This is a genomic window from Clostridium sp. K13 (assembly GCF_019734195.1).
Lineage (GTDB): Bacteria > Bacillota > Clostridia > Clostridiales > Clostridiaceae > Clostridium.
On sequence record NZ_JAASHM010000027.1, the window covers coordinates 1 to 46285 of the forward strand.

The window sequence follows — 46285 nt, forward strand, 5'->3', positions numbered from 1 at the left end:
TTTTTTTATGTAGTAAAATAGTAACATACAAATCGGAAATAACAAGAAGTTGAAAGGGTTATTACTTATTAAAATTTGAAAATGTCCACTTTCAATGGGTTGGGGTAAACTATATCATTTTTTAGGAGGATAGGTATGAATAAAGAATTAGTAAAGCAATTATATTGTAATGGATTGAATGCAAGAGAAATTTCACAACAGTTAGGTGTAAATAAAGCTGCAGTAAATAAATGTATTCAAAGAAATTTTAAAGATTTAAAGCCTATTCACTTAAAGTATAGAAAGGAACTTAAGTATTTTGATAATGAAGTTAAAAAAATAACAAAATATGAAAGTAAACAATATATGTCTGATAAAAGTTTTATATTAAAAAATAGATCATTGTATAAAACTTGTAAAGATGGTGATATAGTTTTGAAAAAGGATATAGGATATAAAATTCCATATGATGTGCCAAGAAGATTGGTAAATGAATTTAAGAGTTGTTAGAAATAGCAACTCTTTTATTATATTTAAAAATAGGAGGAAATGATATGAGCATTGGGAGAGTTATAAAAGAAAATCAACCAGATAGTTATAAAAAGTTAAATAAGATAAGAAATGATAATAGGGAAAAATTATCTGAAAGAGAAATTAAGGAATTAATGCATCACTCATCATATCGACGTGGATCACGAGGAGCAATTAAGCAGGTGAGGTAATGATAGAAGAAAAAATAAGAGAAAGAAAAAAGAAAGTATCAGCATTACCTATTCCAGAAGTGGATTATACAAGGTTTAAATATAGGCTTGAAGAAATGAGTAAGGATTGTCCAGATAGAAATATGATGATTTTTTATATTGATATTGCCACAGGGTATAGACTTGGAGATATAGTTGGACTAACTATTGGAGAATTAAAAGAGTTTTTACAAGAAGATAAATTTATAATTCAAGAGAGTAAACAATATTTAGCATGGAAAAGACATATTGAAAAATTCCCACAGTCTAAGAGAAAAGCACCAGCATCTAGAGAAGCAATAATTCAACCTAAGTTAAGAAAATTAATTAGAGATTTTGTAAAAGGTAAGAAAAATAGTGAATATGCTTTTAAATCTGAAACATATAAAGACAAACATATTACTGCAAAGACATATTCAGATATTTTAAAAAGTGTTGGTGATGATCTAGGATTAAAACATATTACTGGACATAGTTTAAGAAAAACTTATGCTCAAAGACTTTGGGTAGAAAGAAGAGATTTAGAATTTGTAAGAAAAGCACTTGGTCATAAGTCAATAGAAACTACTAAATACTATCTTGGATTAGATAATGAAATTAAAGAAGATGCTTCAAGAATTGCAGACTCTAAATTATAAGTAATCTGAAAAAAAGTAAGCTATGAAGATTTAGATGTAAAAATAAAAATTCTTACTAATATATATACTTAAAAAAGTATATCTCTAATCATAGGGGTTATTTCACATAAGGAAATGATAAGAGTAATGTGTGTCAAAGTATTGATTTTAAAGGCTTTAAATAGGTTTTTATCAGTAATAATTAAAATTTTAAAATCAAAAAGAGTTAATTATAAATCTGGAAACTCAACCTAAACAGTATTCACGTGTTATAAGAACTTGCTTTAAAGGTATTAAAGGATAGTAATGGAGGTGTGTAATGGCTAGAAAAAGAAATCCTAATAGAGATTTAGCTTATGAGTTATTTAAACAGTCTAAAGGAAAGCTAACTTGTAAAGCTATAGCAGAACAACTAAATGAAAAAGAAAGCAATATAAAACTGTGGAGAAGAGAAGATAAATGGATTAATAAAGGTGGAGCACCAAAAGGCAATAAAAATGCATTAGGAAATATAGGACAACTTAAACATGGCATGTATTGCGATGAATCAAGATTTAGAGATAATAAGTTTTTATCTAAATATTTACCTAGAAGTATGGTGAATGTAATAGAAGAGCTTAAGAGTGAAAATCCATTAGATATGCTGTGGAGCAATATATTAATACAACAGGCTAAAATATTAAATATGCAAAAGATTATCCATGTAAAAAATAAAAATGATATTACAAAGGTAAAAACCAAAGAAGCATATGGGGAAGCATCGCATACAGATGAATGGGAATATCAATTTGCTTGGGATAAAGAGAATGCAGCAGTAACAACACTATCAAAAGCTATGCAAACTTTATTTAATATGATAAAGCAGTATGATGAAATGGTTCATAAGAATTGGGATCTAGTAACAGAAGAACAAAAATTAAGGATAGAAGTATTAAAAGAAAAACTAAATAAAGATGATACTTCTGGAATTAATAATAGAGTTCAAATTGTAGATGATATAGATGGTTAAAGTAAAGTTAAAAAGTATAATTGCAAGTAGCTTTTATGAATCACATAAGGATATAAAGAATGAACTTCATACTCATTACTGGTTTAAAGGTGGTAGAGGAAGTACAAAATCATCTTTTATATCAATAGAAATAGTATTAGGCATGATGAGAGATGCACAAGAGGGTATAATATCAAATGCTTTAATACTAAGAAGAGTTAAAGATACTTTATCAGAATCAGTAAGAGACCAAATAAAATGGGCTATAGATACTTTAGGTGTTAGTGATGATTGGCATGTTCCAGAAGCAAAGCTAACTATAACTTATAAGCCTACAGGACAAGTAATAAGATTTAAAGGTGCAGATAATCCTAAGAAAGTTAAATCTACTAAAGTACCTAAAGGATATATTAAATATATTTGGTATGAGGAAGTAGATGAATTTGAAGGAAAACATAAGATAGATACTATTAATCAATCACTTATGAGAGGTGGACCAAAGTTTGTTGTATTTTATTCTTTTAATCCACCAGAAAGTCAAAGAAATTGGTGTAATCAAGAAGTTGTTGAAATTAGAGAAGATAAATATGTTCATCATAGTGATTATAGAACAGTGCCTAAAGAATGGCTTGGAGAACAATTTATAATTGAAGCTGAACATATGAAGAAAGTTAATCCTACTAAATATGAACATGACTATTTAGGTGCTGTAACTGGTACTGGTGGAGAAGTATTCACAAACATAACAGTAAGAAAGATAACAGATGATGAAATAAAGTCATTTGATAGATTAAAGAATGGATTAGATTTTGGTTATGCAGCAGATCCTTTAGCTTATGTATTAATGCATTATGATAAGACCAGAAAAAGATTATTTATATTTGGAGAAGTATATAAAGTTAAATTAAGTAATAGTAAAGCTGTAGAGTTAATAAAGGAGCTTAATCCTTTAAATAGAAGAGTTACAGCAGATAGCGCAGAACCAAGAACCATAAATGAATTTAAAAATCTAGGATTAAATATAACAGGTGCAAAGAAAGGGCCTGATTCAGTTGAACATGGAATTAAATTCCTAAGTGAAGAGATAGAAGAAATAATAATAGATCCAATTAGATGCCCGAATACTAAACGTGAGTTTATGGGATATGAAATAGAAAAAGATAAGGAAGGAAATTTAAAGGGTGAATATCCAGATAAAAATAACCATACGATTGATGCCGTAAGATATGGAATGGAAGATGAAATTATTAGTAGAAAAGTAAAGGTAGGAAATAAGAGTAAGTTAGGAATAAGATAGGAGATTAAATATGGCTATAGTAAGAGATAGAAGTTTATTAGATGCAGATGGCAGTATATCTAACAAACTTCTTTTTTCATGCATTAAAGAGCATAAGCAAGAAGTAGAAAAAAGATTAAATTTACTTAATGCTTATTATGATGGAGAGCATGAAATAAGGAATAGAAGATTTAAAAATAAGAACATACCTAATAATAAGATAGTGTGTAATCATGCTGAATACATATCAGATTTATCAGTTGGATATGTATTTGGTGTTCCAATAAGTTACACAGGAGATGGATCAGAGGGTATTAATGATAACTTTACTGTAATAGATGAAGATAGTCATAATAATGAACTTGCTTTAGATTTAAGCATATTTGGTATAGGGTATGAGCTATTATATATGAATACAGATGAAACTCCTATAATGGAATTAGCAACATTAAGTCCATTAAATACATTTGTAGTATTTGATAATACAGTAAAAGAAAAGCCGATATTTGCAGTACATTATTACCCAAATTATGATATAGATAATAATTTAAAAGATTATACTGTAGAAGTTTATACAGAATCAGAAAAGCTTATATATGAATCTAAAACATTAGATAGTGAAGGAACTTACGTAAAAGAAATAGACTTAGAAGAACATTATTTTAGTGGAATACCAATTATTGAGTATAAGAATAACAAAAAGTGTAAAGGTGACTTTGAAGGTGTTATATCGATAATAGATGCATATAATAAATTGCAATCTGATAGAGTTAATGATAAAGAACAGTTAGTAGATGCATTTTTAGTTCTTATTGGTCAAAATCTAGGAGATACGAAGGACGAAGTAAGTGAAACGGTAAGATATCTTATAGAACAAAAGATTATTGAACTAAATGAAGGTGGAGATGCTAAGTGGTTAGTTAAGCAGTTAAGTGAGGATCAAGTTGAAATATTAAAGAAATCATTAAAAGATGATATTCATGAGTTTTCAAAAGTTCCATGTCTTACTGATGAAAACTTTGTTGGTAATAGTTCTGGTGTTGCTATGAAGTATAAGTTATTAGGCTTTGAGCAGTTAGGCAGAACTAAGGAAAGATATTTCAAAAAAGGATTAAGAAAAAGGTTAAGATTAATGCAAAATATAGAAGGTATAAGGGCAAATAAATTTGATATTGCTAAAATAGATATAAGTATGAAAAGAAGTTTACCTGTAGATGATGCACTTCTAGCAAATATAGCACAACAAACAGAAGGATTTATTAGTTGGGAAACAAGAGTTAAAAACTTTGATCCAGAAATAGATGTTAAAGCAGAGAAGAAAAGACTAGCAGATGAGAAAGCAGAAAAGTTAGAGGAACAACAAAAAGCTTTTGGATTTCCGTATGATAAAGCAGATGTTCCAGATGATATAAATTCTAAAGAAGATGATGAAGTAAATGAACAATAGAGATAATAGCTACTGGGAAGCTAGAACACAGGCTATAATGGATAGGCAACAACTAAGTGCAGATATTACATTTAGAAAGTTGAGAAAAACTTATATAAAGGCTATAGCTGAAATAGAGGTAGATGTTAGAAAGGTATATAATAAGTTAAAGAAAAATGGTGAACTTAATGATAAGCAAGTAAAAGAATTTTTAAATGCTGAATTATCAAAGTTAGATAGAAATAAATTAAAAAAGTTAATAGATAATACTAAAGATGAAAAATTAAGAAAGTTTTTAACAGCTAAACTAGATGCTCCAGCTTATGCAGCAAGAATAGCTAGGAGAGAATCACTTAAGGAAACATTAATAGATAACTTAAAAAAAATAATGAATGAAGTAGCTGTTAATGAAATAACTTTAGATAAAAACTTATTTATTCAAAATATGAATGAATCATATTATACTCATATGTGGGAAACTCAAAGAGGTATGCAAATAGGGTTTAATGTAGGTACTTTAGGAAATGAAACCATTGATGCTATATTAAAGAGGCCTTTTGTAGGAAGTAACTTCTCACAAAGAATATGGGGTAATACAACTACATTAACAGACCAGTTATATGAAACTATGTTATCAGGATTTTTAAATGGTAAACCATTAAAGAAAATGATTGAAGAGTTAGTTGAAAGAATGGAAGTTGGAGAAAGTGCTGCTAGAAGATTAGTAAGAACAGAATCAGCTTATTACACTAATATGGCAGCAGTTGAAGGTTATAAAGAATGTGGAATAGAAAAATATAGATATTTTGCAAAACTAGATCTTAAAGTAAGTAATATATGCAAAGATTTAGATGGTAAGATATTCAATATGGAAGATGCACAAGCAGGGGAAAATCTTCCACCAATGCATCCATGGTGTAGAAGCTCAATAGGTCCAGTAATAGATGGTGGAGTTGCTCAAAGAATTGGAGTTAGAACAAGAGATGTAGTTACTGGTGAGAGTCATGTTATTAAAGGTGATATAACATATAAAGAATGGTACGATAGGTTTGTAGTAGATAAGTATGGAGAAGATAAGGCAAAAGAGCTAGAGAAAAAAGCAAAGACTTATCCTAAGAAAAAACAATATAAAAAGTAAAATCTTTCAATAATACCCAAAATCATATATAATTATATTATTATATAAGTGTGGGGGGACATACGTGAAAAGTAAATATATTACTGAATTTATATTATGTTTTATTTTAGGATGGTTAGGATTTCATAAATTTTATGAAGGGAAAATAGGAATGGGAATATTATATATATTTACATGTGGACTATTTGGTATTGGATGGATAGTTGATCTAATTAAGTTATTCCAATTAGCATTTTTAAGTTCTGATGATGAAATAGCTAAAAGTGAATCTATATTAAAAGAAGAATTAATAAGAAAGAATGAAGATAAAATAAGAAAGCAAGAAGAGTTTAAAAGAATAATGGCATCTAACCCAACAGTAACTCACAAAGAAGTAAAAACTAATCAAGTGCATTGTCCAAAGTGTAATTGCACTAGTATTGCTACAACTAATAAAAAGCTAAGTGTAGGAAGAGCTGCAACAGGAGCAGTTTTATTAGGTGGAGTAGGAGCAGTTGTTGGTGGAGTTACTAGCAAAAAGATATTTAATGTATGTCAAGGTTGTGGATATAGATGGAAACCAGGTAAAAGATAGTATATTTAGCACTTACTTAAAAGTAGGTGCTTTTATTATGCTTAAAATTAGAGGTGGATATGAGTAAAAAAAGTATTTGTAGATATGGAATTAATATAATAGAGGATTAGGAGGAAATGAAATAATGAATGAAAAAGAGTTTTTAGAATGGTGTAAACAAGAAGTATGTGATTATACTAATAGACATTTAGATAAGACAGATAAAAAGGAAATTACAACAGATGATGTATTTATGGTATGGAGCTGTAAAACGTTACAAAATAATAAAGCATTACTTAGTACTACTCTGTTTGATGGAATGTATTATGAGTGTACATACAATGGAGATAAAAAAGAAATGTATGTAGATGCTTATAAGAAATGGGAAAATTATAAGGTTGAAAAATAATTAAGTCTTAGAATTATCTAGGGCTTTTTATTATGTCTTTTATTACTATACACAAGACGATATAAAGAATGGATTAGTAAATAATTTGAATCTAATGGGCATTAGAACATTAGGGGCAGGAGGAATAAATGAAAAGAAAATTAATTATGAATTTACAGCTATGTGGATTCGGACAAATGGCAAGACCGTTTTTTGAAGCAGATGGTGGAGCAGGTAATGGAGGTGCTGGAGCTGGGGCGGAAGGTGGCAATGGTGAAGGTGCTGAAGATGATAGTTCAGGTGAAGATGATATGTCTTTTGATGACGTCTTAAAGGATAAGAAATATCAATCTGAATTTGATAAGAGAGTAGCTAAGGCTCTAGAAACTGCAAAAGGTAAATGGGAGGCAGATTATCAAACAAAAGTTGAAGAAGCTAAAACAGAAGCTGAAAAACTTGCAAAGATGAATGCAGAACAAAAAGCTAAGTATGCAGAAGATAAAAGATTAGCTGAATTAGAAAAAAGAGAAAAAGATATTACAACTAGAGAGTTAAGAGCAACAGCTCATGAAACTTTAGCTGAAAAAGGACTACCAAAGGATTTAATTGATATTCTTAATTATTCTGATGCTGAAAATTGTAATAAGAGCATTGAAGCAGTAGAAAAGGCTTTTCAATCAGCAGTACAAAAGGCAGTTAATGAAAAGTTAAGAGGAAAACAAGATCCTAAAGGTGGACAAGGTATACAAGGCTCTGTAGATGCAGCATTAAGAGCAGCAATGGGACTAAAATAAATAATAAAAGTGAGGATGATTAATTATGCCAAATACAATTGCTTTAGCAAAAAAATACGTACCGTTACTAGATGAAGTTTATAAGAAGTCAGCAATAACATCTGTATTAGATAGTGATGCTTCATTAGCAAAAGAAGGAGCAAATACAAATGAAATTATAATACCTATGATTGATATGGATGGATTAGGCGATTATGATAGAAATTCAGGATATGTTAATGGAGATGTTACATTAACCTGGCAAACAGTTAAATTTAACTATGAAAGAGGTAGAATGTTCAACGTTGATGCAATGGATGATGAAGAGTCTGTAGGATTAGCGTTTGGTAAGTTATCAGGGGAATTTATAAGAACAAAAGTTGTTCCAGAAGTAGATGCATTTAGATTCGCTAAATATTCAAGCTTAGATGGTATAACTTTAGTATCAGCGACTTTAACTACTGGAGAAGAGGTAATTAAGGCTTTAAGGGTAGCAGCTACAAAGATGGATGAAGATGAAGTACCATCTGAACAAAGAATATTATTCATAACTCCTACATTAAAGGGAATGATTGATGATATGGACACTACAAAATCAAAAGAAGTTATGAAGAAATTTTCAGCAATTTATGAGGTTCCACAAACGAGGTTCTATTCAGCTATAGAATTAAATGATGGTAAAACTGAAAGTCAAACAAAAGGTGGCTATAAGAAAGCTTCTGGAGGGAAAGATATTAACTTCATGATCATTGAACCAGGGGCGTTATTACAATTCCCTAAACATGTAGTTCCTAAGATTGTTAGACCAGAACATAATCAATCAGCTGACGCATGGAAATTTGGTTATAGAAATTATGGATTAGCTGATGGGTATAAAAATAAGAGAGCTGGAATATATACTCATACAAAAGCATAAGGAGAGAGATATGGGAAGAATAGTAGGAAAGGTATTTAAAGTTGAAGAGGTTAAAAATGATACTTTAGCTATTGATGAAATAAATGAATTAGCAGTAGAAAAAGGATTAGAAAAATTAAATATGGACCAATTGAGAGTATTGGCAGTTGGTAAAGGGATAGAAATTACTTCTAAATTAAAAAAAGATGAATTAATTTCTTTAATTACTGAAAATGAGGAGGAAGAAGGAGAATAATCTCCTTCTTTTTTGAGGTATTAAATGAATATTGATATATTAACAAAACTTAAAATAAGAACTGGTGAAGAAGATACTATGCTTTTATCACAAGTATTGGAAGATGCTAAATTTGATATATTAGACTATACAAATAGAGATGTGTTAATACCTCGTATGGAGGGATTGCAAAGAGAACTAGCAATTATCTATTACAACAGATTAAAAACCGAGGGAGAAGCTTCTAGAAGTGAAGGAGGAGTATCTGTAAGTTATAACAATGATATTCCTGAGAATTTAAAAAGAAGGCTTAATTCATTTAAAAGGCTTAAGGCGGTGAGATTAGCTAATGAGGGTAAAGAATAAAAAGCCGTATTGGTTAAAAAAGAAAAAAATAATTGAAGATGATGAAGGTGGGAAATATCAATCTTTTTCTAATAAGAGCATTAATATTTCAGCTAATATATATCCAGCTAGTGGGAAACTACAAGCTGAAATATATGGACAAAGATTAAATTATATTCTTAATATGCTTTATGATGGCAATGAGGAAATAGTTGAAGGTGATGGAATATGCGTTTTTGTAGGTAAAGATAGTGATCCAGATTATAAGGTTATATCTATAAAACCTTATTCTCACAAATTAATTGAATTGGAGAAAATATAGTATGGCTGTAACTAATGTTAATAGGCTTATGAGTAAATTAAAAAGTTTAGGTGGAGATAGTGAAGTTATATTTGAAAATTCAGTAGAGAAAGTAGGGAAAGCTATTGAAAGATACGCTAAGGATTATTGTCCTGAATCTGGATTAAGTGATGATACTTTAAGAGACTCAATTCATTTTGAAATGGTTAAAAAAGATGGTTCTAAAACAAAAGGAAGGGTAGTTACTAATCATGAGTATGCTTCTTATGTTGAATTTGGAACTGGACCAATAGGTGCATCAAGTGGTGGAGTTGCATCAAAATTAGCAGGTAAGATTAGTTATAAATCTGATGGTTGGTATATTCCAGCTAGTGAGATTGAGCCAGCAGTAGCAGAGCAATATCATTTTAAACTTGTAACTATTGGTGGAGTTGATTTTTATTATTCAAAAGGACAAGCAGCACAACCATATTTATATCCAGCGGTAGTTGGTAAAGAAAAGAATTTAGGTAATATAATTAGATATCAAATTAGAAAAGAAATTAAAAGAATATGTAGTAGTAGGTGATGATATGATTAATATTAAACCTAAAATATATGGTGCTCTTAATAATATACCAGGTATAAATGTAAATGATGAATATCCAAGTGATTGGAGCAAGTTTCCTATAATTACTTATATAGAAGAGGATAATTCAACTTATTCAATACATGATGATGAAGAATCTATGTGTAGAGTAATTTATAGAATTGATATTTGGCATAATAGGAGCACATCAGATATGGCTATTGAAGTTGATAAAGCTATATCTAAACTAGGATTAAAAAGAACTTTTTGCAAAGATGCACCAGATCCAAGTGGATTAAAACACAAAGTGCTTAGATATGAAGGAATTATTGATATAAAAACATTAAGAGTTTATCAAAGAAATTAGGAGGGAAATATATGTTAGCAAATGGAATTAAATTAGGATATTCAACTTCAGGTTCATCTTATACAGATTTACCAGGGTTGCAAGAAGTTCCAGAGATAGGTTCAGAACCAGAAAAGGTTGACGTAACATGTTTAGCAGATGCAGCTAAAAAGTATGAACTAGGAATAGGTGATTATGGAGATTTAGAATATGGATTTAAATATGATAATTCATCAGCTACATCTTCATATAGAGTATTAAGAGGGTTTGAAAAAAATAAAACTTCAGTAAAATATGAAATGTCATTTCCTGATGGAACTAAATTTCAATTTACTGCACAGGTAAGCATTAAAGTTAGTGGTGGTACTGTAAATGGATTAATGACTTTTAAGGTTAAAATGACTTTAAATAGTGATATAGAGATAGTAGATCCAGTTAGTGAACTAGCTATAAATAAAGAAGGGGATGAAGAATAATGAAGCATTATGTTTTATGTATAAATGAAAAGGAATTAAAGTGTAGATTAACTACTCAAAACACAAGGAAATTAGAAGCAAAATTAGGTGGAGAATCATTGATGTTAATGCTTATGAGAAAGAAAGTATTAGGAGCAAATGAAATATCTGCAATAATACATTCTTCATTACAAGCATTAGAACATGGATATACAGCAGAGAAAGTAGATAACATGATTGATGAATATATTGATAATGATGGAGATTTAATGTCACTTCAAAAAGAATGTATGGAAATTATGAAAGCATCGGGTTTTTTCAAGGAGACTCCACAGAATCAAGAAGAGGAAGTGGACAAGGAAGAAGCGAAAGAAACTATGAGTCTTTTACTGAATTAATTAATGAATTATACCCTATTTGTTTAGATGCTGGAATAACACCAGCACAGTTTGCTGATAGTACTCTAGATGAATTATTTGATTTGCTAAATTCATTTAGAAGAAGAGAAGAAAATAGACAGAAAGAACAAATAGTATCAAATTATATGTTAGCTTTTCAAATTGGAGAAAGGGTAGCATCTATGTTTGATAAAGATTCTAAAATTACACCAGTATGGGATTTATACCCCGATTTATTTAAGAAAGAAAAAGAATTAAATGATATAGCAACTAAAAAGGCAGAAATTGAAGCATATAAGGCTAGATTTACTGCCTTTGCTTATAATTTAAATTCTAAGTAAGGGGGTGAATTTAAAATGACAATAGAAGAATTGGAAATAGTAATAGAGGCTCAAACTAGAGAGTTTAGACAAGAAATGAATAATGTTACTAATCAAGTTAGCAATATGGAAAGACAAGTTAATAGATCTTTAGGAAATATTAAAAACATATTTGGAAGAGTTGGTAAATGGATTGCTGCTCTTGGTTTAGGGAAAGTAATTAAAGATAGTATTATTACTGCAATGGATTCTATTGAAAGTGATTCCATGTTTGATACTGTTTTTGGTGGACTTGCAAATGAGGTCCGGCAGTGGTCAGAGGAATTGCAAAATAGTTTAGGTCTTAATGGATATGCAATTAGAGAAAATGTAGCAACGCTATATAACATGACTAAATCTATGGGACTTGCATCTAGTGAGGCACTTACACTATCAAAGGATATGACATTACTTGCTGAGGATATGGCAAGTTTTTATAACTTAAGTAGTAGTGAAGCTTTTAATAAAATAAGAGCAGGTCTTACTGGAGAAACTGAACCACTTAAGCAATTAGGAATATTAGTAGATGAAGCTACTATAAAACAATATGCTTATGCAAATGGAATAGCAGTAGTAGGAACTGAATTAAGTAATACTCAAAAGGTCATGGCTAGATATGGAGCAATTACTCAACAAGCATCTACTGCTAGTGGAGATTTAGCAAGAACATTAGATTCACCAGCAAATCAATTAAGAATATTAAAAAACAATCTTAATTTACTTATGATTGAATTAGGAAGAGCATTTATGCCTATAGTTCAGGTAGTCTTACCTATTCTAAATTCATTTGTACAAGGATTAACAGTAGCTGCAAATACAGTAGCAAGATTTATGAATGCACTTTTTGGTACTAAGTCAAGTGGATCTGCAGGAGCAACAGCTAAATCTATTAAAAGTGTGAATTCTGCTATTAGTGGAACTAGTGATGCATATAAAGCGGCAGGATCAAGTGCAAAGAAGGCTGCTAAGGAAGCTAAAGGATTCTTAGCTGGATTTGATGAAATTAACAAAGTTAAAGATACTAGTGATTCAGATTATGGTGGAGGTTCTTCAGGTGGTGGAGCTAGTGGTTTAATTGATACACCGGATTTTGATTTTTCAGAGCAAGAAGGAGCTTTAGATCAAATTTATGGTAAGGTTGAAGAATTTGCTGAAAAAATAAGAGGAACATTCAAAATCATTGCTGATTTTATAAAGCAGCATAAAGAAATTATATTATCCGTAGTAGGTGGATTAATTGCTGGAATAGTAGCCTTTTTTGTTGCAGGTAATTGGGCTGCAATTACTGGAGCAATAGCAACTGTAATAGGGTGGATTGAGTTAATACCAACTGCATTAGGATTAGCTGGACTTGCATTAACTACTCCAGCTGCATTAATTGCTGGAGCAGTAGCTGTTGTAACAACAGCATTTCTATATTTATGGCAGACATCTGATAGTTTTAGACAAGCTTTAATAGATGGATGGAATGCTTTAGTTAGTGCATTAACTCCTTATTTTGAAGCTATAAAGAATGCTTTATTATTAATAGGAGATATATTAATTACAGTTCTTAAACCTATACTAAAGGTAGTCTGGGATTTTATATTAACAGTTGTAGATAATGTTGTTAAAGTAACAATGGCACTATGGACAAATTGTATAGCTCCATTTGTACAATTTTTAGGTGAATGCTTGAAAAAAGTTATAGATGGATTAAAGGAAATTTGGGAAGCTTGGAGACCTACTATAGAAAAACTAGGGAATATACTATTGGCAATATGGGATACTTGCCTAAAGCCTTTCATTAATTGGCTAGGAAGTGTGTTTATACAGGCATTTAAGAATGTAGGTGATTATATAAAACCAATATTAGATAGTTTAAAAACTATGTTTGGTGGATTAATAGATTTTATAGTTGGAGTATTTACTGGAAATTGGAAGAAAGCATTTCAGGGTATTTCAGATATTTTCAAAGGTATATTTAATGGGTTAGAAGCAATAGCTAAGAAACCTATTAATGCTATTATTGGAGCTATAAATACCATGATTAAGGGGTTAAATAAAATTAAACTTCCAGATTGGGTTCCAGGACTTGGAGGTAAGGGAATTAATATTCCTACTATTCCTAAACTTGCAAAAGGTGGTATCGTTGATAGTGCTACTATAGCAATGGTAGGTGAAGCAGGTAAAGAAGCTGTAATGCCACTTGAAAACAACACAGGTTGGATAACTGATTTAGCTGGAAAAGTTGTATCAAGAATGCCACAGGATAACAGTAATAGTAATGACTCTCCTATCGAAATAACACTTCAAATTGGCTCTACTAAGCTAGGAAAAGTAGTTATAGATAGTATAAACAAAGTACAAAGACAAGCTGGAAAGCCTTTAATAGTAATGTAGAGGTGATGTATATGATTAAAATAAATGGAGTAGCAATTGCTACTCCTAAAACATTTGAAGTAACAGTAAGTGATTTAGATGGAAATAGTGAAAGAAATGCAAATGGAGAATTAATAAGAGATAGATTAGCTGTAAAAAGAAAAATTAATTTAGAGTGGCCAGCTTTAACACAAGCTCAAAGTTCAAGATTATTAAGTGCTGTATCAGATGTGTTTTTTACTGTAGAGTTTCCTGATCCTCAACTTGGTGTTATATCTAGAACTATGTATGTAGGGGATAGAACAACTCCAGCTTATTCATGTATAAATGGAGTAATTAAATGGAGTGGACTTAAAATGAATTTCATAGAAAGGTAGGTTCTAAATGTATAAAGTAAGTAATGAGTGTAAAAAGGCTATAAATCATTATTCTAGAGAATTATATAGTAAAGCTTATATAAATAATAATGAAATATATGCAAGTGATATTATATCTTATGAAATAAATGAAGGAATAATATCTGGTAGTGATTTTGAACTTGGTGGAGCAGTAGCATCTACTTTAGAAATTAAAATTAATAATCTACATGGTGCTTATAATGACATTGAGTTAAATGGAAAAGAAATTAAAATATTTACAGGAATTTTATTAGAAGATAATTCTATAGAATATGTACCAATGGGGATTTTTATAATTGATGAAGCTGTAAAAGATAAAAACATTATAGTGATTGAAGCTACAGACAAAATGGTAACTTTAGAAGATTATTATGAAAGTAAATTAACATTCCCTACAACTGTTTTAAATATAGCAAATGAAATTTGTACTATAGCTGGAATAACTTTAGCTACAAAACAATTTTATAATAGTAATTACATAGTTAATAGTTTACCTTTTGGAATAACTCTTAGAGATGTAATTCATGATATAGCTGAAATTGCTGGAGGATTTGCTAAAATTAATAGAATTGGTGAATTAGAAATAATAACACCAGGTAAAAGTATAGCAACTGAAATAAATAAAGATAGATACATAGATATGCAAATTAAAGAAGGATTCTATGTTGATAATTTAACTATAGTTGAAAATTACTTTCCAGTACCTCCAGTTCCAATTAATTTGAATGTTTTACCTTTTAGCTCTAAATGGCAAGGGGATTTTTCAATAGATCCAGGAGATAAAGTTATTTTAAATGATGGAAAAGGTACTTATGAAACTATTATTACTAAGCAGAAAATAACTTTTAATGGTGGATTAAGATATGAAAGTGAATGTACTGGACTTAGTGATCAACAAAAAAGTACTCAACAAATATCGAATACAGAGAAAACTAATAAAAGATATAGAAGTGAAATTAAACAGTTAGCTAATGAAATATCTCAAAAGGTATCAAGTGGTGATTTTGAAGCTTATCAAAAAATTACTGATGAAAAAATTGAAAACAAAGTTACTAAAACTGAAGCCGAACATATAGTTAACTCTAAGGTAGAACAAACTGAAAATAAATGGTCAGCTACATTTGAAAGTTCTGGAGCATATAACTTAATTGAAAACTCAACTGGATTTAATAAAGTTAAAAATGGTTGGGAAAATGAAGTTGGTGATTCATCTAAAATATATGCTTGGTATAGAGCTAATGAAAAAGTATCTACTGGATACTATATGGGGATATATAGAGATAATGATACTTCTACATCTATTTATAGTGCTATAAGTAGTAGGTTTAATTTAGCACCAAATACTACCTATACTTTCACAGGAAAGTTCAATACTCATAAGAAATCTAAAGGGGTAAGAGTAACAATTAAAACATCAAATTCTATAGATTATATCCAAGAAGATAGAGTAACATTTGATAATTCTATAATCATATATGAAGCAAATGAAAACTCATGGGTAAATGTTAAGAATACATTTACTACTGGAGTAAATGTTAAATCTGGGTTTATTCAAATAGAGCATTTAGGATATGATGTTGATAATCCTTTAGTTTCTAATTCTAACACTATATTTTGGGCAGACTTATTACTTGTTGAAGGTGAAGTTTCAAAAGCCTGGTGTCCTCATGCAAATGAGATTTACAGTGGTTCAACTATAATTGATGCAAGTGGAGTTACTGTTAATAATGGAGCTATTAGAGTTAAGAATAAAGCTGGAACAACTGTTTTAGAAGGGGATACCGAAGGTAATTTAATTTTATTGGGAACCATGAAAAGTCAGAAGGGAGATCAGTATGTTGCACTAAATAGTGGAGGTATCACTTTTCAAGATGCACATAGAAATGAACAAATAGTAAGAATGGCTACATCAGCATATGCATCTAATGCAGATATGAATGGTATGATAATTGGAATGGCTCAATACTGTGATTATATTAGATTTAGTCATTTACAAAAGGCTGACTTAAGCCAGGGATGGGATTCAAGTGTGACGGCATATAACTTCTTTGATTTATGGGCAAGTAAGCAAATCATAGGTTCAACAGTTTATCAAAAAGGAATAAATGTATTTGCTCCAGTTTATATGAAAGGAAAAATGTGTTTTCAAAACAGTTCAGATTATACAAGTGATATCTGCAATTTAAATTGGAATACAATTCAAGATTTGTTGGGGATATGCGGTGATAATGGATTGTTTCTAGGGTATAGAAGTGCGGGTGAATATAAAGCTAGAATTGTATTAACAGAAGGGGCACATCCGGGCACCGGAGATAATATAAGGTCATGGGGAAACTGGAATTTAAGTGAAGCAACAATTCATAATGGACATTTTAATGGAAAATCTTTAACTATTTCAGGAAGTAAAAACTGTTTGCAAAAAACAAATAATTACGGTGAAAGACTTATAAATGCTTATGAAACTGCAGAATATTATTTTGGAGATATAGGATCTGGAATAATAAATAATGATGGAGAATGCTTAGTTGGAATAGATGATGTATTCCAGGAATGTGTTAATACTGATATAGAATATCATGTTTTTACTCAAATTTATAATGGAGTAATTAGAACAATAGAAAGAAATAAAACATATTTCATTGTAAAAGGTGAACCAGGAACTAGTTTTAGTTGGGAGTTAAAAGCTAAGAGAATTGGCTATGAAAATAATAGATTAGATATTCAAGACTTAGAAAATAATTCTGAAAGTGGAGTTGAATTATTTAATGATGATGATTTTAAGGCGAATACAAGTGAAGAAACTTTAAATTTTATATTAGATTTTAATTTAGAAGATTTATTAATGGAGGTATTGTAATGAAAATATTAACTGGATTTGCAGTAGTTAAAGATAGTGTAGGTAATAGAATAACTTTTACTACAACTGAAGTAGATGAAAGTGGAATGATAACATCTAGTAATAATAAAGAAAGTTTTATTGTTCTTGATCCTGAAACTAATGCTTTAATTACACAATTAGAAGAAAAAATTAAAAATAGAGTATAGCAGGTGATATAATGGCACTCATACAGGGGATAGTAGATACTCAAAAACAAAACTTGAAGAGTTTAGGGATAGTAAATTCGGGTGATGATCTAACAATTGAATTAGAAGTAAAACAGAATGGGGTTAACATTGAATTTGTTAATCCTATTTTTGAATTACTAGCTACTAAGAGTGATGGGACTAGAGTTAGGCAACTAGTTGATATAACTTATATAGGCAATGTAGTTAATATAATAGGGGATGAACAATTGGTTACTTCTCCTGGTATAGTAACTTTGCAATTAATAATTAAAGACAACAAAAGGAGCTCTACTTGTCTTTTCTATTTTATGTGTGGCACAAGTTTAGATAGAGATATAATACAATCTATTTCTAAAGTTGAAGTTCTAAATCAATTAGATGAATATGTAGTACAGGCATTTGCAAATCTTAAAGAGTATGAACAAAGAATAATAGCTAGTGATGCATCTATAAGAAATCTTAATGAAGATATGATAAAGGCTGAAAAAGTTAGAGTACAAGCTGAAATTAATAGGGGGAATACATTTGATAATCTTGTATTAAAGATGAATAATGCTATTAATGCAGCTATAGCTACAGATGAAACACTACAAAATAATGAAATTAAGAGAATTGATAATTATAATACTCTTAAAGTTGAATTAGAGAGCATTAAAGACGATTTAATTCTACTTAATAATAATATTAGCAAAGAGGAAGAGAAAAGAGTACAAGCTGAAATTGATAGAGTTAATAAAGCATTAGAGATAATAGAAAAATTAAAATCTACTAATGATAAAGTAACTATAGCTGAAGCAGAGAGGGTAACTGAATTTAATAATATTAAATCCGAACTTACTTCTCTTAAAGAGGCTCTTACAACTATCAATAATATCGCAAACTCTAATGAAGAAATTAGAAAAACAAATGAAAGTGGAAGAGTTGCAGCTGAACAACAAAGAGTTACAGATTTTGAAAAAATAAAATCTGATAATACATCTCTTGGAGTAGCTCTTACTAAAAAAGTTGATGATAAGATAGTTGAAATTGAAGCCAATAATAATACTTTTAAGCAAGGAATTAACGAACAATACGATACTATTGTTCAACAAAACAATAATTTCCAAACTGAAATGAATACGGATTATGGAGATGCTAAGGTTGACTATTTTGGAGAAGAACATATTAATGTAGTAAATAGATTAAATTCAGATTTTGATAATGTACATCAAAGAATTAATGACAGTTCTTATTTGGAATATGAGGGAAGTTCAATAAAAGCAGATAATACTTATTATGGATTAACTAAAGATTTATCTATTAAGGGTAGGACTTTACAAAATTGCTACCCGCCTATAGAAAGAGAAAATTTTATTAATTTATTAGGGGGGACAGTAGAAAACGGGTATATTCATTTGGTCGGAAGAGCGCCGGGATATTCAAATGCGTGGATTAATCTTAATAAATCAATTTTGAAACCCAAAACAGTATACACATTAATAATTGATATTAAAGAAAATACATTAATTGATGTTTTAACTATAACATCATCACATATAGATGATTGTTTTAAAAAGGCATATACAATTACAGATAAAACTACAGGAATAATAAAACTAATAGTAGAAACTAAGGACGAATTTACTGATACAATGATGTCGATGAGAACATATTTAAATTCAGTTGAAACGGGAGCAGTAAAGTTTAGAATAATGTGTATTGAAGGTAACCATACAAACACTTCTATTTCAGAACTTCCTTTCGGTGAGGGTATTTATAGTGTTGGTGAATCTGAAAACAATTTAATTAATGTCAAGAGTTGTGGAAAGAATTTATTTAGGTATGAAGATGTACGTCCGAGAAATTCATTAAGTGTAGTAGAATATGGAGATAATAGTGTTACTATAACTGATGAATATTACTGTGGTTCAATAATTAAAATTAAAAGAAATACTAGATATTATGTAAGTGCTACAAGAACTCTTTTACTCGGTGAAAAAGGTGGACAAATTGCTATTTTTAAAAGTGATGGCAAGTCAGTTCAAGGTAACACTCCAATTAAGACTTTGGGGGTTAAAGACGGTTGGTTTGATAGTGAGGATAATGAATATATATCTTTCTTAATGTATGGTGGTTCTGCTAGTTTAGGAACATGTAAATTTTCAAACGTTCAAGTAGAAGAGATAAAGAACACAGAAACGACAGGAACTAATTATTTTGCTCCAATATGGGATAATCAAAACATTCAACTAGATGAACCTTTACGTTCTTTACCTAATGGCGTTTATGATGAAATTGTTGGAGATAATTTAATAAGAAGAATTAAAAAAGTAGATTTTGGTGGAAGTAATTATAATAAGTTTGATTATTGGAACGCAGTAAATGGTGCAAGTGAAAATTATATTAGAGGTTATTGTTATTATAGAAGTATTCCTGGAGGTATTGAGGGTAAAAGGAATAGTAAGATTATGTGTGATAAACACCCAATAAATACTAATAATCCATATAAGGCTGAAACAGCAGGGATTTTAGGAGTAAATGATTATATAGGATTGGTAATACCTATCAATTGTATTCCGAATTTTTATAGTTTAGATGGTACTGCAAAAGGAAACGCACTTAAAAATTGGATTAAAAATAATCCATTTACAGTTTATTACGAACTTGCGGAGCCAATAGTTACTAAGCTACCTAAAAAAGCAGAATTAAAAACTTTTGATGGGACAACACACTTTACAAGTAATAATAAACTACTTCCAAGTTTGTCTGTAAAAGTTCCAACAAATGTACAAGCTGTATTACAAGATACAAGAGCTAGAAATAGAGAATTAGAAAATGAACTTGAAACAACTACATTAAAGCTAAAAGAAGCAGATAATATATTAAAAGAAATGGACACAGATTTAATAAAAACAAATTGGGAAATGGACGATAGATTATTTGAAGTAGAATGGGCATTAGAAGATGCTGGACTAGTTACATCAGTATCAACATTTAATATAAATAATAAAATGAGAGGAAGTGCAAGTGTTATGGCATTAAGTAAATTTGAACAAGCTAAAATTATTATTATGAGTGGTGATTATGATAGAGCTACTTTAGAAGGACAACTTTCTAAATATCTTAAAAGAAATATAATTGCTCAAGATGAATATGATACTTTAATTAGTATGATGGACGCAAAAGAAATTGTAGTGGGTGAATAATTGATTTAAAGTGTGAACAAAGAGCTTAGGAAACTAGGCTCTTTTTATATTACAAAAGATAACACCTGAGGTTAGGAAAATTTATTATGAGGTGCAAAAATGGAATTAATTAAAATGTTACAAGAAAACATATCACTACAAACGCTATATCTAATATTTTCAATTGAGGTGGTAGTAGATGTAATAACAGGAATAATGAAAGCGTGGAAAAATGGAAGATTAAAAAGTAGAGCATTAAGAGATGGATTATTTGCTTCAATGGGAGAATTAATATTATTGCTATTATGTATTGGTGCAGCTGAATTAGTACCAATAACAATAATAATAGTATTCTCTATATTAGTATTTATGGTAATTAAAGAGCTTTACTCTATATTAGAAAATCTTTTAGAAATAGGAGCTAGAATTCCAAGTTGGTTAGTTAAGGGCTTAAAAGTATATGTAGATAAATTTGATAATTTAGAAAAGGGAGATGAATAAATATGAAAATAGCAGTAAGAGGTGGACATTGTCCAAAAGTAACAGGAGCAAGTGCATTAATAGATGAACTTACAGAAGATAGAAAAGTTAAAGATGCAGTAATTAAATATTTAAAGAAATTAGGACATACTGTTTTAGATGTAACTCCACCAGATAGTACAAGTTCATCAAGTTCAGATTTGAGTTACGGGGTTAATCAAGCGAATAATTGGGGAGCAGAGTTATTTGTATCTATTCATTTTAACAATGCATATAACACATATAATGGAGCGATAGGAAGTGAAGTGTGTGTATATTCTAACATTGATGTAGCTAAAAGGGTAGTTGATGGTTTAGGATCATTAGGTTTTAAGAATAGAGGTCAAAAAGTTAGAACAGGACTTTATGAACTAAAAAATACTAAAATGAAATCTATGATCATTGAGGTTTGTTTTGTAGAAGCAACTGAAGATGTAGTATTATATAGAAGGTTAGGAGCTGATGCAGTTGGTAAGAATATAGCTGAATCAATTGCAAATAAAAAAATTCCACATCTAACTAATAATACAAGTGATACTGGGGAAATTTACTATAGATGCATTGCTGGTAGTTTTAAAGAGAAAGATAATGCTGAAAAAAGAAAATATGAATTAGAAGCTAAGGGATTTACTGGTGTATTTTTAGAAGCTTTTAAGAAATAATTTATTAAGGCTAGATACTCTTAATTAGGTATCTAGCCTTTTTTATTTTAGTTATTATAAATAATTTAAAGATTATATGGCATAGTACTAAAGCCAAATATGGACAAGCTTAACATATTATTGTAAAATAAAAATAAAACCACTAGGTTTGCTTATTAAATAGTGGTTTCAAATGATAAATTGTATTTCTATAATATAACTCTATTATATCATAGTATTAAAGAAATACAAATATAATAATAGGGGGATGAATTATGAATGCAAAAATAGTTTCATTTATTAATATGAAAGGTGGGGTAGGTAAAACTACTTTATGCCTAGGTATTGGAGAATATCTTTCGAAAGAAGATACACATAATAAAAAAATATTATATATAGATATGGATCCACAGTTTAATACAACACAAACTTTAATGAATGAATTTGATTTAGAAGAGAAATATTTAAGTGAATATTATAAAACAAAGAATGTGAGAAAAATTTTTGAAATGCCTACTACTATTTCTGAAAAACCTATTTTGCCTAAGCCAGAAGACATAATAGTAAAGTTAAATTCTAATATTGATATAATTCCAGGGACAATTAATTTAATATTTGAAGATTCAAACAAAGAGGATAAAATAAGACGATTAAAAAAATTTATTAAAGATAATAATTTAAGAAATGATTACGATTTTATTTTTATAGATTGCCCTCCAACAATATCACTATATACGGATGCAGCTTTAATGACTTCGGATTATTATCTAGTACCAAATAGAATTGATAGATATTCAATTTTAGGAATAAAACTTTTAAAACAAATAATTGATAGGCTAGAGAGTAATCAAGATTTAGATATTAAAGCCTTAGGAATAGTATATACAATGGTTGGAGATGAGACTAATAAAACAACACGTTTAAAAAATACCTTTGAAGATAGTGAAATCGTAAAAGAAATAGGTCTTTTTTCTGGTGAAACCAGATATGTAAGAGACTTATTAGTAGGGCTACAGGGGAATATAGCTTCGAAGTATAAGAATTCAAGAGAAGATATAGAGAGTATTTGTTCAGAATTTTTAGAAAGGATAGAGAGTTATGAAGAGCATAGTTAATCCAATAAATAAAAATGAAGTAATTAATAAATTAAATAATACAAAGTTAGAACATTCTGAGTTTATTGGTATAGTATGTTGTATTATTCATTCAAAAGAAATATTTCCTAATAATAAGGATATTATTCCGTTTTTAGAACAAGTATTTAGTGTTAAATACTTGCAATATGTTTTGAATTCTAGAACTTTAATATCAGCTAGGCTATGTAAGACATTATTATGTATTGATGGAATAGAGTTAGAAAAGCTAAGAAATAAAACGGTTAAATATTTCTATATATATGAAAATAAGAATATAAACTCAAATAAAAAAAAGAATGCCAATGATAAATTGAGTATTTGGTTAAAGGAATTATAATGTTATGTTAGAAACATATGAAGGAGTAGCAAGAAATAAGGAAGAAATTAGAAAGTATTTAGAAATTCTCAATTCAAAAAAAAAATTACCTAAAGAAAATGAATTAACATACATTGCAAAGTTAATTTTATTTAATAAAAGTATTTTTATAACACTTAGTAATGATAATAAACATTACAATAACTATATGATTTATAACATGTTAATGCTTATGCATTCATTAACAAAAGATTCTAAGATAAATTTTTATCAATTATATCGTTCATTAATTGAAAATATACTAAGGGTAATGTTAAATTTAGATGATAACGATGAAACTGGAGTAAATGAGTTATTTCGAAGATTCTCAGAGAAATATGAAAATAGTGAAAAAGGAAAAGAATTTACTTATTTTATCAAGGGAGAATACTCCAATGCATGTGACTATGTTCATAGTAATATAAAAGCAGATATAGATGTATTTTTATTTTATAGTGAAATATTAAATTCCGATGAAATGGATAATGAGAATGTTGTGAAGTTAATATTTATAATAAAAACGTTTCTTTTTAAATTTACAGAGTTCATTGTTAATGTAGCTCCTACAAAAGTAGAAGCAGTATATTATAGAAAGTATAGTGATATGAAACATCTAATTGGGGAAAAGCTATATTTAGATTTTAAAAAAATAATAAATGAATTATGATAATGTTACTTAGGTGGAAATATGGTCAAAAATAAATTAAAAGAAATCCGTATGACAAAATATATGATGAACTCAAATGAGTTTTGCAAGTTAATTGGAATAAGTACAAGCACTTATAGTCAAATAGAGACTAATAAGCAGCAAGGTAATATAGAAACAATATTAAAAATAAGTAAGGCTCTTAATCTAAAGGTAGAGGATATTTGGTACCTTGAAGATTAAGGGCTTTTTTTTTATAAAAATAATTCCTAAACATAAATTTTATTTATGAATAGGAATATATTTTGTTTTTAGGAATATAGATATAACAAAGAGATGAAAATCATTAAAAATTAATTATTTGGAGGGAAGTTTAATGATAATAGGTGATGATTTAGGGACTTACGGGGTAAAAACATCGGAAGGAGTACACTTTGCGAGTAAGTTCGTGGAGAGTAATGGATTTTATCCAGAAAAAGAAATAATTATTGATGGAAAAGCTATCATTGTCGGGGAGGGAGAGTTTTCTACTGATTATAAGAAGAGTATGAAGGAAAATACATTGCCATTACTATATAGTGCTTTAGCATTAAGCAATTTAAATGAACAGTGTTTCCAAGTTGTATTGGGGCTTCCAATTCAACAGTATAAAAGTGATAAAAAAGATTTAATTGAGTTAATTGAAAATAATAGGTCTAAGAGAGTTACCGTTAAAGGAGTTACTAGAGATATATTTATTACTGATATTGAAGTTGCTCCAGAAGGTGCTAGTGCATATTATAACCTTTCAGATGAAAATAAAGAGAAAATAGGAAATAAGCAACTTGTAATAACTGACATAGGTGGAAGAACCACAGATATTTGTCTTTTTAAAGATTGTGAGATTAAGAAATATAAGACAGTTGGAGTAGGTATGCTTAACATCTACAACGATATAGTTACTGTTGCAAATGAACTTTACTCTGAATCCTTTAAACTTGAAGATGGTGAGGAAATATTAAAAGATGGATTATTTATTGGAGGAGAATATAAGGATATAAGTTTTATAAAACCTATTTTAAAAAGAAATTTTGATAGTATTTTTAAAGAACTCCAATTAAGTTTTGATATTAACAAAGGTTATATGCTTCTTACAGGAGGAGGAGCTGATACATTTTCAACTGCTTTTAGTAATAGGCTTAATAATCTTATTGTTAGTAAGAATAATGTTTTTGATAACGCAAATGGATTTAAAAAGGTAGGTGAACAACTTTGGCAAAACAACAAATAAGTATTAGTTTTAAAACTACCGTTAAGGATAGCAAACTTTATGCAGCTCTTTATGATCTAGATGATAGAGGAGCAGAAATTAAACAAGTTTTATATAAATATTATGTTTTAGGTCTTAAGTTCAATAATGAAAATATAGAAGTAGGGAAAATTCAAAGTAAGCCTATAGAGGATAATAAAGTTCCAGAAGTAAAAACAATTTTAGATTTTTAGTATGGTGGTATTACCACACTATTAGGATTTTAATGATTAGAGCTAATATGGTGGTAATGTGGTGGTACTAGCCATAAATTTATCGGTAAAGTATTGGTAAATGGTTGATTTAATTTGGAGAGAGTAGGGGAGTGGTTAGGAAATGTTAGGAATTAAAGAAAAGCAAATAGTAGGTCGTAAAGATGAGGAAGATTTAAAGATTTATAGGTTAAATATCCAAGTATCTAAAAGAGAGAAGGAAAAAGTACAAGCACTTGCAAAAAACAAAGGCATGAGTGTAAGTGATTATGTTAGATATTATTGTATTCATAAGCCTTTTACTAGTAAGTTTGATGGGGAGGAGTAGCGATGATTAGTAATTTTGCAGATGAGATATCTATGATTATTAGTGTTACATTTATGTCATCTCTTATAGGTATTACAATTTATTTTCTAGTAAAATCTTGGGACGAGGGTAAAGAAAGATATTTTGAAAGGCAAGCATTACGAGAAAATGATGAGATTGAAAGGAAGCAAGAAGAAATTAATAAGAAAAGATTAGAAAACCTAAAATTGGAGAACTTGGAGATTAAATTAACAAGTGAAGATTTAGAATTATTAAATCTTATGACCGGAAATAATGGAACTACCAAAGGAACTTTAAGAAAAAATTTAAGAGATCATTTAAAAGTTTCTTAAGAAAATCAACTAGAGAGATTACAAAGCAATAATTTTAAAAAGTGTACATATGTTGTTTATTGGATTAGGTAGAAGATAAGACAATGCAACAATTATTAAGTGGTAATGTTGATATTGGTTTTTCAGGTCCAGAACAAGCGGTTTATATCTATAATCAAGGTAGAGAAGATTATCCAGTAGTATTTGGACAACTTACTCAAAGAGACGGTTCATTTTTAGTTGGTAGACAAGCTGAAGAAAACTTTGATTGGGCATCATTAAAAAGTAAAGAAATAATAGGTGGAAGACCAGGTGGAATTCCAGAGATGGCCCTTGAATATGTATTAAAAGAAAATGGATTAGACCCAGCTACCGATGTTAATATGGTAACTAATGTTGATTTTACAGCTACTTCAGGAGCATTTAAATCAGGTACTGGTGACTATGTAGCATTATTTGAGCCTACAGCAACAATGCTTGAAAATGATGGTGGAGCAAGTATAGTAGCATCAGTTGGAGAATCTGCAGGTAATATAGCCTATACATGTTTTTATACAACAAAATCATATATGGACGAAAATCCAGAAATATTACAGAAGTTTACTAATTCTATATATAAGGGACAACAATGGGTTAAGGAACATACAAGTGAAGAAATTGCAAAATCAATAGTTTCTTACTTCCCTGGAACTGATGAAAAAGTGATAGCACAAGTTATCGATAATTATAAGGGAATTGAGGCTTATTCAGAAAATCCTGTTGTTAGTGAAGAGGGCTTAAATAAACTTATGGATATAATACAAGGTTATGATTCAAGTTTAATAGAAAAAAGGCCTGATTTTAATACAATTGTAAATAATGATTTTGCAAATGAGACTATTGGAAAATAGTTAATAGTTAGTAGTTTTAAGTTAGTAGTTAAAGTTGAAACTGCTTATAAATTAAAAATAAGAGTAGCTTATTCAATAACTCCAAACCACTAACTCTAAACCCCTAACTATAAAAAAAGGTGGTGGAAAAGGTGAGTCTCTTAGAGATAAAAAATGTAAATATGAATTATCATAAGCAAGATGGAGTAACAGAGGCTTTAAAGGATATAAATTTTACTGTTGATAATGGAGAGTTTATAAGTATTATTGGACCATCTGGCTGTGGAAAATCTACCTTATTAAATATAATTAGTGGGCTTTTACAGCCTTCTTCAGGTGAGATTAAATATAATGACCCAGAAGTTAAAAATAACTTAGATAAAATGGGTTATATGTTTCAAAAGGATTTTTTATTTCCATGGTTAACAGTGAAAGAGAATATAATGTTAGGCTTGAAAATAAAGAAGATATATACAAAAGAAAATATAGAATTTGCATCTAAATTATTAAAAAGTTATGGATTAGAAAAGTTTGAAAATCATAAACCAACAGAACTATCAGGAGGAATGAGACAAAGAGTAGCACTTATAAGAACACTAGCATTAAAGCCTGAAATATTATTACTAGATGAACCATTTTCAGCTTTAGACTATCAAAGTAGACTAGCAGTTACGGATGATGTATATGAGATAATAAAAAAAGAAGGAAAAACTGCAATAATGGTTACTCATGATTTAGGTGAAGCTATAACAATGTCTAAAAGAGTAATAGTTTTGAGCTCTAGGCCAGCAACCATAAAAGACGATGTAAGAATTTCATTTGAAAGGGATTATTTAACTCCATTTGATAAAAGAAAAGAAAAAGAATACAATGAGTATTTTAAAAAATTATGGGGGGAACTAGAGAATGCTAATGAATGAGGAACATGAGTTATATTTAAAAAATATTAAAAGAAATAAAGTTAAAATTACTGTTCTTAGGATAGCTATTTTAGTTGTATTCATTGCAGTATGGGAGATTGCAGCGCAACTTAAATGGATAGATCCATTTTTAACATCAAGTCCTAGCAGAATTGTTAATTCTCTAGTTAAGTTTATAAATGAAGGAACCTTATTAAGGCATATTTGGGTAACTTGCTATGAAACTATATTAGGCTTTGTTTTAGGAACGGTTCTTGGTGTTATAATTGCAATTTTATTGTGGTCATCAGAAACAGCTTCTAAGGTATTAGATCCATATTTAGTAGTTTTAAATGCACTTCCTAAAGTTGCATTAGCTCCTATAATTATATTTTGGGTTGGAAATGGAACATCAGCTATTATAACTATTGCTTTGTTAATTTCTATAGTTACAACTATAATAAGTGTTTTAACAGGATTTAAAGAAGTAGATAAGGGAAAGATACTATTAATGAAGACATTTAGAGCAAATAAATGGCAAATATTAAGATATTTAATTTTCCCAGCATGTATTCCAGTTATAATATCAGCTTTAAAAATTAATGTAGGTTTATCTTGGGTTGGAGTAATTATGGGAGAATTCTTAGTTGCTAGAGAAGGACTTGGTTTCTTAATTATATATGGTGGACAAATAGCACAACTTGATATGGTAATGATGAGTATAGTTATCTTATCACTTATTGCTTTTATAATGTACGAAATAGTGGCAGTTATTGAAAATAAACTTTGTAAAAAAGATGATTCATATAATTAAATGATGAGATAATTTAATTAAGAGTTAAAGTCTATTTTTTAGAATTTAACTCTTAATTTATCTAAAATTAAAAGTGATATTCTACAAATTTTTCTGTTTTTTTTAATAAATAATTGAAAAATGCTGATGATTTTGATAATATTATAATATATAATAAAAAATATTAAACCAATATGGAGGTTTTATGGAAAGAAAGAAAAACGACTCCTTAAAGGAAAATAAAAAAGTAAATAAAGAAAATACATATATAGGATCAATAGTAACTTTAGTTCTTTCATTAGTTTTTGCATTTGTAGTATTAGTATCAATACAAGCTATTATGGGAGAAAAAACAGTATCAATAACAGTTAATAAGGCTGAACAGTATTATTATGATGGAAAACTAGATGATGCTATTAATGAGTATATGACAATGCAAAATGATGATATTTGGCCGATTTGGACAGTTAAAGCAGCAGAAGTTTATTCTGTACAGGGTGATGTAACTCAATCAGATAACTTATTAAGAGAAGCAATGGTAAAAAGAGATAAAGCAATGTTAGAAGGTGGAGATAAATACATAGAGCAAGATAAGGAATTAATTAATCAAGTTGTATTTACTTTCTACATAAACAATGAGTTAGATCAAGCAGAAAGTTTAGGAGAATATTATTTAACTAAATATAGTACGTATAAACCATTATTAAAAACTATGTTTGCAATATACTTAGCTAAAGAAGATACTAAGTCAGCAGAAGAAATAGTTAAGTCATATCCAGTTAATGAAGAAGATGCTTATGATTTAGCAGTTTTAGCTAAAATGGAAATGATGTTAGGAAATTATGATGATGGATTATCTAATTTAAAAAAATCTTATAACTTAGATAAAAATGAAATTAAGTCTTTTGATGTTATAATGGAAACTAGTGAATTTGATAAGGATAAATTATTAAATAAACTTAAAGAATTATCAGAAGAAGCACCTAAAGAAGAGGCATATAAAGTTTGGATAGATGAAATTAATATGCTAGATAGCTCAAATATGGATTTAGATGAAGCTATAACTAATGAAATTAATGACAACATTAATATTGAAGCTTTAGATAAAGATTCATATGTATATAATTATGCAGAAGCATGGAATTATTATAATAAAGGTCAGTATGATAAAGCCTTAGAATATTGTAATGCTGCAATTGTAGCTAACCCTGAATATGAAAATACTTTTGGTATTTTAATGCCTAAGATATTAATTGCAAATGGTAATGCTGATAAAATTGAAGGGTATTTCAGAACAGCTATATATAATGAACCATTTAATTATAATTTAATTACAAGTATGGGAAAAGTATATGAAAGTGATGTGCAAAACTATGATAAAGCTAAAGCAAGCTTAAACTTTGCTTTATCATTAAATAAAGATGAAGATGCTTTATATTATGATTTAGCTTTTGTTGACATGGATATGGAAAATACTGATGAAGCTATTAAGGATTTAAATGAAGCGATATCAATAAATAAGGATTATTATAAATATTATAGAACTTTAGGAACTGTATATTTTAATGATAAAAATTATGAGAAGGCAATTGAAAATATAAGAAAAGCCTATTCATTAAATGAAAAAGATGTTTTATCACTGAATAATGCTGCTTGTTATTATATTATGGTAGATAAAGATATATGGAGAGGATACTCTAATATAGAATCTGCGTATAATGATATGCCAAGTGATTTAGATCAAGTTTCAAAAGACTTGATTACAAAAAACTATGAAAAAATTAAAAAAGTATATGATAAGTATGTAAATGATGAAAATACAGCTGTTGAAATCAATGATTTAGAATTATCATATTAGTTATATTAAATAAAAAATAAGATATAAAAGGTGAATTCTACGGAATTCACCTTTTATATTTTATTTATAGAAAAAGTTAACAAAAAAAATACTTTCCAGATATTTGAATTTGTGATATTATAATAGAAGAATAAATATTCTGAATTTTATGAATAAGAATGTAATAATAAGAAATTTAACGGGGAAAAATGCAGAGAAATTTATTAGGTAATCGGGTAGGGAGGTATTTTCAAATGGAACAAAGAATTAAAAAAATAGCTTTATTAACAGGTGGTGGAGATTGTCCAGGATTAAATGCAGTAATAAGGGCAGTAACAAGAACAGCGATATTAAATTATGGTATTGAAGTAGTTGGATATAAGTTTGGATATAGAGGATTATATAATAATGATTTTATTCCATTAACATTAGATACAGTATCAGGAATCTTACATAGAGGAGGTACTATTCTTTATAGTTCAAATAAAGATAACTTATTTGATTATCTTGTTGAAGAAAATGGAGAAATGGTTAAAAGAGATGTCTCTGATGTAGCTGTAGAAAATTTAAAAAAAGAGGGAATTGACGTATTAGTTGTTATAGGGGGAGATGGTACTCTAACATCTGCAAGAGATTTTGCAAGAAAAGGTGTTAATGTAATTGGAGTTCCTAAAACAATTGATAATGATTTAGCATCAACAGATGTAACTTTTGGATTTAATACTGCAATTGATGTTGTTACAGAGGCTTTAGATAGACTTCATACAACAGCAGAATCACATCATAGAATAATGTTGTGCGAAGTAATGGGAAGAAATGCAGGATGGATAGCATTAGAAGCAGGTATAGCTGGTTCAGCAGATATTATTCTACTGCCAGAGATTCCATATGATATTAATAAGATTGCTGAAAAGGTAAAAGAAAGAGAAGCTCAAGGAAGAAACTTTACTATTATAGTTGTTTCAGAAGGAGCCAAGCCTAAAGATGGAGAAGTTGTAGTAGCTAAAATTGTTGCAGATAGTCCAGATCCTATAAGATTAGGTGGAATAGGAAATAAGCTTGCAGGAGATTTGGAAAAATTAATTAAAGATCATGAAGTTAGATGTACAGTATTAGGACATGTTCAAAGAGGTGGAAATACATCAACATATGATAGAATATTATCTACAAGATATGGAGTTGCAGCAGTTGAGCTTATGATAGAAGGTAAATTTGGTGAAATGGTTTGTTTAAAAGGCGATACAATAAGTAGTGATTCTTTAGAAAATGTAATTGGGCAAAAAACTAAGAATGTTAATATTGACGGAGAATTAGTACAAGTTGCGAAAAAGATAGGAATTACTTTTGCTGAATAAACAATAATGTAATAATATTTTAAATATTATTAGTGGTAAGTGGAAATAATATAGTGATAAGTTTTTTAAACTAAACTATATATTTTAAACTTGCCACTATTTTTAATATAGAGAATAATGGAAATTTTTTTAGCTAGAATACTTCAAAATATTCTGACAATATGTTATACTTATATTAAAGTAAAAGAAATATTTGAATTAGTGGATTTAGGAGGGTATTATGAAAGAAATAAAGAAATATTTAGAATCAAGAATTGGGAAATATAGCTTCTTTTTTGAAGATTTAAAAAGTGGATATGTGTATGGATACAATGAAAACGTTTCTATGACAGCTGCGGGATGTATGAAGCTTCCAATTGCTGTTTCATTAATAAAAGCCGTTGAAGATAAAAAAGTTGATTTTATGGATAAGATAAAAATACAAACTTCAGATAAGGTATATGGAACTGGAATAATACATGAGTTTAATGAAAGAGAATACACAGTATTTGAACTTATGGTTATTATGTTGATTCAAAGTGATAATACAGCTGCTAATAAAATTATCGATATAGTTGGAATGGAACAAATAAATGAAGATATTATAGCTATGGGATTAAAAAATACTAGATTAAATAGAAAGACAAATGATGAAAGAACAGCTATAGAAGATATCGAAAACATAACAACAGCTTATGACCTATCTAGAATATGGAAGCATTTAGCTAATGGAACTTTCTTAAGTAAAGATAACGGACAAATGCTCATAGATATTTTAAGAAGGCAGCAAATAAAAAATAAATTAGCCCTATATATTCCAGATGATTTAAAGATAGAAATATCCAGTAAAACTGGTGATAAAAAAGGTGTTGAAAATGATACAGCCTATTTAGAATTACCGAAAGGAAAATTTGTATTTACTATTTTATCTCAGGAAATACCTAATAGTGTATATGGAACAATATCTTTAGCTAAATGTGGTAAAATGATGTGGGATGGAGTTATGAATAACTGGAATTAAAAATATATTGACAAATTTTTAATGAAATGATATTCTAACACAAAGAACCTTTAAAGGAATCCGAGAGATTCATAAGGAAGTTGTAATAATACCCATATTGTAAGATTACTATACCTTCCTTATATTATAAGGAAGGTTTTTTGTATTCTTTAAATTTAACACTGTGATGTTAAAAAGGAGTGACAATAAATGAAAAATAAACATTTAATAAGTCCAATGGACTTTTCTAAAGAAGAACTTAATGAAATTTTTGAATTAGCAGAAAAAATAATTTCAAATCCAAAAGAATTTTCACATATCTGTGATGGTCAAATATTAGCTACACTTTTTTATGAGCCAAGCACACGTACAAGATTTAGTTTTGAAGCTGCAATGATGAGATTAGGTGGGAAAATACTAGGTTTTTCAGAGCCAAGCTCAACCTCAAGCGCAAAAGGGGAAACATTAGCAGATACTATAAGAATGGTTTCTATATACTCTGACATAATTGCAATGAGACATCCTAAAGAAGGATCAGCTAAAGTTGCAAGTATGTATTCAGCAGTACCAGTTATTAATGCAGGAGATGGTGGACATCAACATCCAACTCAAACATTAACAGATCTATTAACTATAAAATCACAAAAAGGGACTTTAGAAGGACACAAGATAGGACTTTGTGGAGATTTAAAAAATGGCCGTACAGTACAGTCATTAATTGCAGCTATGTCTAGATATGAGGGAACGGAATTTATTCTTATATCTCCAAAGGAGCTTGTAATACCAGAGTATATTAGAGAGGAAATACTAAAGAGAAATAATATTTCTTTTAGAGAAGTAGAAAACATAGAAGATGTTATAGATGAATTAGATATTTTATATATGACAAGAATTCAAAAAGAAAGATTCTTTAATGAAGAAGAGTATTTAAGATTAAAAGATTCTTATATATTAGATAATGAAAAGATGGCAAAAGCAAAGGATGACATGATTGTAATGCATCCACTTCCTAGAGTAAATGAAATTGCAACTGAAGTAGATGAGGATAAAAGAGCAGTTTATTTCAAACAAGCAGAATATGGAATGTATGTAAGAATGGCTTTAATTGTTAAGTTACTGGGGGTAATGTAAATGCTACAAATAACTAGTATTAAAAATGGATTCATGTTAGATCATATAAAAGCTGGAATGGGAGTTAAAATATTTAGATATTTACATCTAGATAAGCTAGGACATCAAGTTGCATTAATAATAAATGCAGATAGCAAAAAAATGGGGAAAAAAGATATAATAAAAATTGAGAATATAGAAGAAATAAATTATACGGTACTTGGATTATTATCACCTGGTATTACTATTAACGAAGTTAGAAATGAAGTAATAGTTAATAAGATAAAGCCTGAATTACCAGAGAGTATTCAGGATATATTAATATGTGAGAATCCAAATTGCATAACTTCTCAAGAAAATTATATACCTCATAAATTTACATTAGTTGATAGAGAAAAAGGAAGCTATAAATGTGAATATTGTGAACAGATAATAAATCCTAGCGAGGTGTAAAAAAATGAACTTATTAATAAAAAATTCGAATATCATAGATGCTTACGAAAGTTTTAATGGTGATATATTAATTATAGATGGAATAATATCAGAGATAGGAAAAGAAATAAATAGAGATGGAATAGAAGTAATAGATGCTAAGGGATTAACTCTAATGCCATCCTTTATAGATACACATGCACATTTCAGAGATCCAGGTTTAACTCATAAAGAAGATATGGAAAGTGGATCAAAAGCAGCAGCAAAAGGTGGATATACAGGGGTTTGCCTTATGGGTAATACAAATCCTATATGTTCAAGTAAAGAAGTTGTTGAATATGTAAGAAATAGAGCTAAGGAAGTTGGCTTAATAGATGTACATCAATGTGTTTCAATAACAGAAAACTTTGGTGGAAAATCAATAGATCATTTAAATGCATTTGATGATGATAAAGAATTAGTAGCAATAACTGATGATGGTGTTGGAGTAATGGATTCTAGCATTATGATGAAAGCTATGGAAAAGGCAAAGGAAAATAATTGGATAGTGATGTCTCATGCTGAAGATAAGACTTTTTCTAAAATAGATATGAGAATAGCTGAAGATTTAATGACAATAAGAGACTTATACTTAGCTAAAGTTACTGGTGCTAGATTACATATGGCGCATGTTAGTACAGTAGAAGCTATTGATGCAATAAGAAGAACTAAGAGTGAAGGTGCAAATGTTACTTGTGAAGTAACACCACATCATATTGGATTAACAACAGAAATAAGTAATTATAGAGTAAATCCTCCTATAAGAGAACAAGAAGATGTTAATGCCATAGTAGCAGGAATTAAGGATGGAACTGTTGATTGTATAGGAACAGACCATGCTCCTCATACTGAAGAAGATAAGCAAAAGGGTGCTCCAGGAATGGTAGGACTTGAGACTGCATTTAGTATTTGCTATACAGAGCTTGTAAAAAATCACGGTGTTTCTATAAATAAATTAAGTGAATTAATGTCAAAAAATCCAGCCAATATTCTTGGAATGAATAAAGGAACAATAACAGTTGGTAAAGAGGGAGATTTAGTATTAGTTGATTTAAATAAAGAAGTAGTTATAGATAAAGAAACTTTCCTATCTAAAGGAAAAAATACTCCATTCCAAGGAAGAGAGTATTATGGGGAAGTTATAACGACTATAAAAGCAGGAAAAGTAATATATAGTAAGAATGTTTAAGTTTAGTATAGTTTAAGAAGCGAAAGGTGAGTAAGTTTTATGAAAAGTTTAATAATGGATAAATTATATAAAAGAGTTGAAGAAAGAGGCGTTGTTTGTTTAGGATTAGATACAGCAATTGAATACATACCAACTCATGTTTTAGAAGGAAAATCTATTGAAGAAGCAATATTTGAATATAATAAAGCAATTATAGATGAAACTTTAGATGTTGTAGCTTGTTATAAAGTACAAATTGCATATTATGAAGCTTTAGGATTAGCAGGACTTATGGCATATAAGAAAACTTTAGATTATTTAAGAGAAAATGATGCTATTATTGTTGCAGATATAAAAAGAGGAGATATAATGGCAACTGCTACTCAATATGCTAAAGGTCACTTCAGTGGAGATTTTGAAGCAGATTTCATAACTTTAAGTCCTTATATGGGAATGGATAGTATAGAACCATATATGCCTTATATGGAAAGTGGAAATAAAGGAGTATTTGTACTTGTTAGAACTTCAAACCCTGGAGCAGAAGATATAGAAAATATAGATACTAAAGATGGAAGCAAGGTTTACAAGGTTGTTGGAGATAAGCTTACTAAAATGGGTGAAACTGTTAAAGGTGAATGTGGGTATTCTGCAATAGGTGGAGTTATAGGATGTACTCATGTAGAAGAAGGTAAAGAAATAAGAAACAGATATAAAGATATGTTCTTCTTAATTCCTGGATATGGAGCTCAAGGAGGAAAAGCAGAGGATGTAGCTTTATACTTAAGAGATGGAAATGGTGGAGTAGTAAATTCATCAAGAGCAATTCTTTTAGCATATAAGAAGGAAAATAAACCTGAAGAGTTTGCAGCATGTGCAAGAAGAGAAGCTATAAGAATGAGAGATGAAATAAGAAACGCAGTTAATAACCTATAGGAGGAAAAGAGTTTATGAAGTACACACAAGGTAAAATATTATTAAATGAAGAAATCCAAAATGGAATATATAAAATGGTTGTTGAAGATAAAAATGAAGCTAAAGCAGGGCAATTTTATATGTTAAAGCATAATGGAGCAACATTACTTCCAAGACCAATAAGTGTTTGTGAAACAAATGGAGAAACTTTAACTTTTGTATATGCAGTAGTTGGAGCAGGAACAAAGGAATATGCTGATTTAAGAGTTGGTGATTCAATAAGCTTAAATGGACCTTTAGGAAATGGATTTAATGTAGAAGAAGACTTAGGAAGAGTAGCTTTAGTAAGTGGAGGAATTGGAACAGCTCCAATGCTTGAAGTTTCTAAAAAGCTAAGACAAAATAATCCAAATGTAAAAATGGATCTTTATGCAGGATTTAGAGATGATATATATTTAATAGATGAAATAAAAGAATATGTAGATGAGGTTTTTGTTTCAACTAATACTGGTAAGCATGGACATAAAGGATTTGTAACTGAAATTTTAGATTTAGACAAGTATGATACAGTTCTTTGCTGCGGGCCAGAAGTAATGATGAAAAGAGTAGTAGAAATGTGTAAAGAAAAACAAGTTAAAGTATATGTTTCAATGGAAAAACATATGGCTTGTGGAGTAGGTGCATGTCTTGTGTGTACTTGTAAGACTAAAGATGGTAATAAAAGAACTTGTAAAGATGGTCCAGTATTTGATGGATACTATGTAGAACTATAATAAACCAAAGGAGAAGATAAAATGTTAAAAGTTAATATAAATGGATTAGATTTCAAAAACCCAGTAATAGCAGCATCAGGAACTTTTGGTTTTGGAGCAGAATATAATAATTTTTATGATGTAGGAATTTTAGGTGGTATATCATCAAAGGGACTAACATTAAATGAAAAAGCAGGAAATGACGGTATAAGAGTATTTGAAACTCCATCAGGAATGATGAATTCAGTTGGACTTCAAAATCCAGGAATAGATAGATTTATAGCAGAAGAGCTTCCTAAGATGAAGGAATTAGGTACTAACATTATTGCAAATGTTGGTGGTGGATGCATGGAAGATTATGAAATTGCATTAGAAAAGCTAAGAGGAACTGATATAGATATGATAGAGTTAAACATATCATGTCCTAATGTAAAGTCAGGGGGAATGGCTTTCGGAATTAAATCAGAAGTAGCTTATGATGTTGTTAAGAAGGCTAAGGCTATAGTTGATAAGCCTCTTATGGTTAAGTTATCACCAAATGCTGAAGATATAGTAGATATGGCTATAAAATGTCAAGAAGCAGGGGCAGATTCATTATCACTTATTAATACATTAAAAGGATTAGCAATAGATCCATATAAGAGAAAAGCTGTATTCAATAATGTATACGCAGGTGTATCAGGACCGGCAGTTAAGCCAGTAGCCTTAAGAATGGTTCATGAAGTAGCTAAAGCTGTAGAAATACCTGTAATAGGTCTTGGGGGCATAACTACAGGAATGGATGCTATAGAGTTTATGATGGCAGGCGCTTCAGCAATTCAAATAGGGACAGTAAACTTCTTTAATCCAATGGCAGGAAAAGAAATCATTGAAGAAATGGAAGCTTTCTGCAGAGAACAAGGAATTAAAGATATTAACGAAATAGTTGGAATAATATAACATAAAAAATCACTATAAATAATAAATATTTATAGTGATTTTTTGTGTGTTAATAAGGAGATTAATAAATGAAAAAGTATATATTATTTGATTTAGATGGGACTCTTACGGATCCTAAAGTAGGAATAACAAAGTCTGTGGCTTATGCATTAAATAAGTTTAATATTAAGGTAGATAATCTAGATGAGCTTTGTAAGTTTATAGGTCCGCCATTAAAGGATGCATTTATGGAGTATTATAATTTTACAGAGGAGGAATCAGAAGAAGCAATTAAGTATTATAGAGATTATTTTTCGGAAATAGGAATTTATGAAAATATTGTATATGAAGGTTTAGAAGAGATGCTTAAGTTACTAAATGATAAGAATAAAATTTGTATAGTAGCAACCTCTAAGCCAACAGTTTTTGCAGTAAAAATACTTGAGCATTTCAATTTAAATAGATATTTTTCTTTTATATGTGGAAGTAATATTGATGGGACAAGGAGTAAAAAGAAGGAAGTTATTCAGCATGTAATTGAAAGAAATAAGATAAAAGATTTATCACAGGTTATAATGGTAGGCGATAGAAAACATGATGTTTATGGTGCAAAAGAAGTTGGGTTACAAGCAGTAGGAGCTTTATACGGATATGGTAATTATGATGAGTTATATAAGAGTGGTGCTGACTATATAGTTAATAATATTAAAGAATTAAGTGATTTACTTATGCAAATGTAAATAGGTAATTAAAATTTTCTAGATTAAGGATAAAAATAAGTTGGAGACTTATTTATTTACTGATTATATAGTTTTAATGAAAATAAAAAAAGATGAATCAAAACTAAAAGTTTTGATTCATCTTTTTGTTTTTAGGCAATAGACTCTTTTTCATCATCTCTCCATTCTTCAACTTCATCACCAAGTTCAGGAATTGAAGAAGCATAGAATACTGGATCTTTTCCAGCTTTCTTTTGAGCTGAGTAGTCTTGGAATGCCTTTATAGCAATCTTACTTAATAAAACAATTGCGATTAAGTTTAGAATTGCCATTAGCCCCATAAATACGTCAGCAATGTTCCAAACTAAATCCATAGATGCTACAGAACCAAATAAAACCATAGCAGCTACTAAAATTCTATATCCGTATAAGAATAATTTGTTGTTAGATATAAATTGTATATTTGTTTCACCATAGTAGTAGTTACCTATAATTGAACTAAAGGCAAATAATAGAATACAAATTGATATAAATGTTCCTCCCCAAGGACCAACTTGAGAAACTAAAGCCATTTGTGTAAGTTCTATACCTTTTACTGATCCATCTAATGGTGCACCAGATAAAAGAATTATAAATGCTGTAGAAGTACAGATTATTAATGTATCTGTAAATACACCTAATGTTTGAATTAAACCTTGCTTTACAGGGTGAGAAACTGTTGCAGTAGCAGCTGCGTTTGGAGCAGATCCCATACCAGCTTCATTAGAGAATAAACCTCTTTTTATACCTTGTAATAAAGCAGCACCAATACCACCACCAACTACTTGCTTAATACCAAAGGCACTTTCAAATATAGTTTGGAATAAAGATGGTATTTCTTTGAAATTAATAATTATTATAAATAAGGCAATTACTATGTAGGCTACAGCCATAATAGGAACAAGTATACTAGAAATTTTAGCAATTCTATTTACTCCACCAAAAATTATTATTAATGTTAAAACTGTTAGTATAATTCCAATTATAAGTTTATTTGCATTAAAAGTAGAGTTGAAAGCTGTAGCAATTGTGTTAGATTGTACAGAGTTAAATGCAAATCCGAAACACATTATTATAAGAACAGAGAATGTAACTCCCATCCATTTTTTCTTTAGTCCCTTTTCCATGTAGTAAGCAGGACCACCTCTAAAGCTATCACCATCTTTAACTTTATAAATTTGAGCTAAAGTAGATTCGATAAAAGCAGAAGCTGAACCGATTAATGCAATAAGCCACATCCAAAATACAGCACCAGGGCCTCCTATTGCAATAGCAGAAGCAACTCCAGCTAAGTTACCAGTACCAACTCTTGATGCAGTACCTATACAAAATGCTTGGAAAGATGAAACTTCTCCTTTAGATTTATCTTTTGAAGATGAGCCTTCTCCAAGTAGCTTAAACATTTCTTTAATATTAGTAAATTGAACGAACTTAGTTTTAAAAGTAAAGAAGAATCCTATAGCAATTAGCATAGCGATAAGAATGTAAGTCCATATGAAGTCATTAACTAATAACACTTTTTCATTTAAAAATTCCATGATAAAGTATCCCCCTTTTTATTTTTTCATTTGATTTATTTAATATGTACTTTATTAAAGTATACAACGAAAATTAAAGTAATGCAAGAGGGTTAATTAATTGATTCATAAAATGAAATTAAGTTAATCAAAATGCAATAAAAACAGATAAAAATGAAGTGTGTCTTGCAAAATTATTCATTTATTTAAAAAATGAATATAAAAAAGGGCAGTCATTTAAAATGACTGCCTAAAAATTAGTTAAGTAAATTGTTTAACATATTAGTTAAAGTACTTCTTTGTTCATCATTATCTTCATTTTCATCTGGAGTTTCTCCAGGAGTAGGAGTTGCTCCAATATCTTCATCTGGCGTATTAGTAGTTACTTTTATAGTTAATACAACAGTTTCGCCAGTATTTATTTCTGATGTAAATGAAGTTAAAGTATATTGACCTGGATTAATAGAACCAGAAACTGATAAACCGTTAAAAGAGTATTTAATTCCTCTGTTATTTAGTATAACAATTGCATCATATAAATCCATGTTTGATCTTAATCCTATTTGAGATAAACTAATTTTCTCTTCAGGCTTAGTATCATCTTCCGCTGTAGGAACTACAAATGGATAATCATCAGCATTAGGATTAGCATTTGATTTCTTGATAAATACTTTATTAGCACGAAGTCTTGCAGGAGTATTATCATTTGCTAACTTATTGTTAGAACTGTTAACAGTAACCATTACGTGAACATCACAAACTGATTTAGGTTCTGTTCCTTCAATAAAGTATTCAGTTTTAACTCTATTTCCTCTTTGATCTTGATAACATAAATCAGTAGGAGATTTACCAGAGTCCTTACAAACTTTTGCTTGAACAAGTCCAGATGGAGCTTCTATATCTGTATAGCCTAAGCCAGAGTGTATAACACTCATAACTTTACCAAATAATGATGCAGCACTACCACTGCTACCATTCATTTTTTGTGGGATATCATATCCAATCCAAACTGATCCTGAATAATAAGGTGTCACTCCTGCAAACCAGAAGTTATCAGAATTATCAGTTGTACCAGTTTTTCCAGCTACAGGTATATCGTTAAACTCAGCCTTACTTGATGAACCTTTTAAAATATCATAAAGTATAAATGCTGTTTGTGGAGAGAATAGAGTAGTAGGCTTTGCCTCTTTTTCTAATAATATATTACCACTAGCATCTTCAACTTTTGTGTAAAGAGAAGGTTCATATATAACACCATTATTACCTAAAGCACCATATGCAGAAGCTAATATAGTTGTATTTCCACCATCACGATTACCTTGAGGCTGCTCAAATTGACCAAGTGCTAATGCTGACATTGTATGAGATTCAGGAGCATATTTTAAACCAGCTCTTTCACCATACTCAATTGCTGTATCTAAACCTAACATATCAACTGTTTTTATAGAAGTTAAGTTTTTAGAGTAAGTTAATGCTTCTCTTGCAGTAACAAACCCTGCCATTGAACCATTAGCATTTCTAGGGTTAACATTTCCAAAGTTATATTTCTTTATAATTTCTGATGAAACAGAAGTATCATCTAAAGGAGTACCAGCTGTTATAAGCTTAGTATCTATTGCTGGACCATAAATAGTTAAAGGCTTAGTTGTAGAACCAATTGATTTTAAATCAAAATAAGCTCTATTAATTGAAGTAGGAGGTTGCTTCCCACGTCCACCAATAAGTACTTTTACTTGACCAGTCTTATAATCGATTACTGTAGCAGATGCTTGTAGTTTTGGTACACCATCATTATCTGTAGGATCAGAAGAGGTATCATCAACTTGTAAATTAGTTCTTTCATCTAAAATACTTTGAACAGAATTTTGCATTTCAGTATTTAAAGTAGTATAGATTTTTAATCCACCATTTACAAGTAGTTTATTCACTTCATCATCTGTATACTTGTACTTTTCTTTTAAATCACTTTTTACCTGCTCTAAAGCTGGATATACAAACCATTCTTGGTTTACACCATAATCAGTATCTAATTTAGAAAAATTAAATTCGTTTGCTTCAGCTTGAGCATAAGCTGTATCGAAATCTGCTTGTGAAATATATCCAAGTTCTAACATTTTACTTAATACAGTTTGAGTTCTTCTAATATATCCATTTGGATAATTTGTAGCACCTGTATTATAAGCACTATAAGTTGTAGGAGCTTGAGTAATTCCTGCAATATAAGCACATTCAAGTAAAGTTAGGTCCTTAGCATTTTTTGCAAAGAAGTATCTTGATGCAGCTTCAACACCGTAAATATGCCCGCTAAGAGGGATAGTATTTAAATAAGAACGAATAATTTCTTCTTTACTTAATTCTTTATCTAGCTGAACAGCTAAGACTATTTCTTTAATTTTTCTATTAACTCTATCAAGTGGTGTTGACTCGGCAGAAGCCTCTGTTGCTAGAATAGTATTTTTTATTAACTGTTGAGTTATAGTAGAGGCACCATGAATACCACTTTGCTTACCTAATATAACCATAACATCTCTTGCGGCAGCACCTAAAATTCTTTTAACGTCAATACCGCCATGACTCATAAAACGCTCATCTTCAATAGATATATAAGCATTAACTAAATTTTGAGGCATTTCCTCATAAGGGATAATATATCGTATTTCGGTAGATGGTAAGTCATCTATAAATTCGCCTTGGTCATCAAATAACATTGAAGGCTGATTTAAATTATAAATAGCATTCACATCTAATGGTGGGGTTGTTTTAATAACTGCAACAACATAACCAACGCCCACAACACCGACCAATAATCCTATTATTAAGATTGTAAGGAAAAAGTATTTGAAAAATCTTTTAATCTTTGATGGCTTTTTCTTAAGTTTTTTATTAGCACTTTTAGACTTTGCTACTTTTTCTGTTGGACCTTTTGATTTGTTAGAATCTTTAGCCATTTGTTCCTCCTTTTATTTATATTTAATATAATATTCTATTTAATTATAGCATATTAATTATAATAGTAAAATAATAAGTACTCAGGTGATGGTTTGAGATATTATACAAAGAGGCCCAAAACTCATGGTAATATGAATTTTAAGCAATGTAAAATACCGTCTAAATTAGTAATGATTATTATTGTGATAGTTTGCTTTAATTCTATGATATACATTTTTGGAAAAAGAATACTTCCAACTGTACTTAATATTGGAGAAATTAAAATTAAATCTGAAGCCATTAAAATTATTAACGAAGAAAGTGTTAATGTTTATTCAGAGAATTTTAAATATGACGATATAATTGATATAGAAAAAGATGCAGAGGGTAATATAACAATGATAAGAGCAGACACTGTAAAGCAAAATTATTTAGCATCTCAAGTTGTTTTAAAATGTGATGAGAAGCTTTCAGAGATGGGAGATTTAGGTGTTAAGGTTCCGTTAGGATACTTAACTAATAATGTGATGTTTTATAATATGGGACCAAAGATAACAGTTAAAATGCAACAAATAGGAAATATTACTACATCTTATGAGTCAGCATTTGAGAGTGCAGGAATAAATCAAACTAGACATAAGATATATTTAAATTTAAATGCTACAATGAGAGTAATAGTACCTTTTAATAGCAAGGATGTTGAGGTCAGTTGCCAAATACCCGTTTCAGATACTGTTATAGTTGGTAAAATTCCAGAGACTGCAATAAATATGAATGGAACTAATTAAAGAAAAAGGTCTATTAAATAATTTAGTTTAATAGATCTTTTTTGTTTATTTTTAAGTTAGATTCTAGATAATAAAAGAAGTAAATAAGGAATGAAGCACATACAAATCTAAAATTAATATATTAATAAGGAATTAATAATATATGAGGGAAAGAAAATGGCTATAGGAAAATTAGAGTTTATTTTATTTATTGGAGAGGAAGCCGTACCAGTAACAGAAGCAGAGATTATAATATTAAATACAGATACCTCTCAAATAGTAAATAATAAAGTTTTAAAAGTTGATAAAAATGGTAAAAGTAAAAGAATAAATTTATATACTTATGATAAGTATCTTTCAGAAGAGCCAGATGCTGAAGTTAAGCCATATAAAACTTATGATGCTATAGTAGTAAGTAATAATTTTCAAAACAAATATATAAAAGGAATTCCAATTTTTGCTGGAGTTACAGCTATACAAAAAGTTTAAATGAGGCCAAAGGTAAGAGGCATAAATGGAATAGATTTTATTGATATTCCTCCAAATGCTTTACTTGATGACGGAGATCAAATAGAAGAAAAGAAAGAGCAAAATGATACTAAATTTATACCATCATCTAAAATACTAAAAGAAGTTGTTATACCAGAATATATTACAGTCCATTTAGGATCACCATCATCTTATGCACAAAATGTTACTGTTCCTTTTACTGATTATATTAAAAATGTAGCATCAAGTGAGATTTATCCAACATGGCCTAGAGAAGCTTTAGCTAGTAATATCTATGCTGAAATATCTTTTACTTTAAATAGAATATATACTGAGTGGTATAGAAGTAGAGGATATGATTTTGATATTACAAATTCTACTGCATATGATCATTATTTTGTTAATGGAAGAAATATATACGATACAATAAGCAATGTTGTTGATGATATATTTAATGAATATATAAGTAGAAAAGGATTTAAAGAACCACTACTAGCACAATATTGTAATGGTACAACCGTAACTTGTGATGGTTTATCTCAATGGGGAACGGTGTCATATGCAAATAATGGGGACAATGCTTTTCAAATATTAACTAAGTATTATGGAAATGATATTGAAACAAGAAAGGCAGATTACGTTCAAGGAGCTATATAGTCTTATCCAGGAAAAGCTTTAAGGGTAGGGGATAAGGGCGAATCAGTTAAGGTTATACAAAGACAATTAAATAGAATAAGAAAGAATTATCCTGCCATACCTCAAATAAATGATGTAAATGGAGAATTTAATGAAGCAACAAGGAATTCAGTAAGAGAATTTCAGAAGATTTTCTTTCATTAAAATAAATATTCTTAGAATTTATTATATAATATTTTTATTGAAGATTAGTTAATTTAGTGTATATAAAAATATTTCTACATATATCTAGTTAGATTTTTATTAAATAGTGGGTGTTTTAAATTTATAGTATATATATTATAAATAAATGTAGTATATTAAAAGTAATATAAAAATTACAGTTAGGAGAGAGAAAATGATTAAAATAGGGATAATTGGTGAAGTTAAGGATATTGTTAATGAAAATAATATTGCAAAAACTTTAAGAAGCGGTGAACTAAGAGTATATGCAACTCCTGCCATGGTTGCACTTATGGAAGAGGCAGCTTATAAAAGTATTCAAAGTGAATTAGAAGATGGAAAAGGTACCGTTGGAACAGTTATGAATATAAAACATATAGATAGTACTCCAATTGGAATGGAAGTAACTGCAAAGAGTGAATTAATTGAAGTTGATAGAAGAAGATTGGTATTTAAGGTTGAAGCTTTTGATGAGCGTGGGAAAATTGGTGAAGGTATTCATGAGCGCTTTATAATTGATAATGAAAAATTTCAAATAAAAACTGATAATAAGTAATTTTGTATAGTAAAGATTATTAGTTAAATTAAGTACAAAAAATGATGCTCTAAAAAATAGAGCATCATTTTTTCAGACTGTTGACAAAGTGTCAACAGTCTTTAATTTTATACAAATATGTAATATAATATAAAATATATTAAT

At 29.2% G+C, this 46285-nt stretch carries 53 protein-coding genes and 1 pseudogene; 52 read left to right on the forward strand and 2 right to left on the reverse strand.

Features of this window, described 5'->3' with window-relative positions; all coding sequences use genetic code 11:
• Positions 1–135: 135 nt before the first annotated feature.
• The 47 genes from HCG76_RS13510 to HCG76_RS13740 all read left to right on the forward strand — a co-directional run bounded on the left by HCG76_RS13510 (position 136) and on the right by HCG76_RS13740 (position 39008).
• Positions 136–489, forward strand: a complete 354-nt coding sequence (locus HCG76_RS13510; protein ID WP_221699147.1) for a DNA-binding response regulator — start codon at positions 136–138, stop codon at positions 487–489.
• 44 nt (positions 490–533) lie between these two features.
• Positions 534–701: a hypothetical protein gene (locus HCG76_RS13515; RefSeq protein WP_221699148.1), complete on the forward strand. Its 168-nt coding sequence runs from the start codon at positions 534–536 to the stop codon at positions 699–701.
• Positions 701–1357 (forward strand): tyrosine-type recombinase/integrase, encoded by a 657-nt coding sequence (locus HCG76_RS13520; protein WP_221699149.1) that lies wholly within the window; start codon positions 701–703, stop codon positions 1355–1357. Before HCG76_RS13515 ends, HCG76_RS13520 begins: the two co-directional genes overlap by 1 nt.
• Positions 1358–1655: 298 nt before the next feature.
• Positions 1656–2345: a phage terminase small subunit gene (gene terS, locus HCG76_RS13525; RefSeq protein ID WP_221699150.1), complete on the forward strand. Its 690-nt coding sequence runs from the start codon at positions 1656–1658 to the stop codon at positions 2343–2345.
• On the forward strand, positions 2338–3621 hold the full coding sequence (locus HCG76_RS13530; RefSeq protein ID WP_221699151.1) for a PBSX family phage terminase large subunit: 1284 nt from the start codon (positions 2338–2340) through the stop codon (positions 3619–3621). The genes terS and HCG76_RS13530 overlap by 8 nt, the downstream gene beginning before the upstream one ends.
• A gap of 10 nt (positions 3622–3631) precedes the next feature.
• Positions 3632–5047 carry a phage portal protein gene (locus HCG76_RS13535; RefSeq protein WP_221699152.1) on the forward strand — a complete coding sequence of 472 codons (1416 nt, stop codon included), beginning with the start codon at positions 3632–3634 and terminating at the stop codon, positions 5045–5047.
• Positions 5037–6164, forward strand: a complete 1128-nt coding sequence (locus HCG76_RS13540; RefSeq protein WP_221699153.1) for a minor capsid protein — start codon at positions 5037–5039, stop codon at positions 6162–6164. Before HCG76_RS13535 ends, HCG76_RS13540 begins: the two co-directional genes overlap by 11 nt.
• Before the next feature lie 64 nt (positions 6165–6228).
• Positions 6229–6738: a TM2 domain-containing protein gene (locus HCG76_RS13545; protein WP_311776403.1), complete on the forward strand. Its 510-nt coding sequence runs from the start codon at positions 6229–6231 to the stop codon at positions 6736–6738.
• Positions 6739–6862: 124 nt separating this feature from the next.
• Positions 6863–7126 carry a DUF6275 family protein gene (locus HCG76_RS13550; RefSeq protein ID WP_221699154.1) on the forward strand — a complete coding sequence of 88 codons (264 nt, stop codon included), beginning with the start codon at positions 6863–6865 and terminating at the stop codon, positions 7124–7126.
• Positions 7127–7254: 128 nt separating this feature from the next.
• A complete protein-coding gene (locus HCG76_RS13555; RefSeq protein WP_260458026.1) occupies positions 7255–7899 on the forward strand; it encodes a DUF4355 domain-containing protein in 645 nt (214 codons plus the stop codon).
• A 25-nt stretch (positions 7900–7924) separates the two neighbouring features.
• Positions 7925–8794, forward strand: a complete 870-nt coding sequence (locus tag HCG76_RS13560) for a hypothetical protein (protein WP_221699155.1) — start codon at positions 7925–7927, stop codon at positions 8792–8794.
• A gap of 10 nt (positions 8795–8804) precedes the next feature.
• On the forward strand, positions 8805–9029 hold the full coding sequence (locus HCG76_RS13565) for a Rho termination factor N-terminal domain-containing protein (protein ID WP_221699156.1): 225 nt from the start codon (positions 8805–8807) through the stop codon (positions 9027–9029).
• Positions 9030–9053: 24 nt separating this feature from the next.
• Entirely contained in the window at positions 9054–9374 is a 321-nt protein-coding gene (locus HCG76_RS13570) for a phage head-tail connector protein (RefSeq protein WP_221699157.1), read from the forward strand.
• Complete coding sequence (locus HCG76_RS13575; protein ID WP_260458027.1) at positions 9358–9675, forward strand: hypothetical protein; 318 nt, start codon at positions 9358–9360, stop codon at positions 9673–9675. Before HCG76_RS13570 ends, HCG76_RS13575 begins: the two co-directional genes overlap by 17 nt.
• Before the next feature lies 1 nt (position 9676).
• Entirely contained in the window at positions 9677–10222 is a 546-nt protein-coding gene (locus HCG76_RS13580) for an HK97 gp10 family phage protein (RefSeq protein ID WP_221699158.1), read from the forward strand.
• Between the two features lie 4 nt (positions 10223–10226).
• A complete protein-coding gene (locus tag HCG76_RS13585; protein ID WP_221699159.1) occupies positions 10227–10589 on the forward strand; it encodes a hypothetical protein in 363 nt (120 codons plus the stop codon).
• An 11-nt stretch (positions 10590–10600) separates the two neighbouring features.
• Positions 10601–11044, forward strand: coding sequence for a phage tail tube protein (locus tag HCG76_RS13590; RefSeq protein ID WP_221699160.1), 444 nt, complete (start codon positions 10601–10603; stop codon positions 11042–11044).
• On the forward strand, positions 11044–11421 hold the full coding sequence (locus HCG76_RS13595) for a DUF6096 family protein (protein ID WP_221699161.1): 378 nt from the start codon (positions 11044–11046) through the stop codon (positions 11419–11421). Before HCG76_RS13590 ends, HCG76_RS13595 begins: the two co-directional genes overlap by 1 nt.
• Positions 11310–11762 carry a hypothetical protein gene (locus HCG76_RS13600; protein ID WP_221699162.1) on the forward strand — a complete coding sequence of 151 codons (453 nt, stop codon included), beginning with the start codon at positions 11310–11312 and terminating at the stop codon, positions 11760–11762. Before HCG76_RS13595 ends, HCG76_RS13600 begins: the two co-directional genes overlap by 112 nt.
• Positions 11763–11777: 15 nt before the next feature.
• On the forward strand, positions 11778–14162 hold the full coding sequence (locus HCG76_RS13605; protein ID WP_221699163.1) for a phage tail protein: 2385 nt from the start codon (positions 11778–11780) through the stop codon (positions 14160–14162).
• 11 nt (positions 14163–14173) lie between these two features.
• Positions 14174–14518 (forward strand): DUF6711 family protein, encoded by a 345-nt coding sequence (locus HCG76_RS13610; RefSeq protein ID WP_260458028.1) that lies wholly within the window; start codon positions 14174–14176, stop codon positions 14516–14518.
• A gap of 7 nt (positions 14519–14525) precedes the next feature.
• Positions 14526–17396 carry a hypothetical protein gene (locus HCG76_RS13615; RefSeq protein WP_221699165.1) on the forward strand — a complete coding sequence of 957 codons (2871 nt, stop codon included), beginning with the start codon at positions 14526–14528 and terminating at the stop codon, positions 17394–17396.
• Positions 17396–17584: a hypothetical protein gene (locus HCG76_RS13620; protein ID WP_221699166.1), complete on the forward strand. Its 189-nt coding sequence runs from the start codon at positions 17396–17398 to the stop codon at positions 17582–17584. The genes HCG76_RS13615 and HCG76_RS13620 overlap by 1 nt, the downstream gene beginning before the upstream one ends.
• An 11-nt stretch (positions 17585–17595) precedes the next feature.
• Positions 17596–20790 carry a hypothetical protein gene (locus HCG76_RS13625; RefSeq protein WP_221699167.1) on the forward strand — a complete coding sequence of 1065 codons (3195 nt, stop codon included), beginning with the start codon at positions 17596–17598 and terminating at the stop codon, positions 20788–20790.
• 99 nt (positions 20791–20889) lie between these two features.
• Positions 20890–21270 (forward strand): phage holin family protein, encoded by a 381-nt coding sequence (locus HCG76_RS13630; protein WP_221699168.1) that lies wholly within the window; start codon positions 20890–20892, stop codon positions 21268–21270.
• 2 nt (positions 21271–21272) lie between these two features.
• On the forward strand, positions 21273–21950 hold the full coding sequence (locus HCG76_RS13635; RefSeq protein WP_221699169.1) for an N-acetylmuramoyl-L-alanine amidase: 678 nt from the start codon (positions 21273–21275) through the stop codon (positions 21948–21950).
• A gap of 254 nt (positions 21951–22204) precedes the next feature.
• Entirely contained in the window at positions 22205–23044 is an 840-nt protein-coding gene (locus tag HCG76_RS13640) for a ParA family protein (protein WP_221699170.1), read from the forward strand.
• On the forward strand, positions 23028–23402 hold the full coding sequence (locus HCG76_RS13645) for a hypothetical protein (RefSeq protein WP_221699171.1): 375 nt from the start codon (positions 23028–23030) through the stop codon (positions 23400–23402). The genes HCG76_RS13640 and HCG76_RS13645 overlap by 17 nt, the downstream gene beginning before the upstream one ends.
• Before the next feature lie 4 nt (positions 23403–23406).
• Positions 23407–24087, forward strand: coding sequence for a hypothetical protein (locus tag HCG76_RS13650; protein WP_221699172.1), 681 nt, complete (start codon positions 23407–23409; stop codon positions 24085–24087).
• Positions 24088–24108: 21 nt separating this feature from the next.
• The gene (locus HCG76_RS13655) at positions 24109–24309 is read left to right on the forward strand and encodes a helix-turn-helix transcriptional regulator (RefSeq protein WP_221699173.1); all 201 of its coding nucleotides are present in this window, start codon (positions 24109–24111) and stop codon (positions 24307–24309) included.
• A gap of 133 nt (positions 24310–24442) precedes the next feature.
• Complete coding sequence (locus tag HCG76_RS13660; protein ID WP_221699174.1) at positions 24443–25336, forward strand: ParM/StbA family protein; 894 nt, start codon at positions 24443–24445, stop codon at positions 25334–25336.
• Positions 25318–25548 (forward strand): circadian clock-controlled protein, encoded by a 231-nt coding sequence (locus HCG76_RS13665; RefSeq protein ID WP_221699175.1) that lies wholly within the window; start codon positions 25318–25320, stop codon positions 25546–25548. Before HCG76_RS13660 ends, HCG76_RS13665 begins: the two co-directional genes overlap by 19 nt.
• Before the next feature lie 142 nt (positions 25549–25690).
• Positions 25691–25894, forward strand: coding sequence for a plasmid mobilization protein (locus HCG76_RS13670; RefSeq protein ID WP_221699176.1), 204 nt, complete (start codon positions 25691–25693; stop codon positions 25892–25894).
• Positions 25895–25896: 2 nt separating this feature from the next.
• Positions 25897–26226 carry a hypothetical protein gene (locus tag HCG76_RS13675; protein ID WP_221699177.1) on the forward strand — a complete coding sequence of 110 codons (330 nt, stop codon included), beginning with the start codon at positions 25897–25899 and terminating at the stop codon, positions 26224–26226.
• A gap of 83 nt (positions 26227–26309) precedes the next feature.
• A complete protein-coding gene (locus tag HCG76_RS13680) occupies positions 26310–27095 on the forward strand; it encodes an ABC transporter substrate-binding protein (RefSeq protein ID WP_221699178.1) in 786 nt (261 codons plus the stop codon).
• Between the two features lie 131 nt (positions 27096–27226).
• On the forward strand, positions 27227–27994 hold the full coding sequence (locus HCG76_RS13685; RefSeq protein WP_221699179.1) for an ABC transporter ATP-binding protein: 768 nt from the start codon (positions 27227–27229) through the stop codon (positions 27992–27994).
• Complete coding sequence (locus HCG76_RS13690) at positions 27987–28787, forward strand: ABC transporter permease (protein WP_221699199.1); 801 nt, start codon at positions 27987–27989, stop codon at positions 28785–28787. The genes HCG76_RS13685 and HCG76_RS13690 overlap by 8 nt, the downstream gene beginning before the upstream one ends.
• Before the next feature lie 184 nt (positions 28788–28971).
• Entirely contained in the window at positions 28972–30624 is a 1653-nt protein-coding gene (locus tag HCG76_RS13695; RefSeq protein WP_221699180.1) for a tetratricopeptide repeat protein, read from the forward strand.
• Positions 30625–30857: 233 nt separating this feature from the next.
• The gene (locus HCG76_RS13700) at positions 30858–31958 is read left to right on the forward strand and encodes a 6-phosphofructokinase (protein ID WP_221699181.1); all 1101 of its coding nucleotides are present in this window, start codon (positions 30858–30860) and stop codon (positions 31956–31958) included.
• 220 nt (positions 31959–32178) lie between these two features.
• Positions 32179–32958: a serine hydrolase gene (locus tag HCG76_RS13705; RefSeq protein WP_221699182.1), complete on the forward strand. Its 780-nt coding sequence runs from the start codon at positions 32179–32181 to the stop codon at positions 32956–32958.
• 189 nt (positions 32959–33147) lie between these two features.
• The gene (pyrB, locus tag HCG76_RS13710; RefSeq protein WP_221699183.1) at positions 33148–34068 is read left to right on the forward strand and encodes an aspartate carbamoyltransferase; all 921 of its coding nucleotides are present in this window, start codon (positions 33148–33150) and stop codon (positions 34066–34068) included.
• Positions 34069–34500: an aspartate carbamoyltransferase regulatory subunit gene (locus HCG76_RS13715; protein ID WP_221699184.1), complete on the forward strand. Its 432-nt coding sequence runs from the start codon at positions 34069–34071 to the stop codon at positions 34498–34500.
• A 4-nt stretch (positions 34501–34504) separates the two neighbouring features.
• The gene (locus HCG76_RS13720; RefSeq protein ID WP_221699185.1) at positions 34505–35707 is read left to right on the forward strand and encodes a dihydroorotase; all 1203 of its coding nucleotides are present in this window, start codon (positions 34505–34507) and stop codon (positions 35705–35707) included.
• Positions 35708–35746: 39 nt separating this feature from the next.
• Entirely contained in the window at positions 35747–36619 is an 873-nt protein-coding gene (gene pyrF, locus HCG76_RS13725) for an orotidine-5'-phosphate decarboxylase (RefSeq protein ID WP_221699186.1), read from the forward strand.
• Positions 36620–36633: 14 nt separating this feature from the next.
• Entirely contained in the window at positions 36634–37371 is a 738-nt protein-coding gene (locus HCG76_RS13730; protein WP_221699187.1) for a dihydroorotate dehydrogenase electron transfer subunit, read from the forward strand.
• A 21-nt stretch (positions 37372–37392) separates the two neighbouring features.
• Positions 37393–38289, forward strand: a complete 897-nt coding sequence (locus HCG76_RS13735; protein ID WP_221699188.1) for a dihydroorotate dehydrogenase — start codon at positions 37393–37395, stop codon at positions 38287–38289.
• Positions 38290–38357: 68 nt separating this feature from the next.
• The gene (locus tag HCG76_RS13740; protein ID WP_221699189.1) at positions 38358–39008 is read left to right on the forward strand and encodes an HAD family hydrolase; all 651 of its coding nucleotides are present in this window, start codon (positions 38358–38360) and stop codon (positions 39006–39008) included.
• A 131-nt stretch (positions 39009–39139) separates the two neighbouring features.
• Here the strand turns inward: HCG76_RS13740 and HCG76_RS13745 are convergent, their stop codons facing one another.
• Both HCG76_RS13745 and HCG76_RS13750 read right to left on the reverse strand, forming a co-directional pair.
• Entirely contained in the window at positions 39140–40564 is a 1425-nt protein-coding gene (locus tag HCG76_RS13745; RefSeq protein WP_221699190.1) for an alanine/glycine:cation symporter family protein, read from the reverse strand.
• Between the two features lie 236 nt (positions 40565–40800).
• Positions 40801–43491 (reverse strand): transglycosylase domain-containing protein, encoded by a 2691-nt coding sequence (locus tag HCG76_RS13750; protein ID WP_221699191.1) that lies wholly within the window; start codon positions 43489–43491, stop codon positions 40801–40803.
• Positions 43492–43584: 93 nt separating this feature from the next.
• Here HCG76_RS13750 and yunB point away from each other — a divergent pair, with 93 nt between their 5' ends.
• The 5 genes and pseudogenes from yunB to HCG76_RS13765 all read left to right on the forward strand — a co-directional run bounded on the left by yunB (position 43585) and on the right by HCG76_RS13765 (position 46141).
• Positions 43585–44259, forward strand: a complete 675-nt coding sequence (yunB, locus tag HCG76_RS13755) for a sporulation protein YunB (protein ID WP_221699192.1) — start codon at positions 43585–43587, stop codon at positions 44257–44259.
• A 156-nt stretch (positions 44260–44415) separates the two neighbouring features.
• Positions 44416–44727, forward strand: a complete 312-nt coding sequence (locus HCG76_RS19130; protein WP_260458029.1) for a hypothetical protein — start codon at positions 44416–44418, stop codon at positions 44725–44727.
• Positions 44728–45384 carry a SpoIID/LytB domain-containing protein gene (locus HCG76_RS19135; protein ID WP_260458030.1) on the forward strand — a complete coding sequence of 219 codons (657 nt, stop codon included), beginning with the start codon at positions 44728–44730 and terminating at the stop codon, positions 45382–45384. It begins immediately after the preceding gene.
• A gap of 48 nt (positions 45385–45432) precedes the next feature.
• Positions 45433–45567 (forward strand): annotated as a pseudogene (locus HCG76_RS19140) (peptidoglycan-binding domain-containing protein); the annotation flags it as partial.
• 193 nt (positions 45568–45760) lie between these two features.
• Positions 45761–46141 carry a thioesterase family protein gene (locus tag HCG76_RS13765; protein WP_195987611.1) on the forward strand — a complete coding sequence of 127 codons (381 nt, stop codon included), beginning with the start codon at positions 45761–45763 and terminating at the stop codon, positions 46139–46141.
• Positions 46142–46285 lie beyond the last annotated feature (144 nt).

Bases quoted from the DNA above. Each gene is read 5' to 3' on its own strand.
- HCG76_RS13715 (WP_221699184.1), top strand. From the start codon at position 34,069: ATGCTACAAATAACTAGTATTAAAAATGGATTCATGTTAGATCATATA.
- HCG76_RS13575 (WP_260458027.1), top strand. From the start codon at position 9,358: ATGAGGGTAAAGAATAAAAAGCCGTATTGGTTAAAAAAGAAAAAAATA.
- HCG76_RS13745 (WP_221699190.1), bottom strand. From the start codon at position 40,564: ATGGAATTTTTAAATGAAAAAGTGTTATTAGTTAATGACTTCATATGG.
- HCG76_RS13540 (WP_221699153.1), top strand. From the start codon at position 5,037: ATGAACAATAGAGATAATAGCTACTGGGAAGCTAGAACACAGGCTATA.
- HCG76_RS13705 (WP_221699182.1), top strand. From the start codon at position 32,179: ATGAAAGAAATAAAGAAATATTTAGAATCAAGAATTGGGAAATATAGC.
- HCG76_RS13675 (WP_221699177.1), top strand. From the start codon at position 25,897: ATGATTAGTAATTTTGCAGATGAGATATCTATGATTATTAGTGTTACA.
- pyrF (WP_221699186.1), top strand. From the start codon at position 35,747: ATGAAAAGTTTAATAATGGATAAATTATATAAAAGAGTTGAAGAAAGA.
- HCG76_RS13640 (WP_221699170.1), top strand. From the start codon at position 22,205: ATGAATGCAAAAATAGTTTCATTTATTAATATGAAAGGTGGGGTAGGT.
- HCG76_RS13670 (WP_221699176.1), top strand. From the start codon at position 25,691: ATGTTAGGAATTAAAGAAAAGCAAATAGTAGGTCGTAAAGATGAGGAA.
- HCG76_RS13590 (WP_221699160.1), top strand. From the start codon at position 10,601: ATGTTAGCAAATGGAATTAAATTAGGATATTCAACTTCAGGTTCATCT.
- HCG76_RS13595 (WP_221699161.1), top strand. From the start codon at position 11,044: ATGAAGCATTATGTTTTATGTATAAATGAAAAGGAATTAAAGTGTAGA.
- HCG76_RS13555 (WP_260458026.1), top strand. From the start codon at position 7,255: ATGAAAAGAAAATTAATTATGAATTTACAGCTATGTGGATTCGGACAA.
- HCG76_RS13730 (WP_221699187.1), top strand. From the start codon at position 36,634: ATGAAGTACACACAAGGTAAAATATTATTAAATGAAGAAATCCAAAAT.
- HCG76_RS13565 (WP_221699156.1), top strand. From the start codon at position 8,805: ATGGGAAGAATAGTAGGAAAGGTATTTAAAGTTGAAGAGGTTAAAAAT.
- HCG76_RS13605 (WP_221699163.1), top strand. From the start codon at position 11,778: ATGACAATAGAAGAATTGGAAATAGTAATAGAGGCTCAAACTAGAGAG.
- HCG76_RS13520 (WP_221699149.1), top strand. From the start codon at position 701: ATGATAGAAGAAAAAATAAGAGAAAGAAAAAAGAAAGTATCAGCATTA.
- HCG76_RS13660 (WP_221699174.1), top strand. From the start codon at position 24,443: ATGATAATAGGTGATGATTTAGGGACTTACGGGGTAAAAACATCGGAA.
- HCG76_RS13700 (WP_221699181.1), top strand. From the start codon at position 30,858: ATGGAACAAAGAATTAAAAAAATAGCTTTATTAACAGGTGGTGGAGAT.
- HCG76_RS13550 (WP_221699154.1), top strand. From the start codon at position 6,863: ATGAATGAAAAAGAGTTTTTAGAATGGTGTAAACAAGAAGTATGTGAT.
- HCG76_RS13515 (WP_221699148.1), top strand. From the start codon at position 534: ATGAGCATTGGGAGAGTTATAAAAGAAAATCAACCAGATAGTTATAAA.
- HCG76_RS13735 (WP_221699188.1), top strand. From the start codon at position 37,393: ATGTTAAAAGTTAATATAAATGGATTAGATTTCAAAAACCCAGTAATA.
- HCG76_RS13530 (WP_221699151.1), top strand. From the start codon at position 2,338: ATGGTTAAAGTAAAGTTAAAAAGTATAATTGCAAGTAGCTTTTATGAA.
- HCG76_RS13570 (WP_221699157.1), top strand. From the start codon at position 9,054: ATGAATATTGATATATTAACAAAACTTAAAATAAGAACTGGTGAAGAA.
- HCG76_RS13650 (WP_221699172.1), top strand. From the start codon at position 23,407: ATGTTAGAAACATATGAAGGAGTAGCAAGAAATAAGGAAGAAATTAGA.
- HCG76_RS13695 (WP_221699180.1), top strand. From the start codon at position 28,972: ATGGAAAGAAAGAAAAACGACTCCTTAAAGGAAAATAAAAAAGTAAAT.
- HCG76_RS13615 (WP_221699165.1), top strand. From the start codon at position 14,526: ATGTATAAAGTAAGTAATGAGTGTAAAAAGGCTATAAATCATTATTCT.
- HCG76_RS13560 (WP_221699155.1), top strand. From the start codon at position 7,925: ATGCCAAATACAATTGCTTTAGCAAAAAAATACGTACCGTTACTAGAT.
- HCG76_RS13635 (WP_221699169.1), top strand. From the start codon at position 21,273: ATGAAAATAGCAGTAAGAGGTGGACATTGTCCAAAAGTAACAGGAGCA.
- HCG76_RS19130 (WP_260458029.1), top strand. From the start codon at position 44,416: ATGGCTATAGGAAAATTAGAGTTTATTTTATTTATTGGAGAGGAAGCC.
- HCG76_RS13600 (WP_221699162.1), top strand. From the start codon at position 11,310: ATGTATGGAAATTATGAAAGCATCGGGTTTTTTCAAGGAGACTCCACA.
- HCG76_RS13630 (WP_221699168.1), top strand. From the start codon at position 20,890: ATGGAATTAATTAAAATGTTACAAGAAAACATATCACTACAAACGCTA.
- HCG76_RS13680 (WP_221699178.1), top strand. From the start codon at position 26,310: ATGCAACAATTATTAAGTGGTAATGTTGATATTGGTTTTTCAGGTCCA.
- HCG76_RS13610 (WP_260458028.1), top strand. From the start codon at position 14,174: ATGATTAAAATAAATGGAGTAGCAATTGCTACTCCTAAAACATTTGAA.
- HCG76_RS13585 (WP_221699159.1), top strand. From the start codon at position 10,227: ATGATTAATATTAAACCTAAAATATATGGTGCTCTTAATAATATACCA.
- pyrB (WP_221699183.1), top strand. From the start codon at position 33,148: ATGAAAAATAAACATTTAATAAGTCCAATGGACTTTTCTAAAGAAGAA.
- HCG76_RS13510 (WP_221699147.1), top strand. From the start codon at position 136: ATGAATAAAGAATTAGTAAAGCAATTATATTGTAATGGATTGAATGCA.
- HCG76_RS13535 (WP_221699152.1), top strand. From the start codon at position 3,632: ATGGCTATAGTAAGAGATAGAAGTTTATTAGATGCAGATGGCAGTATA.
- HCG76_RS13625 (WP_221699167.1), top strand. From the start codon at position 17,596: ATGGCACTCATACAGGGGATAGTAGATACTCAAAAACAAAACTTGAAG.
- HCG76_RS13655 (WP_221699173.1), top strand. From the start codon at position 24,109: ATGGTCAAAAATAAATTAAAAGAAATCCGTATGACAAAATATATGATG.
- HCG76_RS13720 (WP_221699185.1), top strand. From the start codon at position 34,505: ATGAACTTATTAATAAAAAATTCGAATATCATAGATGCTTACGAAAGT.
- HCG76_RS13620 (WP_221699166.1), top strand. From the start codon at position 17,396: ATGAAAATATTAACTGGATTTGCAGTAGTTAAAGATAGTGTAGGTAAT.
- HCG76_RS13690 (WP_221699199.1), top strand. From the start codon at position 27,987: ATGAATGAGGAACATGAGTTATATTTAAAAAATATTAAAAGAAATAAA.
- HCG76_RS13580 (WP_221699158.1), top strand. From the start codon at position 9,677: ATGGCTGTAACTAATGTTAATAGGCTTATGAGTAAATTAAAAAGTTTA.
- HCG76_RS13765 (WP_195987611.1), top strand. From the start codon at position 45,761: ATGATTAAAATAGGGATAATTGGTGAAGTTAAGGATATTGTTAATGAA.
- terS (WP_221699150.1), top strand. From the start codon at position 1,656: ATGGCTAGAAAAAGAAATCCTAATAGAGATTTAGCTTATGAGTTATTT.
- HCG76_RS19135 (WP_260458030.1), top strand. From the start codon at position 44,728: ATGAGGCCAAAGGTAAGAGGCATAAATGGAATAGATTTTATTGATATT.
- HCG76_RS13750 (WP_221699191.1), bottom strand. From the start codon at position 43,491: ATGGCTAAAGATTCTAACAAATCAAAAGGTCCAACAGAAAAAGTAGCA.
- HCG76_RS13645 (WP_221699171.1), top strand. From the start codon at position 23,028: ATGAAGAGCATAGTTAATCCAATAAATAAAAATGAAGTAATTAATAAA.
- HCG76_RS13740 (WP_221699189.1), top strand. From the start codon at position 38,358: ATGAAAAAGTATATATTATTTGATTTAGATGGGACTCTTACGGATCCT.